Consider the following 56,514-nt stretch of genomic DNA (forward strand, 5'->3'; position numbering starts at 1 on the left):
GCCAGCAACGGAAACAGGGCCCACCCCGACGGCCCGACAGCCGTCGCGCCTACCCGCTCCCCGAGCATCGCGAACCCGCCCACGAAGGCGCCGCCCGCCGCTCCGCCCACGCAGGCCGTCAGGAACGGGCGGCCCAGGGGGAGTGACACCCCGTAGATCAGCGGCTCGCCCACGCCCAGCAGGCCCGCCGGAAGCGCCGACTTGATCGTCGTACGGATGGAAGTGTCGTGGCGGAGGCGGACGTACACCGCCAGTGCCGCGCCCACCTGCCCCGCGCCCGCCATCGCGAGGATGGGAAGCAGGACGGTGTGGCCCTGTTGCTCGATCAGCGTGGTGTGGATGGGGATCAGGGCCTGGTGGAGCCCCAGCATGACCAGCGGGAGGAAGAGGCCGCCCAGGACGAAGCCCGCCACGACACCCGTCGTCGACAGGAGCCAGTCCGCCCCCGCTCCGATGGCCGTGGAGATCTCGCCGGCCGCGTACATGAGGCCGTAGAGCGTGGCGAGGCCCGCGATCAGGACCGTGAGGGTGGGGGTCACCAGCACCTCGACGGTGCCCGGCACCCGTCTGCGGCTCCACTTCTCCACGTACGTCCCCAGCAGTGCCGCCGCCAGCGCGCCCAGCACCCCGCCCTGACCGGGCGCCAGGGTCACCCCGAACGCCGTCACCTTCGCGACCCCGGGGTACACCACGACCGCCGCGACCGCCCCGCCGAGTACGGGCGTACCTCCGAACTCCTTCGCCGTGTTGTGGCCGACGAACACCGCGATCAGGGACATGAAGGCGGCCGAGAGCACCGTCAGAGCCGGGGTCACGCCCGTCAGCCGACCCAGATTGATCAGCAGGCCGTTGATCCCCGAGAGGATGCCGCAGCCGATCAGCGCCGGGATGAGGGGGACGAAGATGTTCGCGACGCGGCGCAGGAGCAGCTTGCCGGGGGTGGCATTCCGCGCACGCCGGGCCTCCTTCAACTCGGCGCCCCTGGCCGCCAGTTGCCCCGCGGCCGTCAGCAACGCCTCGAACTCCGGCGTCACCCGCCCCACCACCCCCGGCCCCAGCACGATCTGATACGTGTCGTCGTCGACCACCCCGAGGACGCCGGGCACCGCCCGCAGCGCCTCCTCGTCCACCAGGGAGCGGTCGGCCAGGCCCAGGCGCAGACGGGTCATGCAGTGGGCGACGGAGGTGATGTTCGCGGGGCCGCCGACCAGGGGAAGGATCGCGGCGGCGGTGTCGTACGACGCAGAGCTGTGCACTCCCCGAGCGTGCGGGTCAGCGCCCCGCCGCCGCCAGCGCGGCACGCAGATGGCCGCCGGACTCCTCCAGAAGGCGGGCGGCCGTCGGGCCGTCCACGCCGGCGAGGATCGCCAGGATCGCGTTCTTCACCTCGCCGTCCGTCGCGGCCAGCGCCCGCTCGATCTCCGCCTCGTCCGCGCCCGTCGCCAGTGCGACGATACGGCGGGAACGGGCGCGCAGTTTGTCGTTCGAGGCGCGTACGTCGACCATCAGGTTCCCGTACGTCTTGCCCAGCCGGATCATCGTGATCGTCGAGATCATGTTGAGGACCAGCTTCTGCGCCGTGCCGGACTTCAGGCGGGTGGATCCGGTGAGCAGTTCGGGGCCGACCACGATCTCGATGCCGTGCTCGGCGGCTGCCGCGAGCGCGCTGTCCGCGTTGCAGGCCAGGCCGATGGTCAACGCGCCCAGTGCGCGGGCGTGTTCGACGGCGCCGATCGCGTACGGGGTACGGCCGGAGGCGGAGACGCCGACCACCGTGTCGAGGGGCGTGAGCGTGAGCGTGGCGAGGTCGGCGCGGGCCAGCTCCTTGGAGTCCTCGGCGCCCTCGACGGAGGTCACCATGGCCTCGGGGCCGCCCGCGATCAGACCGACGACCTGGGTCGGGTCGGTGTTGAAGGTGGGCGGGCACTCGGAGGCGTCGAGCACGCCGAGGCGGCCGGCGGTGCCCGCGCCCGCGTAGACGAGCCGTCCGCCGCGGCCCATCCGCTCCGCCACGGCGTCGATGGCGGCGGCGATCTGCGGGAGCCGCACGGCCACGGCGGCCGGTACCGAGGTGTCCTCGCCGTTCATCAGACGGGCGATGTCGAGGGTGGGCAGCCGGTCGATGTCGGCGAGGTCGGGGCGGAAGGCCTCGGTGGTGAGGGACTCCAACTCGGCGCGCAGATCACGGGGGTTGGATGTGGAGGTCATGAGCTCTTTCCGCGTACGGGTGTCATTTCACGGGTCTTTACCGCCGGTGCCGGTGGGCCAGTGCCTCGTAGGACGCCGACAGCGCGGGCGCGGCGGTCTCGTACGTCCGCTGTGCCACGCCCACGAACAGACAGTCCACCACCAGCAGTTGACCGGTCCGGGACGACATGGCCGCGGGGCGCAGCTCGCTCTCACGTGCGGTGGACGTCGTCAGTAGGTGATCGGCGTACTGGGCGACCGGCCCGTCCGGCCGTCCGGTGATCGCCACGGTCGTGGCCCCGTGCTCGAAGGCCACCCGCAGCGGCTCGATCACATCGCCGGTGGACCCGGAGTGCGTGATCGCGAGCGCCACGTCGCCCCCGCGGAGCTGCACCGCGTTCGTCACGGCGAGATGCGGATCGCTGTGCGCGTGGGCTATCAGCCCTATGCGCAGCAGCTTCTGCGTGAGGTCCTGCGCGACGAGCCCGGACGCCCCGACGCCGTACACATCGATCCGGCGGGCGCCGGCCAGGGCGGTGACGGCCGCGCCGAGCTGGGCCGTGTCGAGTCCGGCCGCGGTGTCGGCGAGGGTCTGCTGCTCGTCGTAGGCGAGTTTGGCGACGACGTCGGCGATGGGGTCGTCCACCGCGATGTCCGTCGTGATCGCGGGCGCCCGCCCTGACTGCTGCTGGGCGGCGAGTCCGGCGAGGGCGAGGCGCAGATCGCGGTAGCCGGGGTAACCGAGCAGACGGGCGGTGCGTACGACGGTCGCCTCGCTGGTGCCGGTGAGCTCGGCGAGACCGGTGACGGTGAGCGCGGCGCAGCCTGCCGGATCACCGGCGACGGCCTCGGCGACCCGCTGCATGGAACGCGTCATGGAGGGCGCCAGCGTGCGCACCTTGGCCGCGAGGGCGGCGGGGGCGGGCGGGCCGGGCTGCTGCCCGAAAGTTTCCTTCACATGCTGGGTCACCTGTGAAAGATATTTTCGCTTCAGTGTTGTGGTCAAGAGTGCGCACAATGGGACCATGGATCACTCCGGCCAGCCCGTAAGCCCCCTGGAGCAGGCGTTGCACGCGGCACGCGCCCTCGTGCTCGCCGATCTGATCGCGGGCGAGGTCGCCGAGGCGGACGTCGTGTCGCTCATCGAGGACGCCGTCGTAGAGCGGCGCTGGTGGGTGGAGCAGTGGCCGGAGGGCGCGGGATACGTCGTCGGACTGGTCGCGCAGGACGTCCAGGACGCCCTCCTTGAGCGGTACGGCCGCTGGCCGCTGTGCCCGGTGTGCGGCCAGGGCGACCCGCATGCGCTGGACGTCGAACCGGAACTCGGCCCCGACCCGCACTGGGTCTGCCACAAGGCGGGCGTGAGGGTGGCGTCGGTGGGATCCCTGGGAACGGCGATGGGCGGGCCGTCCACGTGAGGCGGCCCCTGTGACGGTGTACATCGACCCGCCGACCTGGCCCGGCCATGGCCGTATGTGGTCCCACATGGTCAGCGACGTGTCCTTCGCCGAGCTCCATGACTTCGCCGAACGGCTGGGCGTGCCCCGGCGGGCCTTCGAGCGGGACCACTACGACATACCCTCGCACCGGTACGCGGAGGTGGTGGCCGCCGGGGCGGTGGAGGTCAGCAGCCGGGAGGTCGTGCGGTTGCTGAACGGGGCGGGGCTGCGACGGCCGAAAGGCCGCTAGGACAGGTCCTGGGGCCGCCCGCCGGTGTGGACGTACACCTGGAGGGGCCCGTCCGCCTCGCGGCTCTCGCCCATCGCCCGCTCCTCCTGCGACGTGGCCCGGACGAAGCCCGCGCGCGTGACGACGGCCTGTGACGGCAGGTTGTCGTGATCTATGGTCGCCAGCAGGGTGTGTACGTCGTCCCTGGCCAGCGCCCACTTCGACAGCGCGCGGAGCCCCTCTGTGGCGTAGCCGTTGCCGCGGGCGGACTCCGCCAGGTCGTAGCCGATCTCGACGCGACCGTCCTCGTCCGGCGCGCCGTGGAAGCCGAGGGCGCCGACGGCCCGGTCGTCCTCCTGCCGTACGAGGACGAAGACGCCGAACTCCGTTCGGTGCACGCCCGCTTCGTATGCCTTGAGCAGCATGCCGGAGGCCTCTCGGGTGCCCTCGTAGGGGCCGCCCCGGACCCACTCGTAGCCGCCGTCGCCGCCCGCGGCGAGGTCGGCCGCGGCGGCGGGGGTCAGGCCCTCCAGGTTGAGCCGCTCGGCGGGGATGACGAGGTTGTTGATCCAGTACCAGCTGGTGACGGGTGCGCGGCCGGGGAGTTCGCCGCGGCCGGTGGCCCACAGGAGGGTGCTCCAGGGGGTGGGTCCTGGCTGGACATGGGGCAGGAGCCGGGTAAGGGCGAACTCGGCCAGTTCGGCGGGGGGTTCGTACGTCAGGCCCAGGGCCTCGGCGATGTCGTACGTGTGCAGCAGCACCTCGCCGACGCCGAGGGCGGCGAAGCCCTCGGGGTTCGCGGTGTGGAAGGGGCAGGGGTGATGGGCGCGGATGTGGCGGGGGGTGGTGCGGATGGTGGCGGTGAGCAGGGCACCGGTGGTCTCGATGGCCTGGAGGATGCCTTCGTTGCCGGCGCTGTCGTCGGGGTGGATCCTCAGCGGGACGTGAGCGGCACGCCCCCGCCCCGCGAGTCGGCCCGCGTAGATGATGAGGTCGTAGGCGATATGGATCGCCGCCTCCCGGCAACTCCACTCGGACCGCGCCGCCTTGACCGTGTCCCAGTCCCTCTCGACCGCCGTCCGCAGCAGAGCGACCGAGCCCGTCACGGCCTCCTGAACGCGTTCCTCACCCATGTGTCGCATGCGGGCAGGCTATGTGGACGGGGCGGACGGGAGCGACAGCATTTCGAGTTCCGAGGTGAGGTTGTAGCGGGCGGTGGCCTCCCATTTCTCCTGTCCGTACGGCGTCCTGAACAGCCGTGGCAGAGCGAGGAGTTGGCGAAGGATCGCGGACCTGCCCGCCCGGAAGGCGTCGCTCGGCACGAAGTGGTACTCCTCGCGGACGGCGGCGGTGTAGGCGGCGTACGCGGAGGGCGGCGCGGCGAGGACGGCGAGGTCGGCATCGCACAGGACCTGGCCGTCGGGGTCGTCGTCGGCGGGGTCGTGGCTGACGGTGAGCCGGACCAGCCGGGCGACTTCGGCGGCGAGCGCCTCCGGGACACCGGCCTCGGGCAGCGCGCGCTCGGCGAGGCGGGCGGACCGCTCCTCGTTCGTGGAACGGTCCGGCAGATAGACGGCGTCATGGAACCAGGCGGCGAGCCGTACCGCGACGGGGTTGCGCGCGTACTGCTCCAGCTCGTCGATGTGCCGCAGCACCGCGGCCAGGTGCTCGACGGTGTGGTAGTGCCGCTGCGGCTCCGACCAGCGCTTGAGCAGCGCGTCCCCGTACCGGTACGGGTCGGGGTGGCAGGCGCCGTCCCGGGCCGGGAGCAGAGTGCGCAGCCAGCGGTCGCGGAGGTCGTCGAGATCGGCCATGTGCCCATTGTCCGTGACCGGGGCGGGAGGGGCTCCTGGTTTGGGGGTCATGACTGACAAGTGGGTACGGGATCCGGAACTGCCCGGGCGTTTGCTGACCAGGGAGCGGGATGAGCCGGTGCCGTTGCTGCGGCGTCGTTCGGAGGCGGACTTCGCGGTGGCGGTGCGGGCGTGTCCGGGGTGGTCGGTGCGGGATGTGCTGGCGCACTGTTCGGCCGCGTTGCTGCGGGTGGTGGAGGGGCGGTTCGAGCAGGGGGTGTTCTCGTCGGAGTCGAACGACCGGGACATCGCCGAGCGGGCCGAGTGGTCGTGCGCGCGGATCGTGGACGAGCTGGAACGGGGGATGACCGAGGCCGGGCCGGTCATGGCGAAGGCGGGGGAGCTCAACATCTTCGGGTGAGCGGGGTTCGGTGAGCAAGGGTCGGGTGTGAGCCGGGTCGTGTAGCGGGCGTAGTCTTGGAGCAGAATTGGACTAGACCTATAGCTGCAGACCTGTAGTCGACCTCTGGTCGCCGACGAATGGGGCCCCATGAGCAAGCGTGCACTCCTGGAGGTGATCGCCCTCGACGTCGAGGACGCGGTCGCCGCCCAGGCCGGAGGCGCGGACCGCCTCGAACTGGTCACCGACATCGCGGCCGACGGGCTGACGCCGTCGGCCGCGACCGTGGCGGGGATTCGTGCCGCTGTGGATATCCCGGTGCGGGTGATGTTGCGGTTGGCGGACGGGTTCGCGGCGGGGGATGTGGGCCGGTTGGTGGGGGTCGCCGAGGAGATGCGGGGGGTTGGGGCCGAGGAGTTCGTGCTGGGGTTCCTCGACTCCGACGGGGGTGTCGACCTGGATGCCGTGGAGCGTGTTGTGGGAGTGCTGGGTGGGTGCCGGTGGACGTTTCACCGGGCGATCGACCGGGCGGGGGATCGGGATGCGCTGCGGAAGGCGCTGGACGGGCTGCCGGGGCTGGATGCGTATCTGACGGCGGGGGCTGCGACGGGGGTGGACGAAGGGTTGCCGAGGTTGCTGGCGGAGGCGGCGCGGGGTGGGGAACCGGGGTACGAGCAGCGGATCCTCGTGGGTGGGGGATTGCGGCTGGAGCATGTGCCGCATCTGCTGTCCGCCGGGATCGACGCGTTCCATATCGGCGGGGCCGCCCGGCCGGGGGGCTGGTCCGGGGCGGTGTCGGAGGCGGCGGTGGGGCAGTGGCGGGGGGTGTTGGACGGGGGGTGAGCGGGGGTCTGGGGGCGGCAGCCCTCGGGGATGGGACGGGTAGGGGCGGCGGGGGCGAGAATCAGTGGGTCGTCAGTTCCGTCGGCAGCGGCGCCCCGTGCGTGACGATCAGGCCCGATACCGCTCGCGTCAGCGTCACGTACAGGCGGCGCAAGCCCGTCCGTTCGTCCGGTTCCCCGTCCACCACCGCCTGGGGTTCGTCCAGGACCACGTAGTCGTACTCCAGGCCCTTCGCCAGCGACGCCGGGACCAGGGTCAGACGGGTTTCCCGGGTCGTCTCCTCGCCGGGGGACAGGTAGCCGATGCCCGCCGCACCCAGCGCCTCCGACAGCTCCGGGATCCGCGCGTCCGCCGCGATCAGCCCCGTCGAGCCCTCGTTCCGCAACAACTCCTCGCACGCGCACACCACTTCCGATGTGCCCCCCACCGAACGCACCTCGAAGAACCCAGGGTTCTCACGGACCGATGCCACCGGCGTCAGACCCGGCGCGATGTGCGGCAGCAGACGGGAGGCGTACGTGATCACGTCCGTCGGTACCCGGAAACCCGCCGTCAGTTCCTCCACCACGCCCTCCGGCTTGCCCAGATGAGACAGCGCCTCCGCCCAACTCCTCGTCGCCCACGGCGTCGTACCCTGCGCCAAGTCCCCCAGCACCGTCGCCGAACCCGTCGTACAGCGCCGGCCCACCGCCCGGTACTGCATGGGGGACAGATCCTGCGCCTCGTCCAGCACCACATGCCCCAGCGAATGCGTCCGCCGGACCAGATCCGTCGCCTCGTCGATCAGCACCGCATCCGCCGCCGACCACTTCGCCGACTTCACCGAGCGCACCGGCCGCGTCCAAAGGACCGTCTTCTGTTCGTCCTCGGTGAGCAGCCCCTCCGCATGCTCCGCGAGAAAGGCCCCATCGCTCAGCAGCCGCAGCACCAGTTTCGCCGGCTCCACCACCGGCCAGATCGCCTTCACGGCCGCCTTCACCGCCGTATTGCGCGCCACCGCGTCCTGGACGCGATCGTCCGGCGCCTCCCCCGAGCGCTCCATCTGCACCAGCACCGCATGCGCGATCCGCTGCGGCAGAGCCTCCCGGGCGGCGCCGTAACGGATCTCCCGGTCCAGCAACTCACCGACGATGTCCTGGAGTTCGTACGACGGCACCCGCCAGCGGCGCGAACCCCGCACCACCACGACCGGCTCCGTCGGCAGCGTCACGTACGAGTACAGCGCCCGCCGCAACACCTCCGCCATCCTCGCGTCACCCTTGACGATCGCCGCCGCCGCGTCGTCCGTGCCATGCACCTCCACATGCCCGACCAGGTCGTCGACGGTCGCCTGCCGGACTGTCAACTCACCCAGGGCCGGGAGGACTTGCTCGATGTAGTGGAGGAAGGAACGGTTCGGGCCGATGACCAGCGTCCCCGTCCTGGCCAGCCGCTCGCGGTGGGCGTACAGCAGGTATGCCACCCGGTGCAGGCCCACCGCCGTCTTTCCGGTCCCCGGACCTCCCTGCACGCACACCGTCCCGCCCAGACCGGACCGTACGATCTCGTCCTGCTCGGGCTGGATCGTCGCGACGATGTCCCGCATCGGGCCCACACGCGGACGCTCGATCTCCTGCTGGAGCAGTTTGCTGGTCCGCGCCGCCTCCGCCGGGTCCGACAGATGCTCGTCCTCGTACGCCGTCAGGTCGCCGCCCGTGTAACCGAAGCGGCGGCGCAGCGCCACGTCCAGCGGGTCCTTCTTCGACGCCCGGTAGAACGGCTGCGACACCGGCGCCCGCCAGTCGATCACCATCGGGTCGCCGACGGCATCGTGCACATGCCGGCGCCCGATGTGCAGCGTCTGATAAGCGGCCTCCGGCCGCGGGCGCTCCCCCTCCCCGCCCTCGGAACGGTCCGCGCCCGGCGCGTGCAGATAGTCGAGGCGGCCGAAGAACAGCGGGGTGTCGCTCAGGTCGGCCAGCGCCTTGATCCGCTCGTCGATCTGGTGGGCGAGGACCTCGGCGTTGACCCAGTTCGCGGTGACGTCCGTGATGTCGAGCGCCTCGACGTCCTCACGCATCGCACGCAGGGCGGCGCGGGATGAGGCGAGGTGGGAACGCTCACGGGACAGGGGATCGTCGGCGGGCGTGGACAAGGGGGTGCCTCCAGTGGGCCTACGGGGTCGGGCGCTGAGAGAAGCCGTCCGGTTTCCGTCCGGCAAAGCAGGGGTGGCCCGAAGGGCCTCGGTTGAGGGTGGTGGTGGGAGACGGGTGGGCGGCACTCCGTGAGGGAGGCGGGCAAGAGCGGAGATTCTAGGTGGGCGGGGGAGGCTGAAGCCAACGGTTTTCTCGTCCCCTAGGGGACCCGGCCCTCCTCGCTGAGGGGTACACGTCGGTCCCCGGTCGTACGAGTGCCGCGCCGCGATTCGCCCCCGAGACCGATGCCCTCCTTATGTCCCGGAATCCACCATGGAGACATGAGCGCAGCAACCATCACCCCAGCCCCCGGCCGCCCCCCGGCAGCCGGAGCCAGTCCGGTCCTCGGCAGCCACCACCACCGCCTCGGCGACGCCCTGCGCGCCGTGAAGGTCTTCGCGGGCGCCGCCTTCGACGTCGTCATCCTCGGCGAGTACGGCGAGGAGGCGGGCGTCCGCCGCAGGTGAGGTCTTGGCGGTTCAGCTCTCCGCGAGGATCTCGTCCGCGTCCATGATCCGGTACGCGTACCCCTGCTCCGCCAGGAACCGCTGCCGGTGTGCGGCGAAGTCCTGGTCGAGGGTGTCGCGGGCGACCACCGAGTAGAAGTGCGCCTGGTGGCCGTCGGCCTTCGGGCGCAGGACGCGGCCGAGGCGCTGGGCCTCCTCCTGGCGGGAGCCGAAGGTACCCGAGACCTGGATGGCGACCGTGGCCTCCGGCAGGTCGATGGAGAAGTTGGCGACCTTCGAGACGACCAGCACGCTGATCTCGCCCTCCCGGAAGGCGTCGAAGAGCTTCTCGCGCTGGGCGTTGGAGGTCTCGCCCTTGATGACGGGGGCGTTCAAGTGCTCGCCCAGTTCGTCGAGTTGGTCGATGTACTGGCCGATCACCAGGATCTGCTGGCCCGCGAACCGCCGTACCAGAGACTCCGTCACCTTCCGCTTGGTCGCGGTCGTCGCACAGAAGCGGTACTTCTCCTCGGTCTCGGCGGTGGCGTACGCGAGCCGCTCGGACTCGGTGAGGTTGACCCGGACCTCGACACAGTCGGCGGGCGCGATGTAGCCCTGCGCCTCGATCTCCTTCCAGGGCGCGTCGAACCGCTTGGGGCCGATGAGCGAGAAGACGTCCGACTCGCGGCCGTCCTCGCGGACCAGGGTCGCCGTCAGGCCCAGCCGCCGCCGCGCCTGGAGGTCGGCGGTGAACTTGAAGACCGGAGCGGGCAGCAGATGCACCTCGTCGTAGACGATCAGCCCCCAGTCCCGGGAGTCGAACAGCTCCAGATGCGGATAGACGCCCTTGCGCTTCGTCGTCAGCACCTGGTACGTGGCGATGGTGACGGGCCGGATCTCCTTCTTCGTCCCGCTGTACTCGCCGATCTCGTCCTCGGTGAGCGAGGTCCGCTTCACCAGCTCGTGCTTCCACTGCCGGGCGGAGACGGTGTTCGTGACGAGGATGAGGGTGGTCGACTTGGCCTGCGCCATCGACCCGGCGCCGACGAGCGTCTTTCCGGCACCACAGGGCAGTACGACGACCCCGCTCCCGCCGTGCCAGAAGTTCTCCACGGCCTGCTTCTGGTACGGCCGAAGCGCCCAGCCCTCCTCGGCCAGCTCGATCGGATGCGCCTCACCGTCGACGTACCCGGCGAGGTCCTCGGCCGGCCAGCCCAGCTTCAGCAGCGTCTGCTTGATCTGCCCGCGCTCGGAGGGGTGGACGACGACGGTGTCCGGGTCGATCCGGGCCCCGACGAGCGGGATGATCCGCTTGGACCGCAGGATCTCCTCCAGCACCGGCCGGTCGGTGGTCGTGAGGACGAGCCCGTGCGCGGGGTGCCTGGAGAGCGTCAGCCTGCCGTACCGGTCCATCGTCTCGGCGATGTCGACGAGCAGCGCGTGCGGCACCGGATACCGGCTGTACTGCACGAGCGCGTCCACGACCTGCTCGGCGTCATGCCCGGCGGCACGCGCGTTCCACAGCCCGAGCGGGGTCACCCGGTAGGTGTGGATGTGCTCCGGCGCCCGCTCCAGCTCGGCGAACGGCGCGATGGCCCGACGGCATGCGTCGGCCTGCTCGTGGTCGACTTCCAGGAGCAAGGTCTTGTCGGACTGGACGATCAGCGGTCCGTTCACGTACGCATCCCTCCGGACTGGTCCAAACGTCCAGTGTGCCGCAACCGGGAACGATCAAGCTCAGTCGTCCGCGAGCTCGGCCACCCCGGTGACCCGGTGCAGCGGGTACGTCCGTACCTCGTCCGCCGTGTGGTCGTACGCCGTGACGAAGCCGCCCTCCACGCGGATGGGGGCGATGACGCGTTGGCTGGCGGCGCCCTCGGCGTTGACGTAGCCGATCCAGAGGGCCTCGCCGGTGAGGACGGCGGCCTGCATGGTGGCGAGGGTCTCGGCGGAGCTGGTGCGGGGGAGTTCGCCGCCGGAGAGCGGGGGCTGTTTGCGGGGGGTCGTGGAGGCCATGTCGCCCGCTCTGATCGCGCGGATCGCCGCCGAGAGCAGGGTCGCGTCGGGGACCGGGGGGCCGTCCGGAACCGGTTCGGGGGCCGCGCGCGGTGGGGTGCGGTGGGCCAGGGCGCGGGTGATCAGGACATCGCCCTCGGCGGACTCGGCGGCCGGGGCGAAGCCCATCGCGCGCAGGCCGTCCAGCAGGGCGGCCGGGTCGGCCTGGGCGGCCAGGACCGTCGGGGCGAGGCGGCGCAGGCGCAGGCCCGCGGCGCGCTTGTCGGCGAGGATCTCGTTCAGCAGGGCGTCGTCGTCGCAGCGGACGTAGGCGGAGGCCGCGCCGACCCGGAGATGGCCGTGCTTACGGGCCACGTCGTCGATCAGATACGTCAGCGGCTGCGGTACCGGCGTGCGGGAGTGCGCGGTGAGGAAGGCGTGCAGGTCCGAGGCGGACTGGCCGGCGTCCAGGGCACGGCGCACCGAGCCGGGCGTGAAGCGGTACACCGTCGCGCCGCCCTTCGACTCCACGTCCGCCAGCACCCCGAGCATGTCCGCGAGCGGGCGCTGAAGCGGGCCGGGGGCCACCGCGGTCAGGTCCGCCTGGAGCAGGACGTGGTCCAGGGGTTCGGGCAGGAGGGGAGCCAGGAGGCGGGCGGCCGCCGCGGAGGCCGTCGCCCGTTCGGGCGGGGAGAGGGGGGCGGCCGTGGGGGCGGGGCGGTGGTGGACGGGGAGCTTGTCGCCGGGGCCGGTGGGGGGCTCCTCGTGCCTGTGCGGCTTCGGCTCCGGTGCGCCCAGCAGGGCGCGGCCGTGTGCCGACAGGGCGCCCCGGCCGGTCACGCCCAGCATCTCGGCCTCCGCCAGCGTCCACCGGGCCAGCTGTGCGCGCAGGTCGTCGTCCTTCTGCGGGCCGCGCAACGGGCGCTCCCAGCGCAGCCGGGCGAGCACCGACTCCGCGCTCGGGGCGGCGCCCTCCGGAAGTCCGGCCAGCAGGGTCAGCACCCGGTGCCGTACCTCGGGGGCGGCGGAGCGGTCGAGGCCGGGGCCGAGAGCGGAGAGCGTACGGTCCTTGGCGTCCCGCCCGCCGATCAGGCCCGACGTCCGGGTCGCCGTCAGCCAGGCCCCCGCGAGCTGCGCCCAGCGGCGGTCCGGGGACTGCTCAAGCCACTCGTCGTAGGCCGGGGTCGCCGCGTACCGCTCTTCGGCCTCGCCGTCGGAGGCGAGCAGGCCCGCCGCGTAGGCGAGCTCGACCCAGAACGCGGCCACCGGCTCGGCGACGTCCAGCGCCACGGCCGTGCGCTTGAGGTCGCGGACGCTCAGACCGCCGGCCCGCAGTACCGCCGGGCCGCCCTCGTCCCAGTCCTTCAGCAGCTCCTCGACGGTCGCGAGCGTGGTGTACGCCTGTCCGGCCGCCGTCGTGTCCACAACCTGTGGACGGTGCGTGGCGGTGGTCTCCACGGCGGGCGGAAGCGGCTCGGTGGTGCGGTGCGCGTGGCCGCCGCGCAGGTGCAGGGCCACTTCGCGGGGGAGTACGACCGTCCCCGGCGTCGTCGGGAGCAGCAGGCCGCGGTCCAGGAGCCAGCGCAGCCGGGGAGCCGGGTCGGCGGTGACCTGGCCGTACGGCGGGCCCCAGATCAGACGGGTCAGGACGTCGAGGGACTCGGCGGGGGCGCCTGCTAGCAGGGCGGACATCCGGTGCCGGTCGGTGAACAGGGCGGTGAGCGAGGTGACGGCGGAGACCGCGTCGTGGGTGGACGGCAGTCCGGCAGCGGTGACGATCTCCTGGATACGGCCCGGGGACATGCCCGACGTGGCTTCCCGTACGGTCGGGCCGAGGCCCGTGGGGGACGGGCGCTGCGGGGTGGGCGTGAGCAGCTCGCGGGCCGTGCGGACGAGACGCAGGCGGTCGTCGTCGCCCCAGACGAGTGCCTGCTCGCGGAGGAGGGCGACGGCTCGGGGGAGGGCGCTCTCGACGGCGGGGTCGCCCTCGTCGCCGGCCATCAGGCCGAGGAGTTCGTCGTACGGGGCCGGGTCCGCGGCCACCGCCAGGGCCTCCGCCGTCTGCAGAGCGAAGCGGTCCAGGCGTTCCAGGGCGCGTACGACCGAGGCGCGGGTGCCGGCCCTTGTCGCGAGCTGGGTGAGGTCCGTCGGGACGGGGGTGATGAGGTCGGGGCGGGCGCGCAGGAGTACGGCCAGGGAGGCGTCGTCCCGCGCGCGGAGCGCTTCCGCGAGGGAACGGGGCGGGGGTGCCGGGTCGCTCATCCGACCCACGTTATCGGTTCGGTACGTCTGTGGTCTTCGCCTGCGTCACACGGTGCCCGGTGCCGGGCGCGGCTGGGTAGGTGGTCCGACGCGGTACCTTCGTGGCGCGGGGTTTTCAACGTGCCGACCCCCGGAGGGACTTCGGTGGGGATTGAGAGTGACCAGGTCGTCTACGAGTATCTGAGCCGTGTCGGCGACGTGGCCCAGCAGCGGCAGTTGCCGTCGAGTGTTCGGATGCGGCTCGTTTCCGAGTTGCGGAACGAGATCGACCGGCGCCGGGCCAAGGTTCCCGTCGACAGTCCCGCCGCCGTGCGCCGGATCATCGCCCGGCTCGGTACCCCGGACGAGGTCGTCATCGCGGCCGGTGGCAACGGCGGGGCGGCGCCCCGGGCACCGGCCGCCTCCGTGCCCGTACAGCCCGATGGGGACGAAAAAGAAGTGCGGGCCAAGGGGTTGCGGCGGATCGTGCCCCGGCCTCGGCCCGCCGAGGCCGATCACGGGGGCGACGACGTTCCCTCCTCGCCGCATCTCGCCGGCACCCATGAGCTCGGCGACAGTGCCGCCCAGCCCGACTGGTGGCGGGTGGACTCCAGTCCGTTCGGGGTCGGGGACGAGGTTCCCGGGTTCGTCGGCGGCGTCGAGATTCCCGAGCTGCTCAAGCCGCCACCGCCGAAAGATCCGCAAGAGCCGAAGAAGGAGGCCGAGGCTCCTGCCGTCGTCGAGGAGGAGCCCGCCCCGCGGCGGCGGTTCCGCGTCCTGCCCGCCTCCGGGTGGAAGAACCGGCAGAACCCCCTCCTCCTGCTCGCCGCCGCCCTCCTGCTCACCGGTGCCGTCATCGGCAACCTCGTCGTCCTGATCCTCGGCTGGCTCCTCGCCTACGGCTCCCGCAGGCTGACCGACGCCGAGAAGAAGGGCGCCGTCATCGTGCTGCCCGGACTCGCGGCCACCGCCGGTGTCGTGTGGCTGTGGGGACGTACCGACGGCCGCTGGGGCGACCCCATCGCCGAGGGGCAGATGAACGACGCCGTCGCCGAGACCTGGCCCTGGGTCGTGCGGGGCGCCGCGGTCGCCTCGGCGCTGTACCTGGTGTGGCGGTCGCAGAGGCAGAAGTAGGTCCGTCGCGGGCGCTGGGCACAATGGCCCATATGGCCTCCACCGAGAACCCCGCGCCCGCCCTCACCGTCGGCTTCGACCTCGACATGACCCTCATCGACTCCCGGCCCGGCATCCACGCCTGCTATCGGGCGCTCGCGGAGCGGACGGGGACGTACATCGACGCCGACCTGGTGGTCACGCGGCTCGGGCCGCCGCCGGAGACGGAGCTGGCCCACTGGTACCCGGCGGACCAGGTGCCTGCCATGGCCGACCTGTACCGCTCGCTGTACCCGGAACACGGCGTCGCCGGCGCTACGGCGCTGCCCGGCGCGCGGGAGGCGATCGCGGCGATACGGGCGTTCGGCGGACGCGCGATCATCGTCACCGCCAAGTACGAGCCCAACGCCAAGCTCCAGGTGGAGTGTGTGGGCCTGGAGCCCGACGCGGTCATCGGCAGCCTGTGGGCCGAGCAGAAGGCCGAGGCGCTGCGCGAACACGGGGCGAGCGTGTACGTCGGCGACCACGTGGGCGACATTCGCGGTGCACGAGCCGCCGGGGCACTGTCGGTCGCCGTGCCGACCGGGCCCTGCCCGGCGGAGGAGCTGACCGCGGCCGGTGCCGACGTCGTGCTCGCCGACCTCACGCACTTCCCGCAGTGGCTGGCGGGCTACTGGCCCGCCCGCGCCTGACGGCGCCCCGCCGCAATCGACTGGAGCACGCCCACGCCCGCGATCAGGAAACCGAGGCCCATGAGCATGCTCAGTCCGAACATGTACGTCGGAAAAGGCGTCGTCCCGAGCAGCAGCGGGGCCACCGTGACCACAGTGGCCACGGCACCGATGAAGAACACGACCGCTCCGACTCGGATCAGTCGGTCACCGGGCGCGGCGGAATTCGTTTGGGTTTTGTCACGCACCGGACCAGGGTAGTTCCCTGCGCGAAGGAACAACCGGGGGACGTCTTGTCACCCGCCCGAAGACCATTAGCCTTGGTACCGGCGGGTCATGGTCGACCCGCCCGAGTGCTATCAAGAGCCGTTTCAGAAGCAGTTTTCCGACGAGTACGAGGACGAGGACAGACGTGCCTACCGGCAAGGTCAAGTGGTTCAACAGCGAGAAGGGCTTCGGCTTTCTCTCCCGCGACGACGGCGGTGACGTCTTCGTCCATTCCTCGGTCCTCCCCGCCGGAGTCGAGACGCTCAAGCCGGGCCAGCGAGTGGAGTTCGGGGTCGTCGCGGGACAGCGCGGCGACCAGGCCCTGTCCGTCACGATTCTCGACCCGACCCCCTCGGTCGCGGCGGCGCAGCGCAAGAAGCCGGACGAGCTCGCCTCGATCGTCCAGGATCTGACGACCCTGCTGGAGAACATCACGCCGATGCTGGAGAAGGGCCGTTACCCCGACAAGGCCTCCGGCAAGAAGATCGCCGGTCTGCTGCGGGCGGTCGCCGACCAGCTCGACGTATAGGCGCCCTCCCCTTACGGGAGTTCGAGCGCGTCCGGGCCGAGGGGCGGCAACAGCCCCTCGGCCGCCGCGCGCGTGAGCAGTCCGCGCACCGCCGCGTAGCCGTCCTCGCCGAGGCCCGCGGTGAACTCGTTGACGTACAGCCCGATGTGCTGGTCGGCGACGGCCGGGTCCATCTCCTGGGCGTGCTCCATCACATACGGGCGGGAGGCCTCGGGGTCGTCCCAGGCGGCCAGCACCGAGGCGCGGATGGACTCGGCGAGCAGGGTCAGCCGCTCGGCGCCCAGCGAGCGCTTGGCGATGATCGCGCCGAGCGGGATGGGCAGTCCGGTGGTGTGCTCCCAGTGCTCGCCCATGTCGGCGAGCTTGTGCAGACCGTAGTTCTGGTACGTGAAACGCGCCTCGTGGATGACGAGCCCCGCGTGGACCTTCCCGTCCCGCACGGCCGGCATGATCTCGTGGAACGGCATCACCACGATCTCCCCGACCCCGCCCGGCAGGGTGTCGGCGGCCCACAGGCGGAACAGCAGATATGCCGTCGACCGCTCGCTCGGCACCGCGACCGTACGGCCGGTGAGGTCCACCCCGGCCTCCCGGGTCAGCACCAGCGGCCCGCAGCCCCGGCCCAGCGCGCCCCCGCAGGGCAGCAGCGCGTACTGGTCGAGGACGTACGGCAGCACCGCGTACGACACCTTCAGCACATCGAACTCACCGCGCTCGGCCATGCCGTTGGTGATGTCGATGTCCGCGAACGTCACGTCCAGCTCGGGCGCGCCGGGGATCCGGCCGTGCGCGAGGGCGTCGAAGACGAAGGTGTCGTTCGGGCAGGGGGAGTACGCGATCTGAAGCCTCATGCCGACTTCCAACTCTCCAGTACGGGTGTGAGCTTCCCGAAGCCCTCGGTCAGCGCGGCCAGCGCCTCCCCGATGCGCCAGGCGGCGCGGTCGCGGGGGCCGACGGGGTTGGAGACGGCGCGGATCTCCAGCACGGGCACGCCGTGCAGGGCGGCCGCCTCGGCGACGCCGAAGCCCTCCATGGCCTCGGCGAGGGCGGTGGGGTGGCGTTCGCGCAGGGCGGTGGCGCGGGCGGCGGTGCCGGTCACCGTGGAGACGGTGAGTACCGCGCCGGTGCGGGCTCCGGTGGCCTCGGCAAGCGCTCGTACGAGTGACCGCGGCGGACGGTGGGTGACGGTGCCGAAACCCAGTTCCGTGACCGGCAGGAAGCCCTCGGGTGTCTCGGCGCCCAGGTCGGCGGCGGTGATCTCGTCGGCGACGACGAGCGAGCCGACGGGGGCGTGCGGCGCGAAGCCGCCGCCGATCCCGGCCGAGACGACCAGGTCGTACGGGGCCCTCGCGAGGGCCGTGGCGGTGCCGGCGGCGGCCCGTGCCGGGCCTACCCCGACGGCGAGGACGTCGCCCGTGAACGCCCGTGCCACCGCGTCCCGTTCGGCGGGGACCGCGGTGGCCACGAGGACACGTACGGCAGGCGTGGTCAGTCGTCCTTCTTCAGCTTGAAGGACCACAGGCCGGTGACCGTGTTGCTCTGCTTCTCGCCGTCGCCCGCCTTGATGGACACGAGGGTCGAGTCGCCCTGCGCGCCGTACTGGGCGTTGAAGAACACGCTGCCCGGGATCGTGGTGTACGTCTTGTCGGTGTCCTCGGTGAGCGGCTGGCCGTTCATGAGGATCGTCCAGCGCTTGTCGGCGATCTCGGGGTCGACACCGAAGCGGACGGTCTCGGCCGGGTCGACCGTGATGGACTTGATGTCGGTGTCCTTCAGGCACTTCGTCACGTCCGCGGTCTCGATGGCGTCGCCCTTGCCACCGCAGGTGGCCTCCTCGCTGACCGAGGACGAACCGACGGTGATCGTGGCCATCGGCGTGGGCTTGTCGCAGGCCGACAGGACGAGCAGTCCGGCGGATACGGCGCCGGCGGCGGCGACGGCGCGGCGGCGTCGCACAGCGGATTGCATGGTCATGGGCGAAGGCTATCCGTAGCGCCCTACGGTCTCTTTACGTGGGGTGCGGCGTGCCGTGCGTTACGCCACCCTCGTACGTGGTGTGCCGCCTCCGTGCCGGGCCGAGACGATCAGCCCCCGGACCGTGGTCAGCCAGCCCGCGGCGACGATCACGGCGCCCACCGTCATGCCCAGGGTGCCGTTCAGCGGCAGCACGATGCCGATCGCGCCGCCCAGCACCCAGGACATCTGGAGCATCGTCTCGGAGCGGGCGAAGGCGGAGGTACGCACCAGCTCCGGCACGTCCCGCTGGATCAGCGCGTCCAGGGACAGCTTGGCCAGCGCCTGCGAGAACCCGGCGACCGCCGCGAGGCAGGCCACCAGGGCGGCGCTGAAGAAGGCCGCCGCGGTGATCGCCGCCGTCAGCACACCCGCCACGACGGTCACGATGATGATCTCCGGCGTGCGCGATCTCAGCCACGCCCCGACCGCCGTACCGAGGGCGTTTCCCACTCCGGCCGAGACGGCCACTATCCCCAGCGACACCGCGGCGCTCTGGCCGGCCAGCGGATGCTCGCGCAGCAGGAAGGCGAGGAAGAAGATCAGGAAGCCGGACAGACAGCGCAGGGAGGCGTTGGCGCCGAGGGCGTGGGTGACGGCGATGCCGACCGTGCGCAGCCCCGGCCGCTTGACCGGCTTGAGATGCGGCCCGTGCAGATGCTGTTCGTCCGCCGCCAGCAGCGCGGTGTCCTCGCCCTTGGCCGAGTCGACCTTCGGCGGCAGCGTGAACGACAGGAACGTCCCCACCATGAAGATCACGAAGGCGCCGTAGAGCGGCCATCGGGGGCCGATCGCCTGGAGCCCGGCGCCGACCGGCGCGGCCACCCCGGTGGCGAGCAGCCCGCCGAGGGTGACCCGTGAGTTCGCCTTCACCAGGGAGAAGCGGGGCGGCAGCAGCCGGGGCACGACCGCGCTTCTGACCACGCCGTACGCCTTCGACGCCACCAGCACGCCGAGGGCCGCCGGGTACATCTCGATGCTGCCGGTGATCACCGCGCCGGACAGGATCAGCGCGAGGAAGGCGCGGGCCAGCATCGCGCTCGCCATCGCCGCCCGGCGGCCGTGCGGGACGCGGTCGAGGAGGGGGCCGATCACGGGCGCGAGGAGCGTGAACGGCGCCATGGTGATGCCGAGGTAGAGCGCGACCCGGCCGCGGGCCTCGTCGGTCGGGACGGAGAAGAAGACGGTGGAGGCGAGGGCGACGGTGATCATCATGTCCCCGGCGCCGTTCACCCCGTGCAGCTCGATCAGCTTGCCGAGGCCGGACTCGCCGGCGCCCTGCGCATGGGTCGCCCTGCGGATGCCGCGGGCGGTGCCGGTGACCGGAAAGTGCAGGGCACGACCGACGGAGCGGACGGCGCCGCCAAGTCGGCCCGAACCGCCGCCTCGACTGCGGCCCCTGTCCCCACCTACCCCGGTGGCTCCTTGAGGCGTGCGCGCGGCTGCCACGACGTCATAGTGCCCCGAGATGGGCGTACGTAGTGCGGTTACCGCGCGTATGGGCGCGGCTTTGTCAGCGGTTTGCGACCGTCGGTGTAGGCCGAGCGCCGGTGAGCAGGTAGCGTGCGTATCTCGGCCATCCCGCAGAATGGATGGTGACAGGTGCGCCCGAGTGCGAGAGGGCGCGGACGTCGACGCGGTCCCCAGGTCCGCTCCGTCCGCCCGTCCCGCCGCCTTCAGGCAGCGGCACCAGAGAGACGGCGTAGGAGAGAAGCGATACCTGTGAGCGCAGCGACAACGCGAAGCCGCACCCCCGACCGCCTGTGCGCCGAGGCGATCGACCTCGCCCGCACCGCCGCCGAGGAGGCAGCCGCGCCCGGCGTCGTCGGGGAGCATGTGGGTCTGGTCTCCGAGGGCGACCGTGTTGTCACGCACTTCTTCGAGTGCAAGGAGCTCGGGTACCGAGGCTGGCGCTGGGCCGTGACGGTGGCCCGCGCCTCCCGCGCCAAGATCGTGACCCTGGACGAGGTCGTTCTGCTCCCGGGCCCGGACGCGCTCCTCGCGCCCGAGTGGGTGCCGTGGAGCGAGCGGCTGCGCCCCGGCGACATGGGCCCGGGCGATCTGCTCCCCACCGACGCCGAGGATCTGCGTCTGGAGCCCGGCTACACCGGCGAGGACGAGCCGATCCCCAGCTCCCCCGTCTCCCATGAGATGGCCGAGCTGGTCGAGGCCGAGGACGCCGAGGTCACCGCCGGCGCCCCCGCCAACCTGCCGGTCGCCCCCCTCAGGGGTTCGATCGCCGCCGTCGCCGAGGAACTGGGCATGCGCCGGGCCCGGGTCCTCTCGCGCTACGGCCTCCATGTCGCCGCCGACCGGTGGGACGAGGCGTTCGGCGCCAAGACGCCCATGGCGCAGGCGGCCCCCGCCTCCTGCGTCAGCTGCGGCTTCCTGATGGCGCTCGGCGGCTCCCTCGGCCAGGCCTTCGGCGTCTGCGCCAACGAGTTCTCCCCGGCCGACGGCCGGGTCGTCTCCCTGACCTACGGCTGCGGCGGCCACTCCGAGGCGGCCGTCATGCCCAAGCCCCCACAGCCTGCCCCTCCGGTGATCGACGAGACGAGGGTGGACCCCTTCCCGCTGCGTCCGGCGTCGGACTCGGGGTCGGTGCCGGTGGTGTCGGACGAGGACGCGGCGGATTTGGGTCACTCGTAACCCCCAGGAGGCCCCTGGTCCGGAGTTGGCGTTGCCCCACCTCGCGGTACCTTCATCGTCACGCCGATGAGTGGAGTGAACGTGAGCAAGTTCGTGCGGCCGGCCGTCGAGGGAGCGGATCCGTTCGGGACCGCCCGGCTGCGACGCGGAGTACTGGACGCCTGGGCCACCAGCCCCGCCCGGTTCCGGGAGGACGCCAACGCCGAGGAGGACCTCGTCCTCGGCGGATACCGGGACCGGCTCGTCGTCGAGCTCGCTCAGAACGCCGCCGACGCCGCCGCCCGCGCGGGCGTGCCCGGACGGCTCCGGCTCACCCTGCGCGACGGCGTCCTCGTCGCCGCCAACACCGGCGCCCCGTTGGACGCGGCCGGCGTCGAGTCGCTCTCCACGCTCCGGGCGTCCGCCAAACGGGACACGCCCTCCATCGGCCGCTTCGGCGTCGGCTTCGCCGCCGTCCTGTCCGTCACCGACGAGCCCGCCGTCGTCGGCCGGCACGGCGGGGTGCGCTGGTCGCTCGCCGAGGCCCGGGAACTCGCCGCCGACACCGCGCGGCACAGTCCCGGGCTGGGGGACGAGATCCGGCGCCGGGACGGGCATGTGCCCCTCCTGCGGCTCCCCTTCGCCGCCGAGGGCACCGCCCCCGCCCCCTACGACACGGCCGTCATCCTGCCGCTGCGCGACGCGGCCGCCGCCGACCTCGCCGAACGCCTCCTCACCGCCGTCGACGACGCCCTCCTGCTCGCCCTGCCGGGTCTGGAAGAGGTGGTCATCGAGACCGACGGCGTGCGGACGATCAGCCGCCGCACCAACGGCGTCTTCACCGTCGTGGACGACTCACGGGACGGTGTCACACACTGGCGTACGGCCGTCGCGCACGGGCCGCTCTCGGCCGAGCTGCTCGCCGACCGGCCCGTCGAGGAGCGGCTGCGGCCGCACTGGTCGGTCACCTGGGCCGTGCCCGCCGAAGCGGACGGCTCCCCGGCCCGGCCGCGCACCAGCCCCGTCGTGCACGCACCGACGCCGAGCGACGAGGTTCTCGGGGTGCCCGCGCTGCTCATCGCCTCCTTCCCGCTGGACACCACCCGACGGCACGCGGCTCCCGGCCCGCTGACCGACTTCCTCGTGCAGCGCGCGGCCGACGCCTACGCCGAGCTGCTCGCCGACTGGCGGCCGGTGACCGCCGGGATCATCGACCTCGTGCCCGGGCCGCTCGGCAAGGGCGAGCTGGACGGGGCGCTGCGGGCGGCGATCCTTGAGCGGCTGCCGCGGACCTCTTTCCTCCCGCCCGCCCTCGAAGCCACCGACGACCTGCCCGAGGCCCTGCGCCCACGGGACGCGGAAGTGGTGGAGGGCGCGGGCGCCGACACCGTGCGCGTCCTCGCCGAAGTACTGCCCACCCTGCTGCCCGCCGGGCTCGAACGGCGGGTGGAACTCAGGACGCTCGGTGTCGCCCGGGTTCCGCTGACCGACGCCGTCGACCGGCTGGCCGGGCTTGAGAAGGACCCCGGCTGGTGGCGGCGGCTCTACGACAGCCTCGCCGGGGTCGACCCGGACCGGCTCTCCGGGCTGCCCGTGCCGCTGGCCGACGGCCGGACCACCATCGGCCCGCGCCAGATCCTGCTGCCCACCCCGGACGCCACCGGGATCGACCCGGAGGTGCTCGCCCGGCTCGGTCTGAAGGTCGCCCACCCGGACGCCGCCCACCCGCTGCTGGAGAAGCTCGGCGCGCTGCCCGCCACCGCGCGGGCCGTGCTCACCACCCCGCAGGTGCGGGCCGCCGTCGCCGCCTCCCTGGACGACGAGGGCGGACTGGACTGGGAGCAGGACGCGCTCGACGCCGAGGAGCTGGCCGACACCGTGCTGGCCCTGGTGCGGGACGCCGACCTGGAACCGGGTGACGAGCCCTGGCTCGGCGCCCTCGCCCTGCCCGACGAGGAAGGGGAGTTGGCGCCGGCCGGTGAACTGGTGCTGCCCGGCAGCGCCTTCCACCAGGTCATGCGCGAGGGCGAACTCGCCGCCGTGGACGCCGAACTGGCCGACAAGTGGGGCGAACAGCCGCTGGCCGCCTGCGGTGTCCTCGCCACCTTCACGCTGGTCCGCGCCACGGACGTGGTCCTCGACCCCGATGAACTGGAGCCCCGCGAAGGGGACTTCGCCGAGCCCGACGACGCCGGACTGCTGGACGCCGTGGACGTGTGGAGCGAGGACATCCTCGACCGCTTCCCGGACACCCCGGTGCCGCCCGTCGCCACGGAACTGGTCGCCGTACGCGACCTGGACCTCGTCGACGACGACAAGTGGCCCCAGGCCCTCGCCCTCCTCGCCCAGCCCCCGCTCAGGGACGCCCTCACCCAGCAGGTGCGCATCCTCCTGCCCGACGGCACGCACGAGGTCGTACGGCCCTACACCGCCTGGTGGTTGCGCGGGCACCCGGTGCTCGACGGCCGCCGCCCCGCCGGGCTCCTCGCCTCCGGCGGCGACCCGCTGCTGCGCGGCCTGTACGACGAGGCCGACGCGACCGGCTTCGACGACGAACAGGTGCTGCGGGCCCTGGGCGTACGCACATCGGTGTCGGCCCTGCTCGACGAACCCGGCGGTGCCGCCGAGCTGTTGGACCGGCTCGCGGATCCCGAGCGGAAGGTGACCGGAGCCCAACTGCACGCCCTGTACGGCGCCTTGGCCGACCTCGACCCCGAGCAGGTGACCCTGCCGGACGAGCTGCGGGCCGTGGTCGACGGCCGGGTGGAGGTGGTGGACGCGGCCGACGCCGTGGTCGTCGACTCGCCCGACCTGCTGCCCTTCACCGAGGGTGTCCCGCTGCTGCCGGTACGGCCGTCGCGCGCCGCCGAACTGGCCGAGCTGTTCCAGGTGCGGCGCCTGAGCGAGTCCGTCACCGGCGAGGTCGACTCCGAGGGCACCGAGCACGACGTACCGGAGTCGGTACGGGTGCTGCTGGGAGCGCGGACCCCGTCCTCGTACGTCGAACACGAGGAACTCGTCGTGGACGGCGTGGAGATCGACTGGCGGCTCACCGACGACGGCGTCCTGCACGCGTCCACCCTGGAGGGCGTCGCCGCGGGCCTCGCCTGGGCGGCCGGGCAGTGGCCTCGGCGGTTCGAGGTGGCGGCGCTGCTGGAGGATCCGTCGCGGACGCGGGAGTTGGCGCGGGACCGCTGGTTCGACTGAGACGCTCACTTGGTTTGACCGGTCGGACGCTCACCCGGTCCGAAAAATTTCCGCACAAAATTTTCGTACGACGTACAACCATTCACACGCGTCACGGATCTGATCATGCGAGCCAACAGGCTCCACGATCACTTGGGCCCCGGCCGACGACGAGCCGTAGGGAACGACCACCGTCGGGGCCCCTCTCCAACTGGGGAACACATGCGTATTCGTGCCACCGTGGCCGCCGTCTCCGGCGCCCTGGCTCTGTCCGCCGTCGCCGCGCCGCTCGCGCAGGCCGACTCGCGGGATGCCGCGAGCCTGGACCGGCCGAGCGTTGCCGAGCGTTTCGGCGCCTCCTCCGCCAAGTCGGCGTTCAGCACGGCCGCCGTCGCGCCCACCGTCTCCAACGTGACGGTGAACGCCGGCAAGAATCTCGTCTTCGGCACCACCACCGTCAAGACCTTCAACGTGTCCCTCACCGCCACCCACGAGAGCGGCATCGCGGACGCCTACATCGACCTCTGGCACGGCACCGACGTCGAGACCGACGTCGACGGTTACCTCGGCCCGAACGAGGACGCCGCCACCTGCACCGCCGTCAGCGACACCACGTCGACCTGCAAGCTCACGATCACCGGTGACACCTACGAGGACCTGCTCAGCAACACGCTGGCCGGCAACTGGCACGTCACCGCGGGCGTGCTCGCCAACGACGGTGAGATCTACTGGAACGACTACTACCAGACCCACAAGGTCCAGCGCGCGGCGAAGCTGACGGTCAACGCCTCGCCGGAGCCGGTGAAGAAGGGCGCGACCCTTACGGTGTCCGGCAAGCTGAGCCGCGCCAACTGGGAGACGCTCACCTACTCCGGCGTCCCCAGCGGCCAGTCGGTGGTCCTGCAGTTCCGCAAGAACGGCACCTCGACGTACACCAACGTCAAGGGCATCAAGACCACCACGGGTGGCGCGCTGAAGACCACGGTCACGGCCTCCACCGACGGCTACTACCGCTTCGCGTACGCGGGCATCACGAGCACCGCGGCGGCCACCGCCACGGGTGACTTCGTCGACGTGCAGTAAGCAGCGATCATCCCGCCGACGTCCGGTCCCGGAAGCCATCCGGGGCCGGGCGTCGGTGTTTTGGGGGCCGTCGGGCAACCGAAAGGCCCGTGCGTCCCTCTGATCATGTGGAGCATCCAGGCTCCCTTCACGACCACTTGGGGAACGCATGCGTGTTCGCGCCACTGTGGCCGCCGTCTCCGGCGCCCTGGCCCTGTCCGCCTTCGCCGTGCCGGCCGCGCAGGCCGACGACTCCGGCTCCGCTTACCGCGCCGACGTCGCCAAGGTCCGCGCCGCCCACGCCAAGAGCGCCTTCGGCACCCGCGCGGACGCCCCGTACGACATGGACGTCACCTTCTCCAACTTCAAGATCGCCAAGTCCGTCAAGGTCGGTACGACGGAGCATGTCTCGACGACGGTCACCTACACGATGACCCACGCCGCGGACATCGACATCAAGGCCGCGGACTTCCAGACCGGCCCCTACATCTACAAGGGCGCCTTCGCCACGCCGGACAACATGCTGTTCGGCAACAAGGCGGCCACCTGCACCGCCACCTCGGACACCACCGCCGACTGCACCGGCAAGATCGACGTCTACCCGGGCGACGGCGAGCTGCTGAACTCCGACGCCGGCACCTGGACGGGCGCGGCCCTCGCGCTGGCGCAGAACGGCCAGGACCCGCTCAGCGAGAACTACGACATCACCAAGGTCGGTTACGCCGACCAGGGCGACCTCGGCAGCACGCTGGTCCAGCGCGCCTCCAAGCTGACGGTCGACGCCACGCCGGAGCCGGTGCAGAAGGGCAAGCCCATCACGGTCACCGGCAAGCTGACCCGCGCCAACTGGGACAACGGCAAGTACGTGGGTCTGCCCAGCGGCCAGAAGGTGGTGCTCCAGTTCCGCAAGGCGGGCACCTCGGCGTACACCAACGTCAAGGGCATACAGACCGCCACGGGCGGCGCGCTGAAGACGACGGTCACGGCCTCCGAGGACGGCTACTACCGCTTCACGTACGCGGGCATCACAAGCACGGCGGGAGTCTCCGCGAAGGGCGACTTCGTAGACGTCCAGTAAGCGCAACCGACCTTCAGGGGCGCGGGGAACTGCGCGATCAGCCCCCACCGGGCCGCAGCCGACAACGCGCCCCCTCCGCTCAAGCCGGAAAGCGGCGGTCGACCCACTTCCACACGAACTCCAGGGCGACCGCCGCCACCACCGAGATCCCCACCGCGATCCACGGCATCGTGACCCCCACCAGCCGCAGCGCGAAGAACTCCTGCAGCCAGGGCACGACCAGCACCAGCACGAAGCCGAGGCCCATCGACGCGACCAGGGCCACCCGCCACCAGGTGTAGGGCCGGGCGATGATCGCCAGTACCCACATCGAGATCAGGAACAGCGTGAGCGTCGCCACGCTGGTCTCCGCGTCCAAGGCGCCCTCGCCCGAGTACTGGTGACGGGCGATCAGATACGTCAGGAAGGTCGCGACCGCGGCCACCACGCCACCCGGGATCGAGTACCGCATCACCCGCCGCACGAAGTGCGGTCTCGCCCGCTCCTTGTTGGGCGCGAGGGCGAGGAAGAAGGCCGGGACGCCGATCGTGAGAGTGGACAGCAGCGTCAAGTGCCTCGGCAGGAACGGGTACTCCACCTGCCAGCACACCACCATCACCGCGAGCAGCACCGAGTACACGGTCTTCACCAGGAACAGCGTGGCCACCCGGGTGATGTTCCCGATGACCCGCCGCCCCTCGGCGACGACCGAGGGAAGCGTCGCGAAGCTGTTGTTGAGCAGCACGATCTGCGCCACGGCCCGGGTCGCCTCGGACCCGGAGCCCATGGACACCCCGATGTCGGCGTCCTTCAGCGCGAGCACGTCGTTCACGCCGTCCCCGGTCATCGCGACGGTGTGCCCGTGGGACTGCAGCGCCCCCACCATGTCCCGCTTCTGCTGCGGGGTGACCCGCCCGAACACCGTGCCCGCGTCGAGGGCGTCGGCCATGCCGTCCTTGTCGCGGGGCAGCAGCCGGGCGTCGACGGTGCTGCCCTCAAGGCCCAGCTTGGCGGCGACCGCGCCCACGGAGACCGCGTTGTCACCGGAGATGACCTTGGCGCTGACGTTCTGGTCGGCGAAGTAGCGCAGGGTGTCGGAGGCGTCGGGGCGCAGCCGCTGCTCCAGGACGACCAGCGCGGTCGGCTTGGCGTCGGCGGCCACGTCGGGGTCGTCGAGATCGCGTCCGGTGCGGGCGAGGAGCAGGACGCGCAGGCCCTGTTCGTTGAGCCGCTCGGTCTCGGTGAGGGCGGGGTCGTCGGGGGCGAGCAGGACGTCGGGCGCCCCCAACAGCCACGTACTGGACTCGCCGCCTCCCTCGCTGAAGGTGGCGCCGCTGTACTTGCGGGCGGAGGAGAAGGGCAGGGCCTCGGTGCAGCGCCAGTCCTCGGAGTCGGGGTAGGCGTCGATGATGGCCTGGAGGGAGGCGTTCGGGCGGGGGTCGGACTCGCCGAGGGCGCCGAGGACCGTGCGGACGTACGACTCGTCGCTGCCGTTCAGTGGTCTGAGCCCGGTGACGTTCATGCCGCCCTCGGTGAGGGTGCCGGTCTTGTCGAGGCAGACGGTGTCGACGCGGGCGAGGCCCTCGATGGCGGGGAGTTCCTGGACGAGGCACTGTTTTCGGCCAAGTCGGATGACGCCGATGGCGAAGGCGACGGAGGTGAGCAGGACCAGGCCCTCCGGGACCATGGGCACGATGCCGCCGACGGTGCGGGCGATCGAGTCGTCGAGGTCCTTGTCCTTCACGAACAGCTGGGTGACGACCAGGCCGAGCGCGGCCGGGATCATCATCCAGGTCACGTACTTGAGGATCGTGGAGATGCCGGAGCGCAGCTCGGAGTGGACGAGGGTGAAGCGGGAGGCCTCCTCGGCGAGCTGGGCGGCGTAGGCCTCGCGGCCCACCTTGGTGGCCTGGAAGGCGCCGCCGCCCGCGACCACGAAGCTGCCGGACAGGATCTGGTCCCCGGACCGTTTGACGACCGGGTCGGCCTCGCCGGTGAGCAGCGACTCGTCGATCTCCAGGCCGTCGGCCTCGACGCAGACACCGTCGACGACGGCCTTGTCGCCGGGCCCGATCTCGATCAGGTCGTCCAGCACGATCTCGGAGGTGCTCACCTCGGCGGCGACCCCGTCTCGCCGCACGGTGGGCCGGGCCTCCCCGATGACGGCGAGCGAGTCCAGGGTCTTCTTCGCGCGCCACTCCTGGATGATGCCGATGCCGGTGTTGGCGAGGATGACAAAACCGAACAGGCTGTCCTGGATCGGCGCGACGAACAGCATGATCAGCCAGAGCACGCCGATGATCGCGTTGAACCGGGTGAAGACATTGGCCCGGACGATGTCGACGGTGGACCGGCTGCTGCGCACCGGTATGTCGTTGACCTGCCCCCGCGCGACCCGTTCGGCCACTTCGGCGGCGGTCAGTCCACCCGTACCCACCGGGGCGGGCAGGGGATGGCCGGGATCGACTTCGGTGCCCGCGTCGATGTGCGTCATGCATTCGACGGTACGTGCGGATTTACGGCTTCACCCGCCGAGTGCGCGGAAGATCCGACTTGGGGAGGACGGACAACGGGCCGAAGTGGTGCCGTGGTTGTACGCGACCCCTCCTGCCTGACCCCTACTGCCTCGCGGCCTCGGCACGCTTGATCGCCGCGTCCCGCTTGCGGACGTACCAGATGCCGATCAGGCCGAGTCCGCCGCCGGCCAGGCAGGTCCACAGCCACCACAGGTGCCCGTGGTCCTCGAACCAGCCGTAGAAGGGGAGCTGGACCAGGAAGAGGACGAACCAGAGGATCGTGCCGCCCGTGATGGTGGCGACGACGGGGCCCTCCAGGGGCTCCGGCGCCTCGTGTGTGGGTGTCCACTTCGCCATGGGGCACAGCTTACGAGGTGATCGGATGCGACCGGAGCGACCATGCCTCATGGGCTGTCTACGCGCGGAGATAGCGATCACCTCCCTATGTGTTCATACTGAATCCGTTTGTCTTTGACCAATTATGTTCGTAGGAAACGCCAATGCCCACCTCGGCCCCCGCCAAGGTCCCCGCCCCCGAGCAGCCGGGCGGCGCGCCCGCGTACGGTGCGCTCGACCGCTACTTCAAGATCTCGGAGCGGGGCAGCACGCTCGCGCGTGAGGTCCGCGGTGGCTTTGCCACCTTCTTCGCGATGGCCTACATCATCGTGCTGAACCCGATCATCCTCGGCAGCGCGAAAGACATGTACGGCAACCAGCTCGACAACGGTCAGCTGGTCACCGCCACCGCCCTGACGGCCGCCTTCACCACCCTCCTCATGGGCGTCATCGGCAATGTGCCGATCGCGCTGGCCGCGGGCCTCGGCGTGAACTCGGTCGTCGCGCTCCAGCTCGCGCCCCGGATGTCCTGGCCGGACGCCATGGGCATGGTCGTGCTGGCCGGTTTCGTCGTGATGCTGCTGGTCGCCACGGGTCTGCGTGAGCGCGTGATGAACGCCGTGCCGTTCGGGCTGCGCAAGGCGATCTCGATCGGTATCGGCCTGTTCATCATGCTGATCGGGCTCGTCGACTCCGGCTTCGTCTCCCGTATCCCGGACGCCGCCCAGACCACCGTCCCGCTCCAGCTCGGCGGCGACGGTCACCTCAACGGCTGGCCGGTGCTCGTCTTCGTCCTGGGCGCGCTGCTGACGCTCGCCCTGATCGTGCGCAAGGTCTCCGGCGCCATCCTGATCTCGATCGTCGCCATGACGGTTCTCGCCGTGATCATCGAAGCGGTCGCGGACATCCCCTCCTGGGGCCTGACCACCCCGAAGTGGCCCGGCAACCCGGTCGCCTCCCCCGACTTCGGCCTGGTCGGCGAGGTCAGCCTGTTCGGTGGGTTCGAGAAGGTCGGGGTGCTGACCGGGACCCTCTTCGTCTTCACCGTCCTGCTCTCGGTCTTCTTCGACGCGATGGGCACGATCATGGGTGTCTCCGACGAGGCCAAGCTGACCGACGCCCAGGGCCAGATGCCCGGCATCAACAAGGTCCTCTTCGTCGACGGCATCGCGGTCGCCGCGGGCGGCGCCACCTCCTCCTCGGCCACCACCTGCTTCGTGGAGTCCACGGCCGGCGTCGGCGAGGGCGCCCGCACCGGCTTCGCGAACGTCGTCACCGGCGGACTCTTCACCGTCGCGCTGTTCCTGACGCCGGTCGCCACCATGGTCCCGTCCCAGGCGGCCACCCCGGCGCTGCTCGCGGTGGGCTTCCTGATCCTCGCGAACTCCGTCAAGGAGATCGACTGGGCGGACTACACGATCGCGATCCCGGCGTTCGTGACGATGGTGATGATGCCGTTCACCTACTCGATCACCAACGGCATCGGCATGGGCTTCATCACCTTCGTGGTGCTGCGCCTCGCCGCCGGGCGGGCCAAGGAGATCCCCGCCGCGATGTACGTCGTGGCCGCCGTCTTCGCCTTCTACTACCTGATGCCGGCGCTCGGCCTGACGTGAGCCATGGGGGTCAGGTGACCCCGTAGAACTTCTCCGTCTTCTCGACGGCGGTCTGGAACCGCTCGTCGAAGTCGTCCCGAATGAGCGTCCGGACCACATAGTCCTGGACGCTCATTCCTCTTTTCGCCGCATGATGCCGGAGCCGTTCGAGCAGCTCCCCGTCCATCCGCAGGCTGAGCACGCTGGTCCCCATGCCTACGAGGGTCACCTCAGGGGGCCGGACCGTGTGTCACTTTCCGGAATCGGCTCACTCATACGGGTGATGCCAGGTTTTTAGTGGCCGGGGTCACGGCATTTTGGCGCGTCCGGGGTGGTCTTTAGTCAGGGTAATGAGTTAACCTAAAGAACATGTCGGACCTTACCCATGGCGACGACGCTGCCGCCGTGAACTCCCTGCGATCCGCTGTCATGCGGCTGTCCCGCCGGCTCAAGCACCAGCGGGTCGACGAGTCGCTGAGCCCCACCGAGATGTCGGTGCTCGGCACCCTCTCCAACTGCGGCCAGGCCACCCCGGGCGAACTCGCCCGCAAGGAGCATGTCCAGCCGCCGTCGATGACCCGCATCGTCGCGTTGCTGGAGGCCAAGGGGCTGGTCCGCCTTGAGCCGCACCCCGAGGACCGGCGCCAGAAGGTCGTCACGAAGACCGAGCAGGCCGAGGCGATGCTCGCCGAGAGCCGCGCCAAGCGCAACGCCTTCCTGGCCACCCTGGTGGACGGCCTCGACGAGGAGGAGTGGGCGAAACTCCGCGCCGCCGCCCCCGTGCTGGAGAAGCTCGCACATCTGTAAGCACTCTGAAGGAGGCGAACACTTTTGAGTACGGGATCCGGAGCAGCTTCCGCCCCCGCACCGACCACCCCTACCACCCGCAAGTCCTCGATGTTCAGCTCGCTGAAGGTCAGGAACTACCGCCTGTTCTTCATCGGGCAGGTCGTCTCCAACACCGGCACCTGGATGCAGCGCATCGCCCAGGACTGGCTGGTCCTCAGCCTCACCGGCTCCGCGACCGCCGTCGGCATCACGACGGCCCTGCAGTTCCTGCCGATGCTGCTCTTCGGCCTCTACGGCGGTGTCCTCGTCGACCGGCTGCCCAAGCGGCCCACACTGCTCGTCACCCAGACGTCGATGGCCGTCACCGGCCTCGCGCTCGCCGCCCTCACCCTCACCGGACACGTCGAGGTCTGGCACGTCTACGTCGCCGCCTTCGCCGTAGGCCTCGCGACCGTCGTCGACAACCCGGCCCGGCAGACCTTCGTCACCGAGATGGTCGGCCCCGACCAGCTCCAGAACGCGGTCAGCCTCAACTCCGCGAACTTCCAGTCGGCCCGCCTGGTCGGCCCCGCTGTCGCGGGCCTGATGATCACCGGCGTCGGCACCGGCTGGGCGTTCCTCTTCAACGGCCTGTCCTTCGTCGCGCCCATCGCCGGGCTGCTGCTGATGCGCGCCCGCGACCTGCACGCCGTCGAGCGCGCGCCGCGCGGCAAGGGGCAGCTGCGGGAGGGCCTTCAGTACGTCGCCGGGCGCCCGGAGCTGATCTGGACGATCGTCCTGGTCGGGTTCGTGAGCACCTTCGGCTTCAACTTCCCCGTCTACCTCTCCGCCTTCGCCGACGACGTCTTCCACGCGGGCGCCGGCTCCTACAGCCTCTTCAACACCCTGATGGCGGTGGGCTCCCTGTCGGGCGCTCTGCTCGCCGCCCGCCGCGGCACCGCCCGGCTGCGGGTGCTGGTCGCGGGCGCGGTGGCCTTCGGCACGCTGGAGATCGTCGCCGCCCTGGCCCCTTCGCTGTGGCTGTTCGCCCTGCTCATGGCCCCGATCGGCATGTTCGGCATGACGGTCAACGTCACCGCCAACAGCAGTGTCCAGCTCAGCACCGACCCGGCCATGCGCGGCCGGGTGATGGCCCTGTACATGATGGTGTTCATGGGCGGCGCACCGCTGGGAGCGCCGATCGCCGGCTGGATCACCGACGCGTACGGCGTCCGGGCGGGCCTTGCCGCCGGCGGCGCCATCGCGGCGCTCGCGGCGGTCGTGATCGGCCTGGTCCTGGCCCGCGTCGGCAATCTGCGGCTCACGGTGGGCTGGAACCGGGGGCACCCGGTGGTCCGCTTCGTACCGAGGAAGCGGGAGCTGCTGGCGACGGTGGGGTAGGGGAGGGCTTCCGGGTCAGTCGCGGGGGAACTTGTCGGTTTTGAGGACGAGGTCGATGATTGTGCCGGTCAGGTCGATGTCCATGCCGAAATCCACCGAGGTCCTCATGGCGTAGTCGCCGTCCTTGGGGTGGGTGTAGGCGTAGCACCGTCCCTGATAGGGATCGGCGATGACGTAGAGGGGGACCTCGGCCACCGCGTAAGCGGTCTTCTTCGGGCCGTAGTCGTTGGCGGCCGTGCCCTTGGAGATGACCTCGGCGACGAACTCGACGTCCTGGTACCGCCAGTGGCCCTGCGCGTCCTCTTGAGCCGAGTCCTTGAGCATGGCGACGTCCGGGCAGAAGCCGTTCTCGTGGCCTGGGAAGTCGATCCGAACGTCCGTGAACGCATTGACCTCCCTCCCGAACCTGTCTTCAAGGGCCCATAGGATCCGGCGGATGATCCGCCAATGATTGGTTCGCTGCGGCGTCATGTGAACGTTGCCCCCGACGATCTCGACCCTGAATCCTTCGGGGACGGGCATGCGCTCAAGCCGCTCGAACCACTCGTCCAAGCGCTCGGTGTTGGCGTCGGCCATCTCGATCCTGTCTTCCAGGACGGTCATCGTGGCGCTCCTCCCCGGCTGCCCCACGGACAGGTGCAGCCGCGCAGTACAACGATACGCACGGTGACCGGGTCACGCGGGGGTGCGGCAGCGAGACTGGGCGTATGAGACTCTTCGCCGCGCTGCTCCTGCCGGAGGACGTTTCCCGTGAGCTGGCCGCTGAGGTCGACCGGTTGAAGAAGCTGCCCGGCGCGGACGCGCTCCGCTGGACCGGCAGCCCCGGTTGGCACTTCACCCTCGCTTTCTACGGCGAGGTCGACGACGGACTCGTGGCGGGTCTGTCGGACCGGCTGGTGCGGGCCGCGCACCGTACCGGGCCCTTTGAGCTGGCCCTGCGCGGGGGCGGGCAGTTCGGGCACGGGCGGGCGCTGTGGGTGGGTGCCGAGGGGGACCTGAACGTCCTGCGGCTGCTGGCCGACCGGGCGGAGGCGGCGGGGCGGAAGGCCGGGGTGGCGATGGGGGAGCACCGGCGGTACAAGGCGCATCTGACGGTGGCCAGGAGCCGGACTGCCGTGAACACCCGCTCCTACGTGACGGCCCTGAACGCCTTCTTCAGCCGTACCTGGAAGGTGGGGGAGCTGGTGCTGGTGCGCAGCCACCTGCCGCGGTCCGGGGTGCCGGGGGAGGAGCCGCGGTACGAGGCGGTCGCCCGCTGGGCGCTCGGGGCGGCCGGTTAGGCTCGTACACGTGGACCCGAAAACCCGGAACCGGATCATGGCCGGTGTGCTTGTGCTGATGTTCGTTGTGATCGCGCTGGCAGCAGTTGTGGGCCAGTAGTGGGGAGCGCCCTTGAAGGGGCGCCCCCACCGAGGCGGCGTTACCAGGCGAACGCCTCCGGAGACGGCCCCGGACCAGGGAAGATCTCCTCCAGCCCCGTCAGCAGTTCCTCGCTCAGCTCCAGCTCGACCGCTCGCAGCGCGGAGTCGAGCTGTTCTGCCGTACGCGGGCCGACGATCGGGCCCGTGACGCCGGGGCGCGTGAGGAGCCACGCAAGGGCTGCCTCTCCGGGCTCCACGCCGTGCTTCTCCAGGAGGTCCTCGTAGGACTGGAGCCGGGAGCGGGCCGCCGGGTCCGCGAGGGTGTCGGCCGCCCGGCCGGAGGCGCGTCGGCCGCCCTCCGCCTCCTTCTTGATGATGCCGCCGAGCAGTCCGCCGTGCAGCGGCGACCAGGGGATGACCCCGAGCCCGTAGTCCTGTGCGGCCGGAATCACCTCCATCTCGGCGCGCCGCTCGTACAGGTTGTACAGGCACTGCTCGCTGACCAGGCCGTACGAGCCGTGGCGGGCGGCGACCTCGTTGGCCTGGGCGATCTTGTAGCCGGGGAAGTTGCTGGAGCCGGCGTAGAGGATCTTGCCCTGCTGGACGAGGACGTCGATGGCCTGCCAGATCTCCTCGAACGGGGTGTTCCGGTCGATGTGGTGGAACTGGTACAGGTCGATGTAGTCCGTGCCGAGCCGCTTCAGCGAGGCGTCGACGGCCCGGCGGATGTTGAGCGCCGACAGTTTGTCGTGGTTCGGCCAGGCCTCGCCGTCGGCGCCCATGTTGCCGTACACCTTGGTGGCGAGGACGACCTTGTCGCGCCGGTCGCCCTTGGCGAACCAGCTGCCGATGATCGACTCGGTGCGGCCCTTGTTCTCGCCCCAGCCGTACACATTGGCGGTGTCGAAGAAGTTGATGCCCGCGTCCAGCGCCGCGTCCATGATCGCGTGGCTGTCGGCTTCGTCGGTCTGCGGTCCGAAGTTCATGGTGCCGAGGACGAGTCGGCTGACCTTGAGTCCCGTGCGTCCGAGCTGCGTGTACTTCATGACTGACCAGCCAACGCCGTAGAGCGGACTCGAAGCAAGCGAGCTTTAACGCAGTTCGGCGAACAGGCCCCGTACACGGCTGCCGTCCGGCGCGGTCCAGTGACCGGAGACATGGCCGACGGCACCCGGGGGAGGGGCGTCGGGGAGGCCGAGCCGCCGGTGGATGCGCAGGGTGGTGCCGTCCTGGGCCGGGAGCTCGGTGCCGGTCTCGTCGTCCACGGCGGGGCCGTGCGCCCGGAGGTCGCCGGTGCTGGTGCAGGAGCGGGTGATCTCATGGTCCGGGGTGCTGTCGACGCTCTGCGCCTGCGCCTGGGCGCGCCCCTCGACCAGGGCGAACAGTTCGGCGACCAGCACCGGGTCGTGGGTGCCGTCGTAGGCCCAGCGCTTCCCCAGCACTCCGTGCTCCATGGTGCCGATGAGGGCGTGCTCCGCGCCGGGCAGCGGGGCGCCGCGGTAGGTGAGGGGGACGAGGTAGGCGACCCCCTCGCCATCGGCTGCCACCATGAACTCGATCCCGACCTCACCCTCGGGATCGTCCAGCCGGAATCCGCCGGCCTTGGTCAACTCCGGTGCGCCGGTGCCGACATACCAGGGGCGTGTGGGCAGCCAGGTGGCGAGGAGTTCCAGTTTGGTGGGCTTGAGGGTGGTGTGATGAATGATCGCCATGCGAACTGATTCTGTCAGTCGCCAGGGAACTCGTCGGTCTTGAGGGTGAGTTCAACGACGGTGCCGGTGAGGTCCACGTTCTCGCCGAAAGGAATCCTGGTCTCCGTGGCGTAGTCGTCGCCCTTGGGGTTCGTGTAGAGGTGGCACCGGCCCTGGTAGGGGTCGACGATCAGGTAGACGGGGACTTCGGCGACGGCGTAGGCGGTCTTCTTGGGGCCGTAGTCGTTGGCGGACGTGTCCTTGGAGATGACCTCGGCGACGAACTCGACGTCCTTGTACTGCCAGCGGCCCTTGTCGTCCTTCTGGGCACCCTCCGCGAGAGCTGTCACATCGGTGGCGAACCCGTTGAGATGCCCGGGGTAGTCGATGCGGACGTCGGACTTGACGCGCTTGCGCGGGTACTTGGTGCGCAGCTGCTCGACGATGTCCAGGATGATGTCCCAGTGGTGGTCCCGCTGCGGCGACATGAAGATGTGCCCCCCGACGATCTCGGTCTTGTATCCCTCGGGGATGGGCATCTTCTCAAGCCACTCGAACATGACGTCCAGAGTGAGCTTGTTGCTGGCTTCGGCCATCTCGATCCTGTCGTCAAGGACGGTCATCGTGGCGCTCCTCCCCGGCTGCCGCTCGAACACGGTCAGCCGCGCAGTACAACGATACGAGCAGTCGTAAGGTTACGTACCGTGCTCAGGGACGTATTCCCCTCCGACCCCCCACCCCTGCCACATCGCCTCCGCGAAGGCTGCCGCGATCTTCTGCTCGCCGCTCGCGTTCGGGTGGGTGCCGTCATACGTGTCGAGGTCGATGTCGTACGACGGCGGGGGCGAGGTCAGCAGGAGGGGGGACCGGGGTTCGTCCAGGTCGGCCACCGCCTTCGCCAGGAGTTCGTTGAAAAGAGTCACCTGAGCGGCAAAGAGGGGCTCGGACTCCGCCCGGACGTTCGGGATCACCGGCAGGATCACCATCCGCACCTTCGGCCGGGCCGCCCGCGCCTCGGCCACGAACGCCCGCACGTTCTCCGCCGTCTGCTCGGCGTTGGTGTAGAAGCCCAGGTCGATCAGGCCCAGGGCGACCAGCAGCACATCCGCCCGGTGCGCGCGGACCGCGTCGCCGATCAGCGGGGCCATGTGCAGCCAGCCCTCGCCCCAGCCGGCCAGGTGGGCGCGGGGGAAGTCGGGGTCGGCGTACTCGTACGACGTGGGCGCGTCCGTCGCCTTGTCGTACAGCGTCTCGCGCGGGCCGACGAGGGCGAAGGGGCCGCCGTACGTATCGCGCAGGTGCTGCCACAGTCGGTAGCGCCAGGTGTGTTCGCCCGCGCTTCCGATCGTCTGGGAGTCACCGACGGGCATCAACCTGAGCATCCGCTCATGATGGACGATCAGCGGGGCGGGTGGGGTGTGAGGCCGGACACGCCCCGCCAAACCGTGGGCGGGATGGCAGGCTTGACGGCATGCGCCGACCCTTCGCCCTCCTCGCCGCTGTCTTCCTCGCGGGTGCCTTCGCCGTGCCCGCGTCCGCCGCCGGCGACGACGGCTTCACCATCAAGGACCCGCGCATCACCGAGTCCAGCGGTCTTGCCGCCTCCCGCCGGCACCCCGGCGTCTACTGGACCCACAACGACAGCGACGACGGCGCCTACCTCTACGCCGTCGACAGCGCCACCGGCGACACCGTCGCCACGATCACCATGACCGGCGTCGGCGCCCCCCGGGACGTCGAGGCGATCTCCGTCGGGCCCGACAACCAGCTCTACGTCGGCGACATCGGCGACAACCTCGGCGGTACCTGGCCCCACGTCTGGATCTACCAGCTCCCCGAGCCCGAGGAACTGCGCGACCAGACCGTCCGGGCCACGCAGTACGTCGTGAAGTACGAGGACGGGGCGCGTGACGCGGAGTCGCTCGTCGTGCATCCGAAGACCGGGCGGGTGTACATCGCCGACAAGAAGGAGGAGGGCGGGCACCTCTACGAGGGGCCGGCCGAGCTCTCCGCCTCCGGCACCAACGTCTTCAAGCCCATCGCCGCCATCGACAACCTCCAGGCCACCGACGCCACCCTGTCCCCCGACGGCCAGAAGCTCGTCGTACGCAGCTACTTCGGCGCCTTCGCCTACGACTGGAACGGCGGCGACATCAAGAAGACCGGCCGGCTGAGCGTGCCGTTCCTGGGCCAGGGCGAGTCCGTCACCTACACCGCCGACGGCACGAAGCTGATGTACGGCGCCGAGGGGTCCGAGAGCTCCGTGGAGCCGGAGGACGCGCCGGGGGACACGGGTGACTCCAAGTCGCCCTCTGGGGAGGGGAGTTCCGCGTCCGGCGAGGACAGCGGTGGTGGCGGCGACTACAAGGTCGGTGCCCTCGCCGTGGCCGCCGTCTTCGCCGTGGTGTTCGCCTTCCGGCGGCTGCTGCGGCGGAGGTGAGACCCGCTCTCACTCCTCCCGGCGCCGGGCCACGAACACCTCAAGGCCGTCCAGCAGGCGTTGCAGCCCGAACTCGAAGTGGTCGAAGCCGGAACCCCAGGTGTTCTCGTCGAGGGAGGCGAGCAGTGGGTAGCGGCCCGACGTCATCACCTTCTCCAGCATCGGCGCCTGCGCCTGCCAGAACTCCGCGTCGGTCAGGCCCGTCCGGCGCTCCGCCTCCTGCTGGTACAGCTGGGTGCGCGCGGCGCCCACGACATAGCCGTCGATCATGATGATCGCCGAGACCGTCTCCACATCGCTCAGTCCCATCGGCTTGATCCGGGCAAGCACCTTCTCCATGCCGTCCAGGGCGCTCGGGCCGAGGATCGGGCGGGACTGGTTCACGTGCAGCAGCCAGGGGTGGCGGCGGTAGAGCGCGAGGGTCGCGTGGGCCATGGCCTCCAGCGCCGAGCGCCAGGTGCCGTCGCCGAGGTCGGCCGGGTTCTCCGAGGGCCGCTGGACGCGGTCCAGCATCAGGTCGAGCAGCTCGGCCTTGCCGGGGACGTAGCGGTACAGCGACATGGTGCCGGTGCCGAGCTCGGCGGCGACGCGGCGCATGGAGACCGCGTCCAGACCCTCGGCGTCCGCCACCCGGACGGCGGCTTCCACGATCTGGTCCAGGGTGAGGGCCGGCCTGGGGCCGCGGCTGGGGCGCCGGCCGGTGTCCCACAGCAGCTCCATGGTGCGGGCGATGTCCCCGCTGCCACTGGTCTCCGTACCGTCCTTGCCGCTTGCCATGGGGTCAGCTTAGGTCCTGTCCAAAAAACTGGGTACGTCGTACGCGCAATCGGGTACGGTGTACCCAGTTATCGAGAAGGGGGACCCATGAGCGACGGATACGCCGTACGGGCCGAGGCCCTGGAGAAGCGCTACGGCGACAAACGCGCCCTCGACGGCTTCGACCTCGCCGTCCGCGAGGGCACCGTGCACGGACTGCTCGGCCCGAACGGCGCGGGCAAGACCACCGCCGTGCGCATCCTGTCCACGCTGCTGAAGCTGGACGGCGGCCGGGCGACCGTGGCCGGCCTGGACATCGTCCGGCAGTCGCGCGAGGTGCGCGCCAGGATCGGGCTCACCGGTCAGTACGCCGCGGTGGACGAGGTGCTCACCGGCCGGCAGAACCTGGAGATGTTCGGCCGCCTGTTCCACCTGGGCGGCAAGCGGGCCAAGGCGCGCGCCGCCGAGCTGCTGGAACAGTTCGACCTGACCGACGCCGCCGAGAAGGGCGTCGGCAAGTACAGCGGCGGCATGCGGCGCCGCCTGGACCTCGCCGCCTCGATGATCCTCGCCCCTGCGGTGCTGTTCCTGGACGAGCCGACGACCGGGCTCGACCCCCGCAGCCGCGGCGAAGTCTGGGAGTCGGTACGGGCGTTGGTGGCCAGCGGCACGACCGTACTGCTGACCACGCAGTATCTGGAGGAGGCCGACAAGCTGGCCTCCCGGATCACCGTCATCGACCAGGGGCGGGCCATCGCCGACGACACCCCGGACGGGCTCAAGAACCTCGTCGGCGGCGACCGTATCGAGGTCGTGGTCGCCGAGCGGTCGGAGATCCCGCGTGTGGTGAAGGTCGTCTCCCGGGTCTCGGAGGCCGAACCCGAGGCGGACGAGGCCGAGTTGCGGGTGCAGGCCCCCGTGACCGACCGGGTGAGCGCGCTCACCGAGGTCGCGCGCACCCTCCAGGACGAGGGCGTCCGCGTCGAGGACATCGGGCTGCGCAGGCCGAGCCTCGACGACGTCTTCCTGCGCCTGACCGGACACCGCACCGAGAAGGAGGCAGCGGCATGACCGCCGTGGATCTGAACACGCAGGCCCCGGGCGGCCGTACATACTGGCTGCTCGCCGACGTCTGGAACATCGTCCGCCGCGGCCTCACCCACTATCAGCGCCAACCCATCAACATCGCCTGGCAGTTGGGCTTCCCGATCCTCTCCGTCCTGCTCTACGGCTATGTCTTCGGCAGCGCGATGCAGGTGCCCGGCGGCGGGGACTACAAGGACTTCCTGATGCCCGGCATGTTCGTGATGACCATGGCGTTCGGCTTCATCAACACCGCGACCCTCGTGGTCTACGACTCCACCAAGGGCGTCATCGACCGGTTCCGCTCCATGCCCATGGCCTCCTCCGCGGTGGTCGCCGGACGCGGGGTGACCGATCTGCTGGTCGCCTGCGCCGAGTTGGCCATCATGATGCTGACCGCAGTCGCCATGGGCTGGCGGCCGGACGGCGGGTTCGGCTTCCTGGCCGCGTTCGGGCTGCTGCTGTGGCTGCGGTTCTCGTTGATCTGGATCGGGGTGTGGCTCGGCCTCATCGTCCCCAACCCGGAGGCGGCGGGCGGTCTTTTCGCGGTCGCCTTCCCGCTGACGATGATCTCCAGCATCTTCGTCGCTCCGCAGCTCATGCCCGACTGGCTGGGCTGGGTCGCGGCCTGGAACCCGATCTCCTCCACAGCGGCCGCCACCCGCGACCTGTTCGGCACCCCGGTCGGCGGCGGCGACTCCTGGGTCGAGGAGCACGCCCTGCTGATGGCGGGCGTGTGGCCGGTCGTGCTGACGGCGATCTTCCTTCCGCTCGCGGTACGGAGGTTCCAGAAGCTGGGCAGGTGACGTCGACAGTCTTGACGTGCTCATGTAGCCCCACTTTCATGGGAGGTGCGGGAGTGGGAGCGCTCCCACTCGTTCCGGCCCGCGCCTCCCGAGAGGAAGCAGCGACATGTTCCGCAGCTTGCGAAGAGCGCTGTGTGCGGTGGCCGCGGCGGTTCTGTTACCGCTGGGGGCCGGCGCGCAGACGGCCGAAGCCGCAGAGCCGGGCGCCGGCTACTGGCACACCAGCGGCCGGCAGATCCTGGACGAGGCCGGGCAGCCGGTCCGGATCGCCGGGATCAACTGGTTCGGCTTCGAGACCGGCAACCACGTCGTCCACGGCCTGTGGGCCCGCGACTACAAGTCCATGATCGACCAGATGAAGTCGCTGGGCTACAACACCATCCGGATGCCGTTCAGCGACGACATCCTCAAGCCCGGCACCATGCCCGACAGCATCAACTACGCCGACGGCAAGAACGCCGATCTGCAAGGGCTCACGTCCCTCCAGGTCCTGGACAAGATCGTGACGTACGCCGGACAGAGCGGCCTGAAGATCGTCCTGGACCGGCACCGCCCGGACGCGGGCGGCCAGTCGGCGCTCTGGTACACCAGCGCGGTCCCCGAGTCGACCTGGATCGCCAACCTCAAGTCCCTGGCGTCCCGTTACGCCGGAAACCCGACCGTCGTAGGCATCGACCTGCACAACGAGCCGCATGATCCCGCCTGTTGGGGCTGCGGTGACCTTTCTGTCGACTGGAGGCTGGCGGCTCGGCGAGCAGGCAACGCCGTCCTTTCCGTCAACCCCGACCTGCTGATCATGGTCGAGGGCGTCCAGTCGTACAACGGTGTCAACGGCTGGTGGGGCGGCAACCTGATGGGCGTGGCCCAGTACCCGGTCCAGCTCGACGTGCCGAACCGCCTGGTGTACTCGGCCCACGACTACGCGACCAGCGTGGCCCAGCAGCCGTGGTTCAGCGATCCGTCGTTCCCGGACAACATGCCCGGCATCTGGGACAAGTACTGGGGCTACATCTTCAAGCAGAACATCGCGCCGGTGTGGCTCGGCGAGTTCGGTACGACCCTTCAGTCCACGGTGGACCAGAAGTGGCTGTCCGCACTGGTCACATATCTGCGCTCGACCTCGACACACGGCGCCGACAGCTTCCACTGGACCTTCTGGTCGTGGAACCCCAACTCCGGTGACACGGGCGGGATCCTGAAGGACGACTGGACGACCGTGGACACGGTGAAGGACGGCTACCTGGCGAGCATCAAGGCGCCGGGCTTCCCGGGCGGGCCCGGCGGCGGCGACCCCGGAGGGGACCCGGCGTCCTGTGCCGCCGCCTACACCGTCAGCAGCGACTGGGGCGGCGGCTTCAACGCCGAGGTGAAGGTGACCAACACCGGAACCCTGCCGCTCACGGGCTGGAAGGTGACCTGGACCTGGAGCGGGGCACAGCAGATCACGAACATGTGGAACGCCTCGTACACCCAGAGCGGGGCGAGTGTCACGGCCGTGAACGCGGCTCACAACGGCTCGGTCGCGCCGGGCGGTTCGGCGAGCTTCGGCTTCGGCGGCGCTCCCGGGGGCGGGGGTGTGCCCACGGTGACCTGTACTCCGGCATGAGAAAGGGCGCCCGGCGGTGATCGCCGGGCGCCCCTCGAAGCAGGTGCTACAGCTTCTCGATCACGTAGTCGACGCACTTCGTCAGCGCCTCGACGTCCGCCGGGTCGATCGCCGGGAACATCGCGATGCGCAGCTGGTTGCGGCCGAGCTTGCGGTAGGGCTCGGTGTCGACGATGCCGTTGGCGCGCAGGACCTTGGCGACGGCGGCGGCGTCGATCTCGTCCGAGAAGTCGATCGTGCCGATGACCTGCGAGCGCTTGGCCGGGTCGGTGACGAACGGCGTCGCGTACTTGCTCTCCTCCGCCCAGCTGTACAGCCGGGTCGAGGAGTCCTTCGTACGGGCCGTGGACCAGGCGAGACCCCCCTGGCCGTTGATCCACTCCAGCTGCTGGTTCAGCAGGAAGAGGGTGGCGAGGGCCGGGGTGTTGTACGTCTGGTTCTTGCGGGAGTTGTCGATCGCCGTCGGCAGGCTGAAGAACTCCGGGACGTGGCGGCCGGACGCGTGGACGCGCTCGGCGCGCTCGATCGCGGCCGGGGAGAAGACGCCGATCCACAGGCCGCCGTCGGAGGCGAAGGACTTCTGCGGGGCGAAGTAGTAGACGTCGGTCTCGGAGACGTCGACCGGGAGGCCACCGGCGCCCGACGTGGCGTCGACCAGGACCAGCGCGCCCTCGTCGGCACCGGCCACGCGCTTGATCGGGGCGGCGACACCGGTGGAGGTCTCGTTGTGGGTGAAGGCGTACACGTCCACGCCCGCCTCGGCGACCGGCTCCGGGTGGGTGCCGGGGTCGGCGGAGACGACGGTCGGCTCGGCCAGCCAGGGGGCGAGCTTGGCGGCCTTGGCGAACTTCGAGCTGAACTCACCGAAGGTGAGGTGCTGCGACTTGTTCTCGATCAGGCCGTGGGTGGCGATGTCCCAGAACGCGGTGGAGCCGCCGTTGCCGAGGACGACCTCATAGCCGTCCGGGAGCTGGAACAGCTCGCTGATGCCCTCGCGCACCTGGCCGACCAGGTTCTTGACCGGGGCCTGGCGGTGAGAGGTGCCCATCAGGGAGGTGCCGGTGGCGGCGAGGGCGTCCAGCGCCTCCGTCCGCACCTTGGAGGGGCCCGCGCCGAAACGTCCGTCGGCGGGCTTGATGTCAGCGGGAATCTGGATCTCAGCCACGGAGTGAGGTTAGCCGGTGGGGGAAACCTGGGCGAAATGTAGTCCGTCGGCTGAGACGTTTCGCTGGTTGAGTGGATCCATGACCGTTCTAGAGGCGGAACTGCGCAAAGTCGTTCGAGGTGACGTCGGTTTCAGCACCACCGCTCGGGCCCTCGTCACCATGGACGCTTCCAACTACCGCCGTGTCCCGCTCGGTGTCGTCGCCCCGCGTGATGCCGACGATGTGGCCGCCGTACTGGAGGTGTGCCGGGCGCACGGAGTGCCCGTCGTGCCGCGCGGCGGCGGGACCTCGATCGCCGGGCAGGCCACCGGGACGGGCGTCGTGCTGGACTTCACCCGGCACATGAACCGCCTCCTGTCGCTCGACCCGGAGACCCGCACCGCCGTCGTCCAGCCCGGGCTCGTCCTCGACCGGCTCCAGGAGGCCGCCGCGCCGCACGGCCTCCGCTTCGGGCCCGACCCCTCCACCCACAGCCGCTGCACACTCGGCGGGATGATCGGCAACAACTCGTGCGGCTCGCACTCGGTGGCTTGGGGGACGACCGCGGACAGCGTGCGCGAGCTGGACGTCGTCACCGCGCGCGGGCAGCGGTCGCGGCTCGGCCGGGGCTGGGCCGGGGCGCCGGAAGGGCTGCGCGGGCTGGTGGAGGGTGAGCTGTCCCTGCTGCGCACCGGCTTCCCGGAGCTGCCCCGCCGTATCTCCGGATACGCGCTGGACGCGCTGCTGCCCGAGAGGGGCGCGGACGTGGCCCGTTCCTTCTGCGGCTCCGAGGGCACGCTCGGGGTGCTGACCGAGGCGGTCGTAGGACTCGTGGCGGCGCCACGCGCGCGTGCCCTCGCGGTGCTGGGGTATGCGGACGAAGGCGCCGCCGCCGAGGCCGCAGCGGGGCTGTTGCCGTACGGCCCGTTGACGGTGGAGGGCATGGCGGCCGACCTGGTGCCTTCGCCGGTCGCGCTGCCCAGGGGCGGTGCCTGGCTGTTCGTGGAGACCGGCGGGGAGTCGTCCGAGGAGGCACGCGCGCGTGCGGAGGCGATCGTGCGGGCCGCCGATGTCGTCGACTCCCTGGTCGTCACGGACCCGGCCGGCCAGCGGGCTTTGTGGCGCATCCGCGAGGACGCCAGCGGTACGGCGACCCGCATGCCCGACGGCAGCGAGGCCTGGCCCGGCTGGGAGGACTGCGCGGTGCCACCGGCCCGCCTGGGCGCCTACCTGCGCGACTTCCGCGCCCTGCTGACCGCACACGGACTGCGCGGAACGCCGTACGGCCACTTCGGGGACGGCTGTATCCACGTCCGCATCGACTTCGACCTGCTCACCGAGGCGGGCATCGGCCGCTTCCGGCGCTTCTCCGAGGAGCTCGCCGATCTGGTCGTGACACACGGCGGCTCGCTGTCCGGAGAGCACGGGGACGGGCAGGCGAGGGCCGAACTGCTGCCGAGGATGTACGGCGAGCGGATGGTCGCCCTGTTCGAACGGGCGAAGGCGATCTGGGACCCCGACGACCTGCTCAACCCGGGCATGCTGGTCCGCCCGGCGCCCCTGGACACCAACCTCCGCTTCTCCGTCCTGCCCCGCGAACCGGTCGACGTGGCCTTCGGCTACCCCTCCGACGCCGGTGACTTCTCCGCGGCCGTACGCCGCTGCGTCGGCGTCGCCAAATGCCGTACGACCTCGGCGACCGGCCCCGCCGTCATGTGCCCCTCCTTCCGCGCCACGGGCGAGGAGCGGCACTCCACGCGCGGGCGTGCCCGGCTGCTGCACGAGATGCTCGCCGGCGAGATCGTGACCGACGGCTGGCGCTCCACAGAGGTCCGCGACGCGCTCGACCTGTGCCTGTCCTGCAAGGGCTGCCGCTCCGACTGCCCGGTCGGGGTCGACATGGCCACGTACAAGGCGGAGTTCCTGCACCACCATTACGCCGGCCGACGCCGGCCGATGGCCCACTACACGATGGGGTGGCTGCCGGTATGGCTGCGGTGGGTGGCGCGGGTGAGGGGGGCGTGGCTGGTCAACTCCCTGGCTTCGGTACGGGTGTTGGCGTGGGCCGGGAAGCGGCTGGGCGGGGTGGCGGCCGAGCGGGAGGTCCCCCGGGTCGCTGCGGAGACGTTCAGCGGGTGGTGGCGACGCAGAGGCCCTGCGGGTGTGGGTGGATCTTTGGTCGTCCTGTGGCCCGACACCTTCACCGAGCATCTCTCGCCCTCCGTCGGACGGGCGGCGGTGCGGGTGCTGGAGGCGGCGGGGTTGCGGGTGGCGTTGCCGCCGACGTTGCGGATGCGGGGGCGGCCGGTGGGGGACGGCCGTACGAAATGGGCGGTCTCGCTGCTGGGCGCGGGGCGTCGGGGCACGGTGTGCTGCGGCCTGACGTACATCTCCACGGGCCAGTTGGACCGCGCCCGAGCGGTACTGCGCCGAACACTGGACCTCCTGGAACCGGTACTGGCGACGGAGGCCCCACTGGTCGTCCTGGAACCGAGCTGCGCGGCGGCCCTACGAGCGGACCTGCCCGAACTCCTGCACGACGACCCGCGCGCGGCTCGCCTCGCGGCCCGGGTCCTGACCTTCGCGGAGGCCCTGGAACGCCTGGCCCCGGACTGGACCCCACCGCGCGTGGACCGCCCTGTCACCGGCCAGACGCACTGCCACCAACACGCGGTCCTCGGGGATGCGGCCGACCGCCGCGTACGCCAGGCCGCGCTGCTCTCCGGCGAACTGAGCGGCGGTTGCTGCGGCCTCGCGGGCAACTTCGGTTTCGAGAAAGGCCACTTCGAGGTGTCGTCGGCCTGCGCGGAGGAACAGCTCCTGCCCGCCGTGCGGGAGGCGAGCGAGGAGACGGTGATCCTGGCGGACGGGTTCTCCTGCCGGACACAGTTGGAGCAGTTGGCGGGGGTGCGGGGCCGCCATCTGGCGGAGGTGCTGGCGGAAGGGCTGGGGGAGGGCTGACGGATGGGCTGAGGGATGGGCTGGGGGATGGGCCGGGGGACACGGCGGCGGGCCCTCGATGGGCCGGGGAAGAGCGGGGGTGAGGTCTAGCCTGGGCAAGATCAGCAACTCCAAGGAGCCCCGCCATGCCCCTTCATCTCCAGCCCCTCACACGCGAGCAACACCTGGCCTTCGTGGCGGCGCGTCCCTCCGCCAGCCATATGCAGATGCCGTCCTGGGGTGACGTGAAGCCGGACTGGCGGGCGGAGAGCCTCGGCTGGTTCGACGAGGAGGGGCGGCTGGTCGGGGCGGGGCTCGTACTGTTCCGCCCGCTGCCCAGGCTGAAGAAGTACCTCGCGTATCTGCCCGAGGGCCCGCTGATCGACTGGGACGCGCCGGATCTGTGCGAGCGGTGGCTGGAGCCGATGCTCGCCTGCCTGAAGGCGCGGGGTGCCTTCTCGGTGAAGATGGGGCCGCCTGTCGTCGTACGGCGCTGGAGTGCCGAGGCGGTGAAGGCGGCCATCGCCGAACCGACGGCTCTGCGGCTGCGGGACGCGGAGGCGACGTCGTACGAACCGCGGGCCTCCGACATCGCGGACCGGCTGCGCAGGACGGGCTGGCGGCAGACGGAACCGGGCGGGGAGGACGGCTTCGCGGCCGGGCAGCCGCGGTACGTCTTCCAGGTGCCGTTCGCGGGGCGGTCGCTGGAGGACGTCCAGCGTGGCCTGAACCAGCAGTGGCGGCGCAACATCAAGAAGGCGGAGAAGGCGGGTGTGAAGGTCGTCCGGGGTGGTTACGAGGACCTCCCGGCCTTCTACGACCTCTACGCCGAGACCGCCGAGCGGGACCGTTTCATCCCGCGCCCGCTGCCCTATTTCCAGCGCATGTGGACCGCGCTCACCGCCGAGGACCCCGACCGTATGCGGCTCTACCTCGCCCATCACGAGGGCGAGGTGCTCGCCGCGGCCACGATGCTGACCGTGGGCGAGCATGTCTGGTACTCCTACGGCGCCTCCACCAGCCGTAAGCGCGAGGTCCAGCCCAACAACGCCATGCAGTGGCGCATGATGTGCGACGCCCACGAACTCGGCGCCGCCGTCTACGACCTGCGGGGCATCACCGACACCCTCCAGGACTCCAACCACCTCCTCGGCCTGCTCCGCTTCAAGGTGGGAACGGGCGGAGAGGCGGTGGAGTACCTGGGGGAGTGGGACTTCCCGCTCAACCGGCTGCTGCACAAGGCGCTGGATCTGTACATGGCGCGCCGCTGATCGCTTTCTCACTCCCTGGGACAGCCCCGAAACGGGTTCACACGCCTGACAGAGTCCACTACCCTGAACTCGGAAGTACATCGCGATGCACGAAACCTAGCCTCAGGACCGCCCGTGAGCACCCCCGACGCCGTCACCTCGCCCGCGCCGACCGCCGCCGCCTCCTCTTCCGCCGCCGCTTCCGTGCCGATCGGCGCGCCGAGCCGTTGGGGTTCGCTCGGGCCGGTGGGTCTGGTGTTCGCCGGTGGGATCTCGGTGCAGTTCGGCGGGGCCCTGGCCGTGAGCCTGATGCCGAGGGCGGGCGCGCTGGGCGTGGTCACGCTGCGGCTGGCGGTGGCGGCGGTGGTGCTGCTCCTGGTCTGCCGCCCGCGCCTGCGCGGCCACTCCCGTACGGACTGGGGCACGGTCGTGGTCTTCGGCATCACCATGGCCGCGATGAACGGCCTCTTCTACCAGGCGGTGGCCCGCATCCCGCTGGGCCCTGCGGTGACGCTGGAGGTGCTGGGTCCGCTGGCGCTGTCGGTCATCGCCTCCCGCCGCGCGATCAACTTCATCTGGGCAGGCCTGGCCCTGGCCGGCGTGTTCCTCCTCGGCGGGGGAGGCTTCAGCAGCCTGGACCCCGTGGGCGTGGCGTTCGCCCTGAGCGCGGGCGCGATGTGGGCGGCGTACATCGTCTTCAGCGCACGTACGGGCCGACGGTTCCCACAGGCGGACGGGCTGGCGCTGGCCATGGCGGTGGCGGCGGTGCTGTTCCTGCCGCTGGGGGTGGCGGAGTCGGGGGCGAAGCTGCTGGACCCGGTGACGATGGCGCTGGGCGCGGCGGTGGCGATCCTCTCCTCGGTCCTCCCCTACACCCTTGAACTCCTGGCCCTACGGCGCCTCCCCGCTTCCACCTTCGCCATCCTGATGAGCCTGGAACCGGCGATCGCGGCGACGGCAGGCTTCCTGATCCTCGACCAGGCCCTCGCCGCGACGGAGGCGATTGCCATTGCCCTGGTCATCGCGGCGAGCATGGGCGCGGTACGGACGCAGGTGGGGCGGGGGAGGGCCAAAGCGCCGGGTACGGCGTCCTGACGGTTGGCGGGGCGCGGGGAGTCGGGATGGGGCTAGAGTCGGACGCGTGCCTGTGAAGGGAACGGCAGCATGAGTCTGCAGCACACGGAAGCAGAGGGCGACCGCCCGCTGATCCCCCGTCCGGAGCGCACTCCGGGCGCCCTGCGTGCCGCCTGCGCCGTAGTCGCACCTCAGCTTCTGACGGCGTACGACCAGGTCAAAGACCAAGCACTCGCTGAGGCCGTGCAGCACGGCTCGCTCAAGCCCGTGCACGCCTACCTCGATCACTGGGCCGCGCTGATTGAGATCGAGCGCCATCCGGAAACGGCGAAGGCGTACCACCGTGCCGAATACCTCGCGCACGTCTCGACCACCCCCGAAGAGGCACGCGGTCACCTGACCACCGCCAGCGGTATCTACCGCGCCGCTGCTGAGGCGGTACGCGCGGAGTGACCTGGCACTGGGAGTACGTTCCGGACGAAGAAACCGTGGCGGCCGGAGCCCCACCCGCATTCCTCGCCGAGGTGGAAAAGAAGGCCGACGAACTGGTCCGAGCCGCCGAAGCCCTTTACCTCCACGGATTGGCCTATGAAGGGGCGGACGAAGGCGCGAAGCATGCGTTCGTGGCCGGAGGCTTCTTCGTCTACATGATCACTCCGCGCTCGGAACTCGTCACGATCTGGCAGATCACGCCCGATCCGATGTGAGGCCTGACCCTGCACGACCGCCCACGTCAGCCGAAGGCACCGTCAACGGTCGCCGTGACGAAGAGGGCGAAGCTCTTCGGGGTGACGGTGACTGTTCCGTGGGCGGGGTTCTTGGAGTCGCGGATGGCTATGTGGGGGGTCAGGTCGGCGACCTCTACGCAATCACCGCCGGTGTCGCCGCTGTACGACGACTTCCGCCAGGCGACAGAGCCGACAGGGGCGCACTCAACACACTGCCCGCCGGTATCGCCGCTGTAGGAAGACTTACGCCAGGTCGCGCCCGTCAGGTTCGATTCCATACCGTTCCTCCATCACGCGGGCGATGAGGGCCGCCGAGTCGTCCACGGAGAGGGCGGCCGCTTGCAGATGATCGTAACGGACCGAACCCTCCTTGACTGCTTCCGGATTGGCCGTCATGTGCCCCTGGACGAAGTCCTCGGTGTAGACGATGTCGGGGTCCTTGTCGAAGCGAAGAAGGTTGAACGAACCCATCAGCCCCGTGTGTGCGCCGGCCTCGAACGGCAGCACCTGGATTTCCAGCCACCGGCGCTTCTGCAACGACAGCAGATGCGCCAGTTGCTCGCGCATGACCTCCCGGCCGCCGATCTCCTGGTGCAGTACCGCCTCGCTCAACACAACCCACAGCACGGGCGGTTGCTCCCGATCCAGGATCCGCTGCCGATCCAGTCGCGCCGCCACCTTGCCATCGAGATCACCTTCGTCTCGCGCACCGAGCACCGCGCGGGCATACGCCTTCGTTTGGAGAAGGCCGTACACCAACTGCGCCTGGAACGACGAAATGAACGTCGCCTTGGCTTCCAAGTCCGCATACGGCTGAAACCACCCAGGCAACTGGCTTCGCAAAACCAGCCCCACCAACCGCGAGAACGTCCCACCCGTCCCCAACGCCGCATCCACCCGCTCCGAAAACTCCCGTTGCGGAACCTTCAACGCCGTCTCGATCTGCCCGATCAGCGACCCCGTACAGAACACGATCGACCCGAGCTGCGCCAGCGTCAGGCCCGCCGCCTCCCGGTGTCGGCGTAGTTCGTAGCCGTAGTAGTCCAAGGGCGACGCACTCGGATCCAGCTGCCGAATATTTGCCACGGCGACCACCTCCAATCACCGAGAGTAGCCACAAGGGTGCACACAGGAACCGGAGTTGTGGAAAAAGAAATCATGCAAGCGTGCTTGATTGATTCAAGGCCCCCTGCCATGCTCCCCCCATGGCCGACCCGACGCCCGTGCTCGACGACCTGCGTGCCGAAAGTGATGAACTCGACCGACTGGTGGCCGAGTTGAGCCCGGACCAGTGGGCCCTCGTCACCCCCGCCCCGCGCTGGACCGTCGCCCACCAGATCGCGCACCTCGCCTGGACCGACCACGCCGCTCTGCTCGCCGTCACCGATGCCGAAGCCTTCGGGCGGGAGGTCGAGAAGGCGCTCGCCGCGCCCGACGGCTTTGTCGACGAAGGTGCCGAGGGGGGCGCCAAGAAGCCGCCCGCCGAGATCCTCGCCGGCTGGCGCGCCGGACGTGAGGCGCTCGCCGACGCCCTGCGCGCCGCCCCTCCAGGCGCCCGATTCCCCTGGTACGGCCCACCCATGTCCGCCGCCTCCATGGCCACCGCACGTCTTATGGAGACCTGGGCTCATGGCCAGGACGTCGCCGACGCCCTCGGTGTGGTGCGCACACCCACCGACCGCCTCCGGCATGTGGCCCGCATCGGGGTCCGCGCCCGCGACTACGCCTACGGAGTGCGTGGACTGACCCCACCTGTCGGCGAGTTCCGCGTCGAGCTCGTCGGGCCGAGCGGCGACACATGGGCGTACGGCCCTGAAGGCGCCCCCCAGCGCGTCACCGGCCCCGCCCTCGACTTCTGTCTTCTCGTCACCCGGCGTGCCCACCGCGCCGACCTCGCCGTACGGGCCGAGGGGGAGGACGCGGACCGTTGGCTCGACATCGCCCAGGCCTTCGCCGGGCCGCCCGGCGCCGGGCGGGCGGCCAAGGGAGCGGGCTCGTGACCCTTCGTATCGGCAACGCCTCCGGGTTCTACGGCGACCGTTTCGACGCCATGCGCGAGATGCTCACCGGCGGCGAACTCGACGTCCTCACCGGTGACTACCTCGCCGAGCTGACCATGCTGATCCTCGGGCGCGACCGGCTGAAGGACCCCGGGGCCGGGTACGCCCGTACGTTTCTGCGGCAGTTGGAGGAGTGCCTCGGGCTCGCCCATGAGCGGGGGGTTCGGATCGTCGCCAATGCCGGGGGACTCAACCCTGGTGGACTTGCCGACTCCGTACGGCAGTTGGCCGATCGGCTCGGGATTCCCGTGCGTGTCGCCCATGTCGAGGGGGACGACCTCACCGCCTCCCACCCCGGCAGCCTCGCCGCCCACGCCTACCTCGGCGGCTTCGGTATCGCTGCCTGCCTACGGGAAGGCGCCGATGTCGTCGTCACCGGACGGGTCACCGACGCCGCCCTCGTCACCGGGCCCGCCGCCGCCCACTTCGGCTGGGCCCCGACGGACTACGACCGGCTCGCGGGTGCCGTCGTCGCCGGGCACGTCCTGGAGTGCGGGGCGCAGGCCACCGGCGGGAACTATTCCTTCTTCGCTGACCGGCGTCGGGATCTTCTCCGGCCCGGCTTTCCCCTCGCCGAGATCCACGACGACGGCACCGCCGTCATCACCAAGCACCCCGAAACCGGCGGCTTCGTCGATGTCGGAACCGTCACCGCCCAGCTTCTCTACGAGACCGCCGGCGCCCGCTACGCCGGGCCGGACGTCACCGCCCGGCTCGACACCGTTCAGCTCACCGGCGATGGGCCCGATCGCGTCCGTATCCACGGCGTTCGCGGTGAGGCCCCGCCCCCTTCCCTCAAGGTCGGCGTCAATCGGCTCGGTGGGTTCCGCAATGAAGTCGTCTTTGTTCTCACCGGGCTTGAGATCGAGGCCAAGGCTGATCTCGTACGTGCGCAGATGGCCGACGCGCTCTCCAAGTCGCCCCCCGCCGAGGTGCGGTGGGATCTCGTCCGTACCGATCGTGTCGATGCTCCGACCGAGGAGACGGCCAGTGCTCTGCTTCGGCTTGTCGTCCGGGACGCCGATCAGGAGTCCGTCGGGCGGGCCTTGAGCGGGGCCGCCATTGAGCTTGCCCTCGCCAGTTACCCCGGGTTTCATGTGCTCGCCCCACCTGGGAAGGGTGCCCCTTATGGGGTCTTCGAGGATGTGTACGTCCCCCATGCGGCCGTGGCACATATGGCCGTCCTCCATGACGGTCGGCGGGTCCCTGTGGCGCCGCCCCAGGACACCCTCGTACTCGAAGAAGACCTGGCGGAGCCTTCGCTTCCCGTGCCGCTGCCGCCCGCGCCCACCACCCGTGCTCCTCTCGGGCTCGTGGCCGGGGCCCGCAGCGGGGACAAGGGAGGCAACGCCAATGTCGGGGTGTGGGTCCGCACCGACGACGCCTGGCGCTGGCTCGTCCATGAGCTGACCGTGGAGCGGTTCCGGCAGCTCATACCGGAGTGCGAGGGGCTCTCCGTTCACCGCCACACCCTGCCCAACCTGCGTGCCCTCAATTTCGTCGTCGAGGGCATCCTCGGCGCCGGAGTCGCCGCTCAGCACCGTTTCGATCCGCAGGCCAAGGCGCTCGGCGAGTGGCTGCGCTCCCGCCACCTGGACATTCCGGAGGCCCTCCTGTGACGGTTCTCAGTACCGCCCTTGATCTCAGCAGTCCTGACTGTCGGGCCAACCGCGAGGCCATGCTCGCCAAGCTCGCCGATCTTGACGCCGAGCATGCCAAGGCCCTTGCGGGTGGTGGTGAGAAGTACGTGGCCAGGCACAAAAAGCGCGGCAAGCTTCTTGCTCGGGAGCGGATCGAGCTGCTCCTCGATCCCGACACGCCCTTCCTGGAGTTGTCTCCGCTGGCCGCCTGGGGGAGCGATTACGCCGTCGGCGCCTCGCTCGTCACCGGTATCGGGGTCGTGGAGGGCGTGGAGTGTCTGATCACCGCCAATGATCCGACCGTGCGCGGGGGTGCCAGCAATCCCTGGTCCCTGAAGAAGGCCCTGCGCGCCAATGACATCGCCCTGGCGAATCGGCTGCCCTGTATCAGCCTCGTGGAGTCGGGGGGCGCGGATCTGCCGTCCCAGAAGGAGATCTTCATCCCGGGCGGAGCCATCTTCCGCGACCTCACCCGCCTCTCGGCCGCCGGGATTCCGACGCTCGCCGTCGTGTTCGGGAACTCCACCGCCGGTGGCGCCTACATCCCCGGGATGTCCGATCACGTGATCATGGTCAAGGAGCGCGCCAAGGTGTTCCTCGGCGGGCCGCCCCTCGTCAAGATGGCCACCGGTGAGGAGAGCGACGACGAGTCGCTGGGCGGCGCCGAGATGCACGCGCGTGTGTCGGGGCTCGCGGACTACTTCGCTGTGGATGAGCGGGACGCGTTGCGGCAGGCGCGGCGGGTCGTTGCTCGGCTCAATCACCGTAAGGCGTATGCGGATCCGGGGGTCGCCGAGCCTCCCAAGTACGACGCCGACGAACTGCTCGGGATCGTTCCCGGCGATCTGCGGACCCCTTTCGACCCGCGTGAGGTCATCGCCCGGATCGTCGACTCCTCCGACTTCGACGAGTTCAAGCCGCTGTACGGCAGCAGTCTGGCCACCGGGTGGGCGCGTCTGCACGGTTACCCGGTCGGCATCCTCGCCAACGCCCAAGGCGTGCTGTTCAGCGAGGAGTCGCAGAAGGCCGCTCAGTTCATCCAGCTGGCGAATCAGCGGGACATTCCGCTGCTCTTCCTGCACAACACCACCGGTTACATGGTCGGCAAGGAGTACGAGCAGGGCGGGATCATCAAGCACGGCGCGATGATGATCAACGCCGTCAGCAATTCGAAAGTCCCTCACCTCTCCGTCCTCATGGGGGCCTCCTACGGCGCCGGGCACTACGGCATGTGCGGGCGGGCCTACGATCCGCGCTTCCTGTTCGCCTGGCCCAGCGCCAAGTCGGCGGTCATGGGGCCGCAGCAGCTCGCCGGCGTGCTGTCGATCGTCGCCCGGCAGTCGGCGGCCGCCAAGGGGCAGCCGTACGACGAGGAGGGGGACGCGGCGCTGCGGGCCATGGTGGAGCAGCAGATCGAGTCCGAGTCGCTGCCGATGTTCCTGTCCGGGCGGCTGTACGACGACGGCGTCATCGACCCGCGCGACACCCGCACCGTCCTCGGCCTGTGCCTGTCCGCCGTCCACACGGCGCCCTACGAGGGCGCGCGCGGTGGCTTCGGCGTCTTCCGGATGTGAGGGATCAGCAGTGATCACTTCTGTACTCGTCGCCAACCGGGGCGAGATCGCCTGTCGTGTCTTCCGTACCTGCCGTGAGTGGGGAATCCGGACGGTCGCCGTGCACTCGGACGCCGATGAGAACGCCCTGCACGCGCGCGTGGCCGACGCGGCGGTACGGCTGCCGGGGGCGACGCCCGCCGAGACGTATCTGCGCGGTGATCTGATCGTGAAGGCCGCCGTCGCGGCCGGCGCGGACGCCGTGCACCCCGGCTACGGCTTCCTCTCGGAGAACGCCGACTTCGCGCGTGCCGTCCTGGACGCGGGGCTGGTGTGGATCGGGCCGCCGCCGGAGGCCATCGAGGCGATGGCGTCCAAGACGCGCGCGAAGGAGCTGATGGGGCTCGCGCCCCTGGGCGAGGTCGGGCGGAGCGACCTGCCGGTGCTGGTGAAGGCGGCCGCGGGCGGTGGGGGGCGCGGGATGCGGATCGTGCGTCGTCTGGAGGAGCTCGGTGCCGCCTTGGAGGGTGCGCGCGCCGAGGCCGCGAGCGCTTTCGGTGACGGTGAGGTCTTCGTCGAGCCCTATGTGGAGCGCGGGCGGCATGTCGAGGTGCAGGTGCTCGCGGACGCGCACGGCACGGTGTGGGCGCTGGGCACGCGCGACTGCTCCCTTCAGCGCCGCCATCAGAAGGTGATCGAGGAGGCCCCGGCGCCCGGGCTCTCGGACCGGCTCGCGGAGGAGCTGCGGGCGCTTGCCGTACGCGCCGCGCGTGCCGTGCGCTACGTCGGCGCCGGGACCGTCGAGTTCCTCGTCGCCGACGATCAGGCGCACTTCCTGGAGATGAACACCCGCCTCCAGGTCGAACACCCCGTGACGGAAGCCGTGTTCGGTATCGACCTCGTCGCTCTGCAACTGAGCATCGCGGAGGGGCAGCCCCTCGACAGCGAGCCCCCACGCGCGCGTGGCCACGCTGTCGAGGCCCGCCTCTACGCCGAGGACCCGGCCCGCGACTGGGCCCCGCAGACCGGCACCCTGCACCGGCTCGCCGTACCCGAGGGCGTGCGGCTGGACAGCGGTTACGGCGACGGCGACGAGATCGGCGTCCACTACGACCCGATGCTCGCCAAGGTGGTCGCCCACGCCCCCACGCGCGCGGGCGCGCTCCGCAAGCTCGCCGGCGCCCTGGAGCGGGCGACGATCCACGGACCGGTCACCAACCGGGACCTTCTCGTCCGCTCCCTGCGGCACGAGGAGTTCACGACGGCCCGGATGGACACCGGCTTCTACGACCGCCACCTCCCCGAACTGGCCGAGCCCGCCCCCGACCCGCACGCCCCCCTGGCCGCCGCCCTCGCCGACGCCCGCCGCTCCGGCTCCCGCTTCGGCGGCTGGCGCAATGTGCCCTCCCAGCCGCAGACCAAGCGCTACGCCATGGCGGGCGAGGAGCACGAGGTCCGGTACCGGTACACAAGGGCGGGGCTTGAGGCGGAC

At 70.7% G+C, this 56,514-nt stretch carries 53 protein-coding genes and 1 pseudogene (1 of these 54 only partly in view); 29 read left to right on the forward strand and 25 right to left on the reverse strand.

Going from position 1 to position 56,514, the window contains the following annotated elements:
• The 3 genes from H4N64_RS23705 to H4N64_RS23715 all read right to left on the reverse strand — a co-directional run.
• A partial coding sequence (locus H4N64_RS23705; protein WP_186284427.1) for a PTS transporter subunit EIIC occupies positions 1-1,256 on the reverse strand: 1,256 nt, incomplete at its 3' end.
• A gap of 16 nt (positions 1,257-1,272) precedes the next feature.
• Complete coding sequence (murQ, locus tag H4N64_RS23710; protein ID WP_186284428.1) at positions 1,273-2,208, reverse strand: N-acetylmuramic acid 6-phosphate etherase; 936 nt, start codon at positions 2,206-2,208, stop codon at positions 1,273-1,275.
• A gap of 37 nt (positions 2,209-2,245) precedes the next feature.
• A complete protein-coding gene (locus H4N64_RS23715; RefSeq protein ID WP_186284429.1) occupies positions 2,246-3,157 on the reverse strand; it encodes an SIS domain-containing protein in 912 nt (303 codons plus the stop codon).
• Positions 3,158-3,212: 55 nt separating this feature from the next.
• Between H4N64_RS23715 and H4N64_RS23720 the strand changes: the two genes are divergently transcribed.
• Both H4N64_RS23720 and H4N64_RS23725 read left to right on the forward strand, forming a co-directional pair.
• Positions 3,213-3,605 (forward strand): hypothetical protein, encoded by a 393-nt coding sequence (locus tag H4N64_RS23720; protein WP_186284430.1) that lies wholly within the window; start codon positions 3,213-3,215, stop codon positions 3,603-3,605.
• A gap of 10 nt (positions 3,606-3,615) precedes the next feature.
• Positions 3,616-3,876, forward strand: a complete 261-nt coding sequence (locus H4N64_RS23725) for a DUF4031 domain-containing protein (RefSeq protein ID WP_186284431.1) — start codon at positions 3,616-3,618, stop codon at positions 3,874-3,876.
• Here the strand turns inward: H4N64_RS23725 and H4N64_RS23730 are convergent.
• Both H4N64_RS23730 and H4N64_RS23735 read right to left on the reverse strand, forming a co-directional pair.
• Positions 3,873-4,997 carry a GNAT family N-acetyltransferase gene (locus H4N64_RS23730; protein ID WP_186284432.1) on the reverse strand — a complete coding sequence of 375 codons (1,125 nt, stop codon included), beginning with the start codon at positions 4,995-4,997 and terminating at the stop codon, positions 3,873-3,875. The genes H4N64_RS23725 and H4N64_RS23730 overlap by 4 nt on opposite strands.
• 9 nt (positions 4,998-5,006) lie before the next feature.
• On the reverse strand, positions 5,007-5,669 hold the full coding sequence (locus tag H4N64_RS23735; protein WP_186284433.1) for an HD domain-containing protein: 663 nt from the start codon (positions 5,667-5,669) through the stop codon (positions 5,007-5,009).
• A 49-nt stretch (positions 5,670-5,718) separates the two neighbouring features.
• Between H4N64_RS23735 and H4N64_RS23740 the strand changes: the two are divergent.
• A pseudogene (locus H4N64_RS23740) lies at positions 5,719-6,045 on the forward strand (maleylpyruvate isomerase N-terminal domain-containing protein); the annotation flags it as partial.
• 153 nt (positions 6,046-6,198) lie between these two features.
• Entirely contained in the window at positions 6,199-6,891 is a 693-nt protein-coding gene (locus H4N64_RS23745; protein WP_186284434.1) for a copper homeostasis protein CutC, read from the forward strand.
• A 61-nt stretch (positions 6,892-6,952) separates the two neighbouring features.
• On the opposite strand, the gene H4N64_RS23750 is transcribed toward H4N64_RS23745, so the two are convergent.
• On the reverse strand, positions 6,953-9,025 hold the full coding sequence (locus tag H4N64_RS23750) for a HelD family protein (protein WP_186284435.1): 2,073 nt from the start codon (positions 9,023-9,025) through the stop codon (positions 6,953-6,955).
• A gap of 321 nt (positions 9,026-9,346) precedes the next feature.
• Here H4N64_RS23750 and H4N64_RS23755 point away from each other — a divergent pair, with 321 nt between their 5' ends.
• Positions 9,347-9,532, forward strand: coding sequence for a hypothetical protein (locus H4N64_RS23755; RefSeq protein ID WP_186284436.1), 186 nt, complete (start codon positions 9,347-9,349; stop codon positions 9,530-9,532).
• Positions 9,533-9,544: 12 nt separating this feature from the next.
• Here H4N64_RS23755 and H4N64_RS23760 read toward each other — a convergent pair whose 3' ends face one another.
• Both H4N64_RS23760 and H4N64_RS23765 read right to left on the reverse strand, forming a co-directional pair.
• Positions 9,545-11,188, reverse strand: coding sequence for a DNA repair helicase XPB (locus tag H4N64_RS23760; RefSeq protein WP_186284437.1), 1,644 nt, complete (start codon positions 11,186-11,188; stop codon positions 9,545-9,547).
• A 60-nt stretch (positions 11,189-11,248) separates the two neighbouring features.
• A complete protein-coding gene (locus H4N64_RS23765; protein ID WP_186284438.1) occupies positions 11,249-13,768 on the reverse strand; it encodes a helicase C-terminal domain-containing protein in 2,520 nt (839 codons plus the stop codon).
• 144 nt (positions 13,769-13,912) lie between these two features.
• Here H4N64_RS23765 and H4N64_RS23770 point away from each other — a divergent pair, with 144 nt between their 5' ends.
• Together H4N64_RS23770 and H4N64_RS23775 are read left to right on the forward strand one after the other, a co-directional pair.
• Complete coding sequence (locus H4N64_RS23770) at positions 13,913-14,881, forward strand: hypothetical protein (RefSeq protein ID WP_186284439.1); 969 nt, start codon at positions 13,913-13,915, stop codon at positions 14,879-14,881.
• A gap of 32 nt (positions 14,882-14,913) precedes the next feature.
• Positions 14,914-15,552: an HAD family hydrolase gene (locus H4N64_RS23775; protein ID WP_186284440.1), complete on the forward strand. Its 639-nt coding sequence runs from the start codon at positions 14,914-14,916 to the stop codon at positions 15,550-15,552.
• On the opposite strand, the gene H4N64_RS23780 is transcribed toward H4N64_RS23775, so the two are convergent.
• Complete coding sequence (locus H4N64_RS23780; protein ID WP_186284441.1) at positions 15,531-15,779, reverse strand: hypothetical protein; 249 nt, start codon at positions 15,777-15,779, stop codon at positions 15,531-15,533. The genes H4N64_RS23775 and H4N64_RS23780 overlap by 22 nt on opposite strands.
• Positions 15,780-15,943: 164 nt before the next feature.
• On the opposite strand from H4N64_RS23780, the gene H4N64_RS46205 reads away from it, so the two are divergent.
• Positions 15,944-16,327, forward strand: coding sequence for a cold-shock protein (locus H4N64_RS46205; RefSeq protein WP_186284442.1), 384 nt, complete (start codon positions 15,944-15,946; stop codon positions 16,325-16,327).
• Positions 16,328-16,338: 11 nt separating this feature from the next.
• Here H4N64_RS46205 and H4N64_RS23790 read toward each other — a convergent pair whose 3' ends face one another.
• The 4 genes from H4N64_RS23790 to H4N64_RS23805 form a co-directional block, all read right to left on the reverse strand.
• Complete coding sequence (locus H4N64_RS23790; protein WP_186284443.1) at positions 16,339-17,178, reverse strand: 1,4-dihydroxy-6-naphthoate synthase; 840 nt, start codon at positions 17,176-17,178, stop codon at positions 16,339-16,341.
• Positions 17,175-17,792 (reverse strand): futalosine hydrolase, encoded by a 618-nt coding sequence (locus H4N64_RS23795; protein WP_336246790.1) that lies wholly within the window; start codon positions 17,790-17,792, stop codon positions 17,175-17,177. Before H4N64_RS23795 ends, H4N64_RS23790 begins: the two co-directional genes overlap by 4 nt.
• 23 nt (positions 17,793-17,815) lie before the next feature.
• Complete coding sequence (locus H4N64_RS23800) at positions 17,816-18,295, reverse strand: DUF2771 domain-containing protein (RefSeq protein WP_186284518.1); 480 nt, start codon at positions 18,293-18,295, stop codon at positions 17,816-17,818.
• A gap of 66 nt (positions 18,296-18,361) precedes the next feature.
• Positions 18,362-19,789 (reverse strand): MFS transporter, encoded by a 1,428-nt coding sequence (locus tag H4N64_RS23805; protein ID WP_186284445.1) that lies wholly within the window; start codon positions 19,787-19,789, stop codon positions 18,362-18,364.
• Between the two features lie 273 nt (positions 19,790-20,062).
• On the opposite strand from H4N64_RS23805, the gene H4N64_RS23810 reads away from it, so the two are divergent.
• From H4N64_RS23810 to H4N64_RS23825, 4 genes are all read left to right on the forward strand, one after another.
• On the forward strand, positions 20,063-20,989 hold the full coding sequence (locus H4N64_RS23810) for a DUF3027 domain-containing protein (protein ID WP_186284446.1): 927 nt from the start codon (positions 20,063-20,065) through the stop codon (positions 20,987-20,989).
• Between the two features lie 81 nt (positions 20,990-21,070).
• Positions 21,071-24,175: a sacsin N-terminal ATP-binding-like domain-containing protein gene (locus H4N64_RS23815; protein WP_186284447.1), complete on the forward strand. Its 3,105-nt coding sequence runs from the start codon at positions 21,071-21,073 to the stop codon at positions 24,173-24,175.
• Positions 24,176-24,376: 201 nt separating this feature from the next.
• Positions 24,377-25,237: a DUF5707 domain-containing protein gene (locus tag H4N64_RS23820; protein ID WP_186284448.1), complete on the forward strand. Its 861-nt coding sequence runs from the start codon at positions 24,377-24,379 to the stop codon at positions 25,235-25,237.
• A gap of 148 nt (positions 25,238-25,385) precedes the next feature.
• Positions 25,386-26,294: a hypothetical protein gene (locus tag H4N64_RS23825; protein WP_186284449.1), complete on the forward strand. Its 909-nt coding sequence runs from the start codon at positions 25,386-25,388 to the stop codon at positions 26,292-26,294.
• 79 nt (positions 26,295-26,373) lie between these two features.
• On the opposite strand, the gene H4N64_RS23830 is transcribed toward H4N64_RS23825, so the two are convergent.
• Complete coding sequence (locus H4N64_RS23830; RefSeq protein ID WP_186284450.1) at positions 26,374-28,767, reverse strand: cation-translocating P-type ATPase; 2,394 nt, start codon at positions 28,765-28,767, stop codon at positions 26,374-26,376.
• Positions 28,768-28,891: 124 nt separating this feature from the next.
• The gene (locus H4N64_RS23835; RefSeq protein WP_186284451.1) at positions 28,892-29,146 is read right to left on the reverse strand and encodes a DUF2530 domain-containing protein; all 255 of its coding nucleotides are present in this window, start codon (positions 29,144-29,146) and stop codon (positions 28,892-28,894) included.
• A gap of 143 nt (positions 29,147-29,289) precedes the next feature.
• On the opposite strand from H4N64_RS23835, the gene H4N64_RS23840 reads away from it, so the two are divergent.
• Positions 29,290-30,741 (forward strand): NCS2 family permease, encoded by a 1,452-nt coding sequence (locus H4N64_RS23840; RefSeq protein ID WP_186284452.1) that lies wholly within the window; start codon positions 29,290-29,292, stop codon positions 30,739-30,741.
• A 10-nt stretch (positions 30,742-30,751) separates the two neighbouring features.
• Here H4N64_RS23840 and H4N64_RS23845 read toward each other — a convergent pair whose 3' ends face one another.
• Positions 30,752-30,934: a ribbon-helix-helix protein, CopG family gene (locus tag H4N64_RS23845; protein WP_186284453.1), complete on the reverse strand. Its 183-nt coding sequence runs from the start codon at positions 30,932-30,934 to the stop codon at positions 30,752-30,754.
• A gap of 155 nt (positions 30,935-31,089) precedes the next feature.
• Here H4N64_RS23845 and H4N64_RS23850 point away from each other — a divergent pair, with 155 nt between their 5' ends.
• Both H4N64_RS23850 and H4N64_RS23855 read left to right on the forward strand, forming a co-directional pair.
• Entirely contained in the window at positions 31,090-31,527 is a 438-nt protein-coding gene (locus tag H4N64_RS23850; protein ID WP_186284454.1) for a MarR family winged helix-turn-helix transcriptional regulator, read from the forward strand.
• A 24-nt stretch (positions 31,528-31,551) separates the two neighbouring features.
• On the forward strand, positions 31,552-32,889 hold the full coding sequence (locus H4N64_RS23855) for an MFS transporter (protein WP_260859929.1): 1,338 nt from the start codon (positions 31,552-31,554) through the stop codon (positions 32,887-32,889).
• Between the two features lie 15 nt (positions 32,890-32,904).
• Here the strand turns inward: H4N64_RS23855 and H4N64_RS23860 are convergent, their stop codons facing one another.
• Complete coding sequence (locus H4N64_RS23860; protein ID WP_186284455.1) at positions 32,905-33,492, reverse strand: Uma2 family endonuclease; 588 nt, start codon at positions 33,490-33,492, stop codon at positions 32,905-32,907.
• 104 nt (positions 33,493-33,596) lie between these two features.
• Between H4N64_RS23860 and thpR the strand changes: the two genes are divergently transcribed.
• Entirely contained in the window at positions 33,597-34,169 is a 573-nt protein-coding gene (gene thpR, locus H4N64_RS23865) for an RNA 2',3'-cyclic phosphodiesterase (protein WP_186284456.1), read from the forward strand.
• Positions 34,170-34,309: 140 nt separating this feature from the next.
• On the opposite strand, the gene H4N64_RS23870 is transcribed toward thpR, so the two are convergent.
• From H4N64_RS23870 to H4N64_RS23885, 4 genes are all read right to left on the reverse strand, one after another.
• On the reverse strand, positions 34,310-35,296 hold the full coding sequence (locus H4N64_RS23870) for an aldo/keto reductase (protein WP_186284457.1): 987 nt from the start codon (positions 35,294-35,296) through the stop codon (positions 34,310-34,312).
• A gap of 45 nt (positions 35,297-35,341) precedes the next feature.
• Positions 35,342-35,962, reverse strand: a complete 621-nt coding sequence (locus H4N64_RS23875) for a maltokinase N-terminal cap-like domain-containing protein (protein ID WP_186284458.1) — start codon at positions 35,960-35,962, stop codon at positions 35,342-35,344.
• 14 nt (positions 35,963-35,976) lie between these two features.
• Positions 35,977-36,564 carry a Uma2 family endonuclease gene (locus H4N64_RS23880; protein ID WP_186284459.1) on the reverse strand — a complete coding sequence of 196 codons (588 nt, stop codon included), beginning with the start codon at positions 36,562-36,564 and terminating at the stop codon, positions 35,977-35,979.
• A 72-nt stretch (positions 36,565-36,636) separates the two neighbouring features.
• On the reverse strand, positions 36,637-37,323 hold the full coding sequence (locus H4N64_RS23885; protein ID WP_186284460.1) for an SGNH/GDSL hydrolase family protein: 687 nt from the start codon (positions 37,321-37,323) through the stop codon (positions 36,637-36,639).
• Positions 37,324-37,412: 89 nt separating this feature from the next.
• Here H4N64_RS23885 and H4N64_RS23890 point away from each other — a divergent pair, with 89 nt between their 5' ends.
• Positions 37,413-38,381: a WD40 repeat domain-containing protein gene (locus H4N64_RS23890; protein WP_186284461.1), complete on the forward strand. Its 969-nt coding sequence runs from the start codon at positions 37,413-37,415 to the stop codon at positions 38,379-38,381.
• A 9-nt stretch (positions 38,382-38,390) separates the two neighbouring features.
• Here the strand turns inward: H4N64_RS23890 and H4N64_RS23895 are convergent, their stop codons facing one another.
• On the reverse strand, positions 38,391-39,158 hold the full coding sequence (locus H4N64_RS23895; protein WP_186284462.1) for a TetR/AcrR family transcriptional regulator: 768 nt from the start codon (positions 39,156-39,158) through the stop codon (positions 38,391-38,393).
• 87 nt (positions 39,159-39,245) lie between these two features.
• On the opposite strand from H4N64_RS23895, the gene H4N64_RS23900 reads away from it, so the two are divergent.
• From H4N64_RS23900 to H4N64_RS23910, 3 genes are all read left to right on the forward strand, one after another.
• On the forward strand, positions 39,246-40,208 hold the full coding sequence (locus H4N64_RS23900; protein ID WP_186284463.1) for an ATP-binding cassette domain-containing protein: 963 nt from the start codon (positions 39,246-39,248) through the stop codon (positions 40,206-40,208).
• Positions 40,205-41,026 carry an ABC transporter permease gene (locus tag H4N64_RS23905; protein ID WP_186284464.1) on the forward strand — a complete coding sequence of 274 codons (822 nt, stop codon included), beginning with the start codon at positions 40,205-40,207 and terminating at the stop codon, positions 41,024-41,026. The genes H4N64_RS23900 and H4N64_RS23905 overlap by 4 nt, the downstream gene beginning before the upstream one ends.
• A 106-nt stretch (positions 41,027-41,132) precedes the next feature.
• A complete protein-coding gene (locus tag H4N64_RS23910) occupies positions 41,133-42,632 on the forward strand; it encodes a cellulase family glycosylhydrolase (RefSeq protein WP_186284465.1) in 1,500 nt (499 codons plus the stop codon).
• Positions 42,633-42,678: 46 nt separating this feature from the next.
• Here H4N64_RS23910 and serC read toward each other — a convergent pair whose 3' ends face one another.
• A complete protein-coding gene (serC, locus tag H4N64_RS23915; protein ID WP_186284466.1) occupies positions 42,679-43,797 on the reverse strand; it encodes a phosphoserine transaminase in 1,119 nt (372 codons plus the stop codon).
• A gap of 79 nt (positions 43,798-43,876) precedes the next feature.
• On the opposite strand from serC, the gene H4N64_RS23920 reads away from it, so the two are divergent.
• From H4N64_RS23920 to H4N64_RS23940, 5 genes are all read left to right on the forward strand, one after another.
• The gene (locus H4N64_RS23920) at positions 43,877-46,738 is read left to right on the forward strand and encodes an FAD-binding and (Fe-S)-binding domain-containing protein (RefSeq protein ID WP_186284467.1); all 2,862 of its coding nucleotides are present in this window, start codon (positions 43,877-43,879) and stop codon (positions 46,736-46,738) included.
• A 125-nt stretch (positions 46,739-46,863) separates the two neighbouring features.
• A complete protein-coding gene (locus H4N64_RS23925; protein ID WP_186284468.1) occupies positions 46,864-47,988 on the forward strand; it encodes a lipid II:glycine glycyltransferase FemX in 1,125 nt (374 codons plus the stop codon).
• A gap of 114 nt (positions 47,989-48,102) precedes the next feature.
• Positions 48,103-49,062 carry an EamA family transporter gene (locus tag H4N64_RS23930; protein ID WP_186284469.1) on the forward strand — a complete coding sequence of 320 codons (960 nt, stop codon included), beginning with the start codon at positions 48,103-48,105 and terminating at the stop codon, positions 49,060-49,062.
• A gap of 69 nt (positions 49,063-49,131) precedes the next feature.
• Entirely contained in the window at positions 49,132-49,494 is a 363-nt protein-coding gene (locus H4N64_RS23935) for a DUF6247 family protein (protein WP_186284470.1), read from the forward strand.
• A complete protein-coding gene (locus H4N64_RS23940; protein ID WP_186284471.1) occupies positions 49,491-49,748 on the forward strand; it encodes a hypothetical protein in 258 nt (85 codons plus the stop codon). The genes H4N64_RS23935 and H4N64_RS23940 overlap by 4 nt, the downstream gene beginning before the upstream one ends.
• Positions 49,749-49,774: 26 nt before the next feature.
• On the opposite strand, the gene H4N64_RS23945 is transcribed toward H4N64_RS23940, so the two are convergent.
• Together H4N64_RS23945 and H4N64_RS23950 are read right to left on the reverse strand one after the other, a co-directional pair.
• On the reverse strand, positions 49,775-50,047 hold the full coding sequence (locus H4N64_RS23945; protein WP_186284472.1) for a DUF397 domain-containing protein: 273 nt from the start codon (positions 50,045-50,047) through the stop codon (positions 49,775-49,777).
• Positions 50,013-50,855, reverse strand: coding sequence for a Scr1 family TA system antitoxin-like transcriptional regulator (locus H4N64_RS23950; protein WP_186284520.1), 843 nt, complete (start codon positions 50,853-50,855; stop codon positions 50,013-50,015). Before H4N64_RS23950 ends, H4N64_RS23945 begins: the two co-directional genes overlap by 35 nt.
• A 119-nt stretch (positions 50,856-50,974) precedes the next feature.
• On the opposite strand from H4N64_RS23950, the gene H4N64_RS23955 reads away from it, so the two are divergent.
• The 4 genes in view from H4N64_RS23955 to H4N64_RS23970 are tightly spaced (at most 10 nt apart) and all read left to right on the forward strand, a layout consistent with a single transcriptional unit that may run on beyond the window.
• Positions 50,975-51,769 carry a TIGR03084 family metal-binding protein gene (locus tag H4N64_RS23955; protein WP_186284473.1) on the forward strand — a complete coding sequence of 265 codons (795 nt, stop codon included), beginning with the start codon at positions 50,975-50,977 and terminating at the stop codon, positions 51,767-51,769.
• Entirely contained in the window at positions 51,766-53,448 is a 1,683-nt protein-coding gene (locus H4N64_RS23960; RefSeq protein ID WP_336246791.1) for an acyclic terpene utilization AtuA family protein, read from the forward strand. The genes H4N64_RS23955 and H4N64_RS23960 overlap by 4 nt, the downstream gene beginning before the upstream one ends.
• Positions 53,445-55,043 carry a carboxyl transferase domain-containing protein gene (locus H4N64_RS23965; RefSeq protein WP_186284474.1) on the forward strand — a complete coding sequence of 533 codons (1,599 nt, stop codon included), beginning with the start codon at positions 53,445-53,447 and terminating at the stop codon, positions 55,041-55,043. Before H4N64_RS23960 ends, H4N64_RS23965 begins: the two co-directional genes overlap by 4 nt.
• Before the next feature lie 10 nt (positions 55,044-55,053).
• Positions 55,054-56,514, forward strand: partial view of an ATP-binding protein gene (locus H4N64_RS23970; RefSeq protein ID WP_186284475.1) — the 5' portion only. Its footprint extends 393 nt past the window's final position; only the first 1,461 of its 1,854 coding nucleotides appear in the window; the start codon lies at positions 55,054-55,056; its stop codon lies beyond the right edge, outside the window.

This window comes from Streptomyces cupreus (assembly GCF_014257025.1).
Taxonomy (GTDB): Bacteria; Actinomycetota; Actinomycetes; order Streptomycetales; family Streptomycetaceae; genus Streptomyces; species Streptomyces cupreus.

Coding starts and splice junctions, on each gene's coding strand:
- H4N64_RS23820 (WP_186284448.1), top strand. CDS start 24,377: ATGCGTATTCGTGCCACCGTGGCCGCCGTCTCCGGCGCCCTGGCTCTG.
- H4N64_RS23945 (WP_186284472.1), bottom strand. CDS start 50,047: ATGGAATCGAACCTGACGGGCGCGACCTGGCGTAAGTCTTCCTACAGC.
- H4N64_RS23845 (WP_186284453.1), bottom strand. CDS start 30,934: ATGGGGACCAGCGTGCTCAGCCTGCGGATGGACGGGGAGCTGCTCGAA.
- H4N64_RS23925 (WP_186284468.1), top strand. CDS start 46,864: ATGCCCCTTCATCTCCAGCCCCTCACACGCGAGCAACACCTGGCCTTC.
- H4N64_RS23825 (WP_186284449.1), top strand. CDS start 25,386: ATGCGTGTTCGCGCCACTGTGGCCGCCGTCTCCGGCGCCCTGGCCCTG.
- H4N64_RS23720 (WP_186284430.1), top strand. CDS start 3,213: ATGGATCACTCCGGCCAGCCCGTAAGCCCCCTGGAGCAGGCGTTGCAC.
- H4N64_RS23870 (WP_186284457.1), bottom strand. CDS start 35,296: ATGAAGTACACGCAGCTCGGACGCACGGGACTCAAGGTCAGCCGACTC.
- H4N64_RS23935 (WP_186284470.1), top strand. CDS start 49,132: ATGAGTCTGCAGCACACGGAAGCAGAGGGCGACCGCCCGCTGATCCCC.
- H4N64_RS23890 (WP_186284461.1), top strand. CDS start 37,413: ATGCGCCGACCCTTCGCCCTCCTCGCCGCTGTCTTCCTCGCGGGTGCC.
- H4N64_RS23775 (WP_186284440.1), top strand. CDS start 14,914: ATGGCCTCCACCGAGAACCCCGCGCCCGCCCTCACCGTCGGCTTCGAC.
- H4N64_RS23920 (WP_186284467.1), top strand. CDS start 43,877: ATGACCGTTCTAGAGGCGGAACTGCGCAAAGTCGTTCGAGGTGACGTC.
- H4N64_RS23910 (WP_186284465.1), top strand. CDS start 41,133: ATGTTCCGCAGCTTGCGAAGAGCGCTGTGTGCGGTGGCCGCGGCGGTT.
- H4N64_RS23885 (WP_186284460.1), bottom strand. CDS start 37,323: ATGCTCAGGTTGATGCCCGTCGGTGACTCCCAGACGATCGGAAGCGCG.
- H4N64_RS23755 (WP_186284436.1), top strand. CDS start 9,347: ATGAGCGCAGCAACCATCACCCCAGCCCCCGGCCGCCCCCCGGCAGCC.
- H4N64_RS23745 (WP_186284434.1), top strand. CDS start 6,199: ATGAGCAAGCGTGCACTCCTGGAGGTGATCGCCCTCGACGTCGAGGAC.
- murQ (WP_186284428.1), bottom strand. CDS start 2,208: ATGACCTCCACATCCAACCCCCGTGATCTGCGCGCCGAGTTGGAGTCC.
- H4N64_RS23840 (WP_186284452.1), top strand. CDS start 29,290: ATGCCCACCTCGGCCCCCGCCAAGGTCCCCGCCCCCGAGCAGCCGGGC.
- H4N64_RS23895 (WP_186284462.1), bottom strand. CDS start 39,158: ATGGCAAGCGGCAAGGACGGTACGGAGACCAGTGGCAGCGGGGACATC.
- H4N64_RS23880 (WP_186284459.1), bottom strand. CDS start 36,564: ATGACCGTCCTTGACGACAGGATCGAGATGGCCGAAGCCAGCAACAAG.
- H4N64_RS23735 (WP_186284433.1), bottom strand. CDS start 5,669: ATGGCCGATCTCGACGACCTCCGCGACCGCTGGCTGCGCACTCTGCTC.
- H4N64_RS23850 (WP_186284454.1), top strand. CDS start 31,090: ATGTCGGACCTTACCCATGGCGACGACGCTGCCGCCGTGAACTCCCTG.
- H4N64_RS23875 (WP_186284458.1), bottom strand. CDS start 35,962: ATGGCGATCATTCATCACACCACCCTCAAGCCCACCAAACTGGAACTC.
- H4N64_RS23955 (WP_186284473.1), top strand. CDS start 50,975: ATGGCCGACCCGACGCCCGTGCTCGACGACCTGCGTGCCGAAAGTGAT.
- H4N64_RS23835 (WP_186284451.1), bottom strand. CDS start 29,146: ATGGCGAAGTGGACACCCACACACGAGGCGCCGGAGCCCCTGGAGGGC.
- H4N64_RS23765 (WP_186284438.1), bottom strand. CDS start 13,768: ATGAGCGACCCGGCACCCCCGCCCCGTTCCCTCGCGGAAGCGCTCCGC.
- H4N64_RS23900 (WP_186284463.1), top strand. CDS start 39,246: ATGAGCGACGGATACGCCGTACGGGCCGAGGCCCTGGAGAAGCGCTAC.
- H4N64_RS23800 (WP_186284518.1), bottom strand. CDS start 18,295: ATGCAATCCGCTGTGCGACGCCGCCGCGCCGTCGCCGCCGCCGGCGCC.
- H4N64_RS23730 (WP_186284432.1), bottom strand. CDS start 4,997: ATGCGACACATGGGTGAGGAACGCGTTCAGGAGGCCGTGACGGGCTCG.
- H4N64_RS23905 (WP_186284464.1), top strand. CDS start 40,205: ATGACCGCCGTGGATCTGAACACGCAGGCCCCGGGCGGCCGTACATAC.
- H4N64_RS23860 (WP_186284455.1), bottom strand. CDS start 33,492: ATGACCGTCCTGGAAGACAGGATCGAGATGGCCGACGCCAACACCGAG.
- thpR (WP_186284456.1), top strand. CDS start 33,597: ATGAGACTCTTCGCCGCGCTGCTCCTGCCGGAGGACGTTTCCCGTGAG.
- H4N64_RS23790 (WP_186284443.1), bottom strand. CDS start 17,178: ATGAGGCTTCAGATCGCGTACTCCCCCTGCCCGAACGACACCTTCGTC.
- H4N64_RS23830 (WP_186284450.1), bottom strand. CDS start 28,767: ATGACGCACATCGACGCGGGCACCGAAGTCGATCCCGGCCATCCCCTG.